Origin of the sequence: Streptomyces sp. KR80 (assembly GCF_052245555.1) — a bacterium.
Taxonomy (GTDB): Bacteria; Actinomycetota; Actinomycetes; order Streptomycetales; family Streptomycetaceae; genus Streptomyces.
This window is the reverse complement of sequence record NZ_JBQQCD010000030.1, coordinates 1-54,435: the sequence shown is the minus strand read 5'-3', so window position 1 is coordinate 54,435 and position 54,435 is coordinate 1. Positions and strand designations below refer to the sequence as shown.

Annotated in this window: 44 protein-coding genes and 1 pseudogene; 26 read left to right on the top strand and 19 right to left on the bottom strand. The window is 71.1% G+C overall.

Features of this window, described 5'->3' with window-relative positions:
* The 3 genes and pseudogenes from ACTWQI_RS28045 to treZ all read left to right on the top strand — a co-directional run.
* Positions 1–1,280: pseudogene (locus tag ACTWQI_RS28045) on the top strand (hypothetical protein); the annotation flags it as partial.
* Between the two features lie 77 nt (positions 1,281–1,357).
* Positions 1,358–2,941: an ABC transporter substrate-binding protein gene (locus tag ACTWQI_RS28040; RefSeq protein ID WP_443274636.1), complete on the top strand. Its 1,584-nt coding sequence runs from the start codon at positions 1,358–1,360 to the stop codon at positions 2,939–2,941.
* 41 nt (positions 2,942–2,982) lie between these two features.
* A complete protein-coding gene (gene treZ / locus ACTWQI_RS28035) occupies positions 2,983–4,752 on the top strand; it encodes a malto-oligosyltrehalose trehalohydrolase (RefSeq protein ID WP_443274635.1) in 1,770 nt (589 codons plus the stop codon).
* Positions 4,753–4,831: 79 nt separating this feature from the next.
* Here the strand turns inward: treZ and ACTWQI_RS28030 are convergent, their stop codons facing one another.
* Positions 4,832–5,560: a 3-keto-5-aminohexanoate cleavage protein gene (locus tag ACTWQI_RS28030; protein WP_443274633.1), complete on the bottom strand. Its 729-nt coding sequence runs from the start codon at positions 5,558–5,560 to the stop codon at positions 4,832–4,834.
* 132 nt (positions 5,561–5,692) lie between these two features.
* Here ACTWQI_RS28030 and ACTWQI_RS28025 point away from each other — a divergent pair, with 132 nt between their 5' ends.
* Positions 5,693–6,901, top strand: a complete 1,209-nt coding sequence (locus ACTWQI_RS28025) for a hypothetical protein (RefSeq protein ID WP_443274631.1) — start codon at positions 5,693–5,695, stop codon at positions 6,899–6,901.
* 362 nt (positions 6,902–7,263) lie between these two features.
* Here the strand turns inward: ACTWQI_RS28025 and ACTWQI_RS28020 are convergent, their stop codons facing one another.
* The 4 genes from ACTWQI_RS28020 to ACTWQI_RS28005 form a co-directional block, all read right to left on the bottom strand.
* Entirely contained in the window at positions 7,264–8,388 is a 1,125-nt protein-coding gene (locus ACTWQI_RS28020; protein WP_443274629.1) for a M24 family metallopeptidase, read from the bottom strand.
* A gap of 70 nt (positions 8,389–8,458) precedes the next feature.
* Positions 8,459–9,085: a LysE family translocator gene (locus tag ACTWQI_RS28015; RefSeq protein ID WP_443274627.1), complete on the bottom strand. Its 627-nt coding sequence runs from the start codon at positions 9,083–9,085 to the stop codon at positions 8,459–8,461.
* A 68-nt stretch (positions 9,086–9,153) separates the two neighbouring features.
* Positions 9,154–9,555 carry a PIN domain-containing protein gene (locus tag ACTWQI_RS28010; RefSeq protein ID WP_443274625.1) on the bottom strand — a complete coding sequence of 134 codons (402 nt, stop codon included), beginning with the start codon at positions 9,553–9,555 and terminating at the stop codon, positions 9,154–9,156.
* Positions 9,540–9,785, bottom strand: a complete 246-nt coding sequence (locus ACTWQI_RS28005) for a type II toxin-antitoxin system Phd/YefM family antitoxin (protein ID WP_443274624.1) — start codon at positions 9,783–9,785, stop codon at positions 9,540–9,542. Before ACTWQI_RS28005 ends, ACTWQI_RS28010 begins: the two co-directional genes overlap by 16 nt.
* Positions 9,786–9,904: 119 nt before the next feature.
* On the opposite strand from ACTWQI_RS28005, the gene ACTWQI_RS28000 reads away from it, so the two are divergent.
* Positions 9,905–10,741, top strand: coding sequence for an alpha/beta fold hydrolase (locus ACTWQI_RS28000; RefSeq protein ID WP_443274622.1), 837 nt, complete (start codon positions 9,905–9,907; stop codon positions 10,739–10,741).
* 6 nt (positions 10,742–10,747) lie between these two features.
* Here ACTWQI_RS28000 and ACTWQI_RS27995 read toward each other — a convergent pair whose 3' ends face one another.
* Positions 10,748–11,149, bottom strand: a complete 402-nt coding sequence (locus ACTWQI_RS27995; protein ID WP_443274621.1) for an ATP-binding protein — start codon at positions 11,147–11,149, stop codon at positions 10,748–10,750.
* A 196-nt stretch (positions 11,150–11,345) separates the two neighbouring features.
* Here ACTWQI_RS27995 and ACTWQI_RS27990 point away from each other — a divergent pair, with 196 nt between their 5' ends.
* The 7 genes from ACTWQI_RS27990 (at position 11,346) to ACTWQI_RS27960 (ending at position 17,480) form a co-directional block, all read left to right on the top strand.
* Entirely contained in the window at positions 11,346–12,167 is an 822-nt protein-coding gene (locus ACTWQI_RS27990) for a helix-turn-helix domain-containing protein (RefSeq protein ID WP_443274619.1), read from the top strand.
* Positions 12,164–12,412, top strand: coding sequence for a DUF397 domain-containing protein (locus ACTWQI_RS27985; protein WP_443274617.1), 249 nt, complete (start codon positions 12,164–12,166; stop codon positions 12,410–12,412). Before ACTWQI_RS27990 ends, ACTWQI_RS27985 begins: the two co-directional genes overlap by 4 nt.
* A 40-nt stretch (positions 12,413–12,452) precedes the next feature.
* Complete coding sequence (locus ACTWQI_RS27980; RefSeq protein ID WP_443274615.1) at positions 12,453–13,730, top strand: APC family permease; 1,278 nt, start codon at positions 12,453–12,455, stop codon at positions 13,728–13,730.
* A gap of 127 nt (positions 13,731–13,857) precedes the next feature.
* Positions 13,858–14,853, top strand: a complete 996-nt coding sequence (locus ACTWQI_RS27975; protein WP_443274613.1) for a branched-chain amino acid ABC transporter permease — start codon at positions 13,858–13,860, stop codon at positions 14,851–14,853.
* Positions 14,854–14,863: 10 nt separating this feature from the next.
* Positions 14,864–15,856: a branched-chain amino acid ABC transporter permease gene (locus ACTWQI_RS27970; protein ID WP_443274611.1), complete on the top strand. Its 993-nt coding sequence runs from the start codon at positions 14,864–14,866 to the stop codon at positions 15,854–15,856.
* On the top strand, positions 15,846–16,712 hold the full coding sequence (locus ACTWQI_RS27965) for an ABC transporter ATP-binding protein (protein WP_443274609.1): 867 nt from the start codon (positions 15,846–15,848) through the stop codon (positions 16,710–16,712). Before ACTWQI_RS27970 ends, ACTWQI_RS27965 begins: the two co-directional genes overlap by 11 nt.
* 3 nt (positions 16,713–16,715) lie before the next feature.
* Positions 16,716–17,480, top strand: coding sequence for an ABC transporter ATP-binding protein (locus ACTWQI_RS27960; RefSeq protein ID WP_443274607.1), 765 nt, complete (start codon positions 16,716–16,718; stop codon positions 17,478–17,480).
* A gap of 47 nt (positions 17,481–17,527) precedes the next feature.
* Here the strand turns inward: ACTWQI_RS27960 and ACTWQI_RS27955 are convergent, their stop codons facing one another.
* Entirely contained in the window at positions 17,528–18,790 is a 1,263-nt protein-coding gene (locus tag ACTWQI_RS27955; RefSeq protein ID WP_443274605.1) for an ABC transporter substrate-binding protein, read from the bottom strand.
* 454 nt (positions 18,791–19,244) lie between these two features.
* Between ACTWQI_RS27955 and ACTWQI_RS27950 the strand changes: the two genes are divergently transcribed.
* Entirely contained in the window at positions 19,245–20,690 is a 1,446-nt protein-coding gene (locus ACTWQI_RS27950) for a VMAP-C domain-containing protein (RefSeq protein WP_443274603.1), read from the top strand.
* 264 nt (positions 20,691–20,954) lie between these two features.
* The gene (gene fxsT / locus ACTWQI_RS27945) at positions 20,955–24,908 is read left to right on the top strand and encodes an FxSxx-COOH system tetratricopeptide repeat protein (protein ID WP_443274602.1); all 3,954 of its coding nucleotides are present in this window, start codon (positions 20,955–20,957) and stop codon (positions 24,906–24,908) included.
* Between the two features lie 91 nt (positions 24,909–24,999).
* On the opposite strand, the gene ACTWQI_RS27940 is transcribed toward fxsT, so the two are convergent.
* From ACTWQI_RS27940 to ACTWQI_RS27910, 7 genes are all read right to left on the bottom strand, one after another.
* Entirely contained in the window at positions 25,000–26,886 is a 1,887-nt protein-coding gene (locus ACTWQI_RS27940) for an HEXXH motif domain-containing protein (protein ID WP_443274600.1), read from the bottom strand.
* Between the two features lie 38 nt (positions 26,887–26,924).
* Entirely contained in the window at positions 26,925–27,089 is a 165-nt protein-coding gene (locus ACTWQI_RS27935; RefSeq protein ID WP_443274599.1) for a hypothetical protein, read from the bottom strand.
* 125 nt (positions 27,090–27,214) lie between these two features.
* On the bottom strand, positions 27,215–28,288 hold the full coding sequence (locus ACTWQI_RS27930) for an effector-associated domain 2-containing protein (protein WP_443274597.1): 1,074 nt from the start codon (positions 28,286–28,288) through the stop codon (positions 27,215–27,217).
* 97 nt (positions 28,289–28,385) lie between these two features.
* Positions 28,386–28,793 (bottom strand): peptide-methionine (R)-S-oxide reductase MsrB, encoded by a 408-nt coding sequence (msrB, locus tag ACTWQI_RS27925; RefSeq protein WP_443274595.1) that lies wholly within the window; start codon positions 28,791–28,793, stop codon positions 28,386–28,388.
* Between the two features lie 11 nt (positions 28,794–28,804).
* On the bottom strand, positions 28,805–30,220 hold the full coding sequence (murC, locus tag ACTWQI_RS27920) for a UDP-N-acetylmuramate--L-alanine ligase (RefSeq protein ID WP_443274593.1): 1,416 nt from the start codon (positions 30,218–30,220) through the stop codon (positions 28,805–28,807).
* Positions 30,221–30,260: 40 nt separating this feature from the next.
* Entirely contained in the window at positions 30,261–30,728 is a 468-nt protein-coding gene (locus ACTWQI_RS27915) for an indole-3-glycerol phosphate synthase (protein ID WP_443274592.1), read from the bottom strand.
* 140 nt (positions 30,729–30,868) lie between these two features.
* Positions 30,869–31,654 carry a pyrimidine reductase family protein gene (locus ACTWQI_RS27910; protein ID WP_443274590.1) on the bottom strand — a complete coding sequence of 262 codons (786 nt, stop codon included), beginning with the start codon at positions 31,652–31,654 and terminating at the stop codon, positions 30,869–30,871.
* A gap of 350 nt (positions 31,655–32,004) precedes the next feature.
* Here ACTWQI_RS27910 and zapE point away from each other — a divergent pair, with 350 nt between their 5' ends.
* From zapE to ACTWQI_RS27885, 5 genes are all read left to right on the top strand, one after another.
* Entirely contained in the window at positions 32,005–33,042 is a 1,038-nt protein-coding gene (gene zapE, locus ACTWQI_RS27905) for a cell division protein ZapE (RefSeq protein ID WP_443274638.1), read from the top strand.
* Positions 33,043–33,185: 143 nt separating this feature from the next.
* Positions 33,186–34,553: an alkaline phosphatase PhoX gene (locus ACTWQI_RS27900; RefSeq protein ID WP_443274588.1), complete on the top strand. Its 1,368-nt coding sequence runs from the start codon at positions 33,186–33,188 to the stop codon at positions 34,551–34,553.
* Positions 34,554–35,103: 550 nt separating this feature from the next.
* On the top strand, positions 35,104–35,880 hold the full coding sequence (locus ACTWQI_RS27895) for a DUF4142 domain-containing protein (protein WP_443274586.1): 777 nt from the start codon (positions 35,104–35,106) through the stop codon (positions 35,878–35,880).
* Between the two features lie 140 nt (positions 35,881–36,020).
* The gene (locus ACTWQI_RS27890; protein WP_443274585.1) at positions 36,021–37,421 is read left to right on the top strand and encodes a multinuclear nonheme iron-dependent oxidase; all 1,401 of its coding nucleotides are present in this window, start codon (positions 36,021–36,023) and stop codon (positions 37,419–37,421) included.
* A gap of 353 nt (positions 37,422–37,774) precedes the next feature.
* Positions 37,775–39,394 (top strand): alpha/beta hydrolase, encoded by a 1,620-nt coding sequence (locus tag ACTWQI_RS27885; RefSeq protein ID WP_443274583.1) that lies wholly within the window; start codon positions 37,775–37,777, stop codon positions 39,392–39,394.
* Between the two features lie 37 nt (positions 39,395–39,431).
* On the opposite strand, the gene hemQ is transcribed toward ACTWQI_RS27885, so the two are convergent.
* Together hemQ and hemG are read right to left on the bottom strand one after the other, a co-directional pair.
* Positions 39,432–40,160, bottom strand: a complete 729-nt coding sequence (gene hemQ, locus ACTWQI_RS27880; RefSeq protein WP_443274581.1) for a hydrogen peroxide-dependent heme synthase — start codon at positions 40,158–40,160, stop codon at positions 39,432–39,434.
* A gap of 73 nt (positions 40,161–40,233) precedes the next feature.
* Entirely contained in the window at positions 40,234–41,769 is a 1,536-nt protein-coding gene (gene hemG / locus ACTWQI_RS27875) for a protoporphyrinogen oxidase (RefSeq protein WP_443274579.1), read from the bottom strand.
* A 184-nt stretch (positions 41,770–41,953) separates the two neighbouring features.
* Between hemG and ACTWQI_RS27870 the strand changes: the two genes are divergently transcribed.
* Complete coding sequence (locus ACTWQI_RS27870) at positions 41,954–42,919, top strand: DUF4349 domain-containing protein (protein WP_443274577.1); 966 nt, start codon at positions 41,954–41,956, stop codon at positions 42,917–42,919.
* 95 nt (positions 42,920–43,014) lie between these two features.
* On the top strand, positions 43,015–44,208 hold the full coding sequence (locus ACTWQI_RS27865; protein WP_443274575.1) for a glycosyltransferase family 39 protein: 1,194 nt from the start codon (positions 43,015–43,017) through the stop codon (positions 44,206–44,208).
* A gap of 74 nt (positions 44,209–44,282) precedes the next feature.
* Here ACTWQI_RS27865 and hemE read toward each other — a convergent pair whose 3' ends face one another.
* Complete coding sequence (hemE, locus tag ACTWQI_RS27860) at positions 44,283–45,356, bottom strand: uroporphyrinogen decarboxylase (protein ID WP_443274574.1); 1,074 nt, start codon at positions 45,354–45,356, stop codon at positions 44,283–44,285.
* Between the two features lie 78 nt (positions 45,357–45,434).
* Between hemE and ACTWQI_RS27855 the strand changes: the two genes are divergently transcribed.
* From ACTWQI_RS27855 to ACTWQI_RS27835, 5 genes are all read left to right on the top strand, one after another.
* On the top strand, positions 45,435–46,082 hold the full coding sequence (locus tag ACTWQI_RS27855; RefSeq protein ID WP_443274572.1) for a DUF3000 domain-containing protein: 648 nt from the start codon (positions 45,435–45,437) through the stop codon (positions 46,080–46,082).
* Between the two features lie 262 nt (positions 46,083–46,344).
* Positions 46,345–47,007, top strand: coding sequence for a LuxR C-terminal-related transcriptional regulator (locus tag ACTWQI_RS27850; protein ID WP_443274570.1), 663 nt, complete (start codon positions 46,345–46,347; stop codon positions 47,005–47,007).
* A 75-nt stretch (positions 47,008–47,082) separates the two neighbouring features.
* Complete coding sequence (locus ACTWQI_RS27845) at positions 47,083–48,381, top strand: HRDC domain-containing protein (protein ID WP_443274568.1); 1,299 nt, start codon at positions 47,083–47,085, stop codon at positions 48,379–48,381.
* 236 nt (positions 48,382–48,617) lie between these two features.
* Positions 48,618–49,835 carry a thiolase family protein gene (locus ACTWQI_RS27840; RefSeq protein ID WP_443274566.1) on the top strand — a complete coding sequence of 406 codons (1,218 nt, stop codon included), beginning with the start codon at positions 48,618–48,620 and terminating at the stop codon, positions 49,833–49,835.
* A complete protein-coding gene (locus tag ACTWQI_RS27835) occupies positions 49,832–51,961 on the top strand; it encodes a 3-hydroxyacyl-CoA dehydrogenase NAD-binding domain-containing protein (protein WP_443274565.1) in 2,130 nt (709 codons plus the stop codon). The genes ACTWQI_RS27840 and ACTWQI_RS27835 overlap by 4 nt, the downstream gene beginning before the upstream one ends.
* An 88-nt stretch (positions 51,962–52,049) precedes the next feature.
* Here the strand turns inward: ACTWQI_RS27835 and ACTWQI_RS27830 are convergent, their stop codons facing one another.
* Positions 52,050–53,552: an amino acid permease gene (locus ACTWQI_RS27830; protein WP_443274563.1), complete on the bottom strand. Its 1,503-nt coding sequence runs from the start codon at positions 53,550–53,552 to the stop codon at positions 52,050–52,052.
* A 179-nt stretch (positions 53,553–53,731) separates the two neighbouring features.
* Positions 53,732–54,435: transketolase C-terminal domain-containing protein (locus tag ACTWQI_RS27825; RefSeq protein WP_443274562.1), on the bottom strand; the 704-nt coding region annotated here is incomplete at its 5' end.

Here is a 54,435-nt window from a genome sequence, read left to right as displayed (position 1 = left end):
CGTACGACCCGCTGCTGGGCGTGGCGACCAGCGCCACCACGCAGGCGGTGCCCGGACCGTCCGACGGCCGCCCCGACGACCCGCACATCCACCGCCCCGCCGAGACCTCGTACACCGCCTGGCGGGCCCGCGCCGGCACACCGCTGTCCGACTGGTGGTATCCGGTGCGGCTGCGCGATCTGGACGGGGTCGAGGTCACGCTGGAGGCCGGGCGGTACGAGGCGGAGGCAGCCCGCCGGACGGGACGGCCCGAAACCGGGGCGCTGGCCCGCGCGACGCCGCTGGTGCACCGGCTCACCTACGGACACCCCTGGAGCGTGGGCCGGCTGCACACGGCCATCGACCGGCTGATCGAGCACGACCGGGAGGACCTGCGAGGTCTGCTGGACACGCCCCTGCTGCCGCCCGCGGCCGGAGACGGAGGCCCCGTTCCCACGAGCAGACCTCAGCTCGCCGCCTCCGTCCGCGACTATCTGCTGACCGGTCTCACCGACGGCCAGCGGGCCGCCGCGACCCGGATCGCCGCCGCCCGTACCCCGAAGGCCGCCGTCAACTCCGGCCTGTTGAACGATCAGCCGGAGCACGCCCGGGACACGGTGATGCGTGAGCTGCGCAACCGGCTGTGGCTGTCCCGGCCGGTCCCGGAGGACGCGAGCACCCGCGGTGGCACCGGCCCGTCGGGCTATCTGCGCCTGTCGGCCGGTGCCCCGGGCGGCGATGTCCCCGACACCACCTACGACGGCCGCCCGGTCCTGCATCCGTGGCTGCGCCTGCTGCTGCTCGACGAGCTGTCCGGTCCGCCGACCGGCTCGGAGGAGGAGTGGCAGTCCATCCACCGCGTACTCGCGGACTGGCACCACCGCCACGGCCAGCCGCTGGACTCGCTGTACCACCGGCTGTCGCTCGACCAACTCGATGAGGTGGTCCGCTACTTCATCGACGGTCTCGCCGCACCCGATCTGCGGCCGTGGCTGCGCGAGCTCTACCACGTGACCGCGGCCCCGCTCTACCGCGCCCAGCTGTCGGACGCCCCGCCGCACCGCCGCGCCGGTGAACTGGCCCGGGAGCACGCGCCCGAGGCGTACGCGGACCGCGACCGCGGCCGCCCTCTGGCGGAGCTGTCCGCCGCCCTGTGGCTAGCCGGTGATCCGCGCAACCGCCTTCCCCCGGGACGCCCCCAGCTCAACTACAAGATCGGCGCGATGTTCCGGCAGCTGGCCATGGCGGCCGACGCGGATGCCGACACGCTGCTGGACGAGGCCGCCCGCTACGCCGACTGACCGCTCGCCGGCCGACCGCCTCCGCCGACCGACCGCCTCGCCGACCGACCTCCTCGCCGAGGGAAGGGAACTCCGCCATGTCGCCTGGACCTTGGGTAGACGAACCCCCGTGGTGGGCCCGCTGGCCCTGGAACGCGGTGTCGGCCGTCGCCCTGCTCGCCCTCCTCGCAAGCGTCCTGGTCTGGGCGCTGCGGCCCGAGGACAGATCCTGCGCGCCCGGCGTCGACCGGGTGGGCGACCCGGAGCAGTGCATCGGCGTGACCGACGGCTCGCACCACTTCTCGGACGGCTCGAAGGAGTACGGGGACAACCTCGCGCACGTATCCGAGCTGATCCGCAAGGAAAACGCCCGCGTCATCGCGGCGAGCGGGAAGCAGAACGGCCCGAGTTACGTCAGCGTCGTCTATCTGATGCCGTTGATCCCCCGGCCCGGGGACTCGAACACGCCCGATTCCGTACGGCACGAGGTGCAGGGCGCGTACACCGCCCAGTACGAGGCCAACCACACCTACAAGTACGACGCGGCACCCAAGATCAGGCTGCTGCTCGCCAACAGCGGCACCACCGATGAGCAGCGCACCGCCGCCCTCGACCGGATCCGCGAGCGCATCGAGCCGGACCACATCGTCGCCGTCGCGGGCCTCGGCACCAGCACGGACGCCACGGAGAAGATGATCCGTACGATCACGGCGCACAAGGAGGACGGCGGGCTGCAACTGGCCGCCGTCGGCTCGGTTCTCACCGCCGACACGCTGAGCAGGGTCAGAGGCCTGGTACGGGCCGCCCCGACCAACTCCGACGAGGCGGCCGCCGCCGCGGCTCTCCTGCGCCGGAAGCCGTACGCCGACAAGCGGGTGCTGGTCATCCGGGACTCCCGGGGCGACGACCAGTACACCCGCACCCTGAGCGACGCGTTTCTGCGGGCCTTCCCCCGCGACCGGCTGGCCGGGGCGGTCGAGGAGTACGACTCGTCCCAGGGCGGCGTGGGCACCGCCTTCAAGACCCGGATGTCCCAACTGTGTGCCGCGCAGCCGGACGTCGTCTACTTCGCGGGCCGAGGCGTCGACCTGCCCCGCTTCCTCTCCCCGCTGAAGGGTCGTCCGTGCACCCACCGCGAGCTGGTCGTCCTCTCCGGGGACGACGTCTCGCAGTCGGCACAGGCCACGGGGTTCGACCAGATCAAGGAGACGCTGCGGAGCGGGAACGTACGGCTGCTCTACACCGGCCTGGCCCACCAGGGGGCCTGGGAGAAGCGGAAGAACGTCTTTCCCGGCTGGGGCGTGCAGTCCTTCGAGGGAAAGGGCCGGTACCGTACGGCGTTCTCCGAAGAGACACTCGACGACGGTCAGGCCATCATGGGCCATGACGCCGTGCTCACTGCGGTGCTGGGAGTGCGGCTCGCGGCCAGCCACTCGGACGCGAGCGGACGGGTCACCGGCTCGGACATCATTCAGATCTGGAACTCGCTGCACGGAGTGGAATCGGTGAAAGGCGCGAGCGGGATCATCTCCGTGCGCACGGACGGCTCCCCCGAGCGCAAGGCGGTGCCGATCATCGAGATAGAGCCGGACGGCACGGTGCACACCCTGGACGTCTCGGCCCGCTCCGGTGCTCCGCTGACCGAGGACGACATCCGGCCGCCCGACCAGGACCCCAGCTGACCGACGAGCGAGGGCGAGGAGCCGAGGGCGAGGAGCCGGCAATGCTGTTCGAGGTGTGGGCGCCTGAGAAGGAGCGGGTGGATCTCCATGCGGAGGGCGCCACGTACCCCATGGAGCGCGACCCGGCCCGCGCGGGCTGGTGGCGGGTGCAGGCACCCGCAGGGCATGGCACCCGCTACGGCTACGCGCTCGACGGCGGTCCCTCCCCTGGCCTCCGGCATGGGGGACCCCTGCCCGACCCCCGTTCCCGCCGGCAGCCGGACGGTCCGGACGGCCTCAGTGCCGTCGTCGACTCGTCCCGCTTCACCTGGCGCCACCCGTGGTACGGAAGGCCGCTGCCCGGCGCGGTGCTGTACGAGCTGCACATCGGCACCTACACCCGCGCGGGCACCTTCGACGCTGCAGCCGAACGACTGGGCCACCTGGCGGAGTTGGGGATCACCCACATCGAGCTGATGCCGGTGTGCCCCTTCCCCGGCACGCACGGCTGGGGGTACGAGGGCGTGTCGCCGTGGGCGGTGCACGAGCCGTACGGCGGACCGGACGGGCTGCGGCGCTTCGTCGACACGGCGCACGGGCACGGCCTTGGCGTGGTCCTGGACGTGGTGCACAACCACCTCGGGCCGTCGGGCAACCACCTTCCGGCGTTCGGGCCGTACTTCACCGACACCCACCACACCCCCTGGGGCGCGGCCGTGAATCTCGACGCGCCGGGCTCCGACGAGGTCCGCGCCTATCTGCTGGGCAGTGCGCTGGCCTGGCTGCGCGACTACCGTCTCGACGGCCTCCGCCTCGACGCGGTCCACGCCTTGCACGACACCCGCGCCCGGCATTTCCTGGCCCAGCTGACCGCCGCGGTGGACGGGCTGTCCGCGCGGACCGGGCGACCGCTCTTCCTCATCGCCGAGTCCGACCTCAACGACCCACGGACCACCACCCCGCGGGAAGCGGGCGGCCACGGTCTGCACGCACAGTGGAACGACGACTTCCACCACGCCCTGCACACCGCACTCACCGGGGAGTCCCAGGGGTACTACGCGGACTTCGCACGCGACCCGCTCGCCGCCCTCGCCAAAACCCTGGCCGGTGGCTTCTTCCACGACGGCACGTACTCCACGTTCCGGGGCCGCGCCCACGGCCACCCCCTGGACCCGCGCACCACCCCGGCGCACCGGCTGCTCGCCTACGCCCAGACACACGATCAGATCGGCAACCGGGCCCTGGGCGACCGGCTGTCCGCCCATCTCTCCCCTGGGCTGCTCGCCTGCGCCGCGGCGCTCGTCCTCACCTCCCCCTTCACCCCGATGCTCTTCATGGGCGAGGAGTGGGGGGCCCGCACGCCGTGGCAGTTCTTCACCGACCACACCGACCCGGAGCTGGCCGAGGCGGTACGCCGTGGCCGCCGCAGGGAGTTCGCCGCTCACGGCTGGGCCGAGACGGACATCCCCGATCCCCAGGACCCCGCCACCCGCGACCGCTCCTGCCTGGACTGGACGGAGCCGGAGCGAGAGCCGCACGCCCGACTTCTGGCCTGGCACCGCGAGCTGATCGCGGTGCGCCGCGCCCGCCCCGAGCTGACCGACGCGGACCTGTCGACGGTCCGGGTCGCGTACGACACGCAGCAGCGCTGGCTGACCGTACGGCGCGGCGACGTGCGGGTGGCCGTCAACCTCTCCGTGACGACGGCGAAGGTCCCGATCGGGACGGACCAGTCGGAAGTCCTGGCCGCATGGAAGCCCTGCACCCCGCCGACACCCGACGGCCTCCTCCACCTCCCCTCAGAGTCCGCTGCGGTCTTGGCCGCCACTTAGCTCGTCGTTGTTGCACTCCGGCGCGGTTTCGCGCCCTTCCTTGTTCGAGGCGCCGTTCGAGAACGTGCGACACCAGGTGCTATTGCCCCGTGGCCGCCAGGAGCGTCCGCGCCACCTGCACGAGTGCGGCGTTGTCAGCTGCGACGGAGCCGTCGGGCAGGAACAGGACATCTTCCAGGCCGATCCTCGCATCTAGGCCCAGCCGGGCCGCCACCCGCAGCACAGACCATGCGCCGCCTTCTTCTCCATGCAGCAGCACCGGTGTCGGCCGAACCGGGCCCAGCTCCTTCACCAGAGCCACGGCAGCTTCCCCGGCCGTGGCCGCATTGACGTCAGTGACCTCAGCCAGCACCCGCAGGACCCGACCCGGAAACGGCGAGGCGCAGAACCGGCGTGCCGCATCTGTTCCCGAATAGATGCCTGCTTCAACGCCAACTCCGCGGTCAAACAGCGCCTCAGCCACCTGCTCGGCGCCTTCCTCGTGCCAGTTCACCGAGGCATGGTCGGGCAGCACGGTCCAGGAACGCACCAGTGCCGCACGCTGCTCGGGGTCCGGGGCTGCCCATGCCCCGGTCGTGACCCCGATCTGCACATCAGGCGGGACGATACGACGCACCGCAGTCACCGCGTGCGCGACCACGTCCGGCTCCAGCGAATCAAGCCCCTCGGCATCTTTGGGGTGAAGGTGAATGTCTTCGGCCCCGGCGGCTACAGCCCGTGCGGCTTCCGCAGCCAGCTCGCTGGGCGACACAGGCAGAGACCGGCACTCCTCGCGCGCTCGCGCCCCGTTCAGACATACCTGCAGCATGGCCGCGACTATGCCAGCAACCACCGACACGCCCTACTCCGAACAGCTGCCTCCCCGCGACGTGGCCCCCATCTCGGTGTTCCATGGCCACGACCGCCATGGCCGTGACGACTCCGCGCGGAGGGACTCGCAATGACCACGGGACCAATGAAGTTCGGCACGACCAACGACGCCGGGACGGACAAGACCGAGCTGCGCGCCTCGGCCCCCAGGGAAGCTCTTGCCGTGACCTCCACGAGCTCTGTCGCGATCATCGCCGAGGCGCCCAAGGTCGGGGCGTTCGGGATCGCCCCGCAAGACCCGAATTCGACGGGGCTCTGGGGCCACGCCGGCCACGGGGTGATCGGGGGCAGCGAGGAGGGAACCGGTACGGAAGGGTGGTCCCATGGCGTATTCGGCGTGCGGGGGTTGACCGATCGCAACGGGCGTGCCGTCGTCGCGGTCGCGGGAGTGGCCTCCGGGGTGGACAGCGTTGGGGTGCTCGGCGAGGCGAACTTCGGCCCCGCGGCGTACGGCGTCTGGGGCAAGGCCACAGAGGGCTGGGCCGGATACTTCAACGGGAGGGTGGCCGTCAACGGCAACCTGACCAAAGCCTCCGGCGGGTTCGAGATCGACCACCCGCTCGACCCGGAGAACCGCTACCTGCGGCACTCCTTCGTGGAGTCCGACGAACAGCTGAACATCTACAGCGGCACGGTCGTGACGAACAGCGACGGGGCGGCGGTCATCGAGCTGCCGGAGTACTGCGAGGAGCTGAACGAGGACTTCCGGTACCAGCTCACGGTCGTCGGCTCCTTCGCCCAGGCGATCGTGTCGGAAGAGGTCCGCGACAACCGGTTCACCATCGCCACCGACCGCCCCGAGGTGAAGGTGTCATGGCAGGTCAGCGGCGTCCGGCGGGACCGTTTCGTGCGGGCGCACCCGTTCGTTGCGGAGGAGTCCAAGCCGGAGGAGGAGCGCGGTACGTATCTGCATCCTGAGGCTTGGGGCAAACCGGAGGAGGCGGGGGCGGGGCACGCGCGCGAGCACTGCGCGAGGCGCACGAGAGCCTTCGCCAGTTCGGGCCGGACCAGTTCGGCCTCCGCCGCTAGAGAGACGACGAACGCGGCTGTGATCCAATTGCCTTCCGGGCAGCCAGCAATTATGGGGGGATCATGTCGGCCGAAGCTGACGGCTCTGGTGCGTGCCTGGCGTGTGACCTCATCGCCGGAGCCGCGCCGCTACCGGGCGGGACGGTCCTCCGCACGGCGCACTGGGTTGTCGAGCACTGTGTCGGGCCACTGGGTGTGGGCACCATGGTGGTCAAGCCGGTCAGGCACGTGGTCCACCTCGCAGCTTTGACAGCAGAGGAGTCCAACGAACTCGGTCCTCTGCTGCAGCGAGTCAGTCAGGCCGTTACTTCGGTCATGGAACCTGAGCAGGTGTACGCCTGTCTTTGGTCGCATGCAGGGGCGAGGCCTGGACACATCCACTTCGTCGTTCAGCCCGTCCTCAAGAAGGACATGGGGGAACACGATGCCTACGGACCAGCTCTGCAAATGGCTATGTTCACCGTCGGCCGTTCCCCGGACGATGCGCACGTGAACGAGGTATGCCGCCGCATAAGGGCTGCGCTCGCCGGTCGGGCGTGCTGAGCACGTCGACCCAGTGCACCAGACGGGCAGGCCTGGCGCGCACCCCCCGAACGGCGTTGCCGCACCACGTCACTCCACGATCGCGAGTTCCCGGGGCGTGTTGTTGAGGCGGCGACCGCCGGCCTCCGTGACGGTGACGATGTCCTCGATCCGTACGCCGAACCGCCCCGGCAGATAGACCCCCGGCTCGACGGAGAAGCACATCCCAGGCACCAGCGTCTGCTCCTCCCCTTCGACCATGTACGGCGGCTCATGCGTGGTCACGCCGATGCCGTGCCCGGTGCGGTGGATGAACCGCTCCCCGTACCCGGCCTCCGTGATGACCGCCCGCGCCGCCCGGTCCACCTCCTGGCAGGCGATCCCGGGCCGTACCGCCTCGAAGGCGGCCTGCTGCGCCGCGCGGACGACGTCGTGCACGGCCTGCTCCTCGGCGGTCGGCTCGCCGACGTGGACCGTACGGGAGGTGTCGGAGCCGTAGCCGTGCTTCAGGCCGCCGAAGTCGAGGACGACCATGTCACCCTGCCGGATCACCCGATCGCCCGCCTCGTGGTGGGGGTCGGCGCCGTTCGGCCCCGAGCCGACGACGGTGAAGTCGACCTGGGAGTGGCCGAGTTGGGTCAGCAGATGGGCGAGTTCCGTGGCGATGTCGGACTCCCGCCGGCCGGTGAAGCGAACGCGGAGGATCTCCTCGTACGCGGCGTCGGCGGCGGCTCCGGCAGCCGCGAGCCGTTCGAGCTCGGCGGCGTCCTTGACCGCACGCAGCATGGGCAGGCAGTCAGTCAGTGCCGCGTAGCCGATGCCGGGCAGGGCGTCGCGGAGCCCGAGCAGGTGCAGCGCCCAGGCGTTGTCGCTGATGCCGTAGCGCCCCGAGGGGTCCAGCAGCGGAGCGGCGACCGCGTACGGGTCCTTGCCGTCCGTCCAGTCGCGGATGGTGAGCGCCCCCGCCCCGGTCGCCCGCTCCGCGTCGCCGCGCTCCAGGGTGGGTACCACGAGCACCGGGTCGTGTCCCGCCGAGAGGACCAGCAGGGTGAGCCGCTCGGTGACGGCCGTCGGCTGATAGCCCGTGAGGTGCACGAGATCCGGCCCGGGGGTGACCAGCAATCCGGCGAGCCCAGCCTCGTGGGCGGCCCGGGCGGCACGCTCCATTCGCCGGGCGTAGTCCTCGGTGGTGAAGGGGGCGGGCACGTCGCTCATCCGGTCTCCTCATCGGTGTTCGACCTCTCCTCCGAGCATCCCAAGGCCACGACCCACGCGGTACCGGGAGTCAGCCCTCCAGGGCCATCCGGACGCCGAGAGCCACCAGCACACCGCCCGAGACCTGCTCCAGCCGACGCCGCACTGCGGCCCGGTCGAAGAGCTTCTTCATCCGGCCGACGAACCAGACGTACAGGCCGTAGTAACCGATCTCGAAGACCGCCCAGAGCGCGGCCAGCGCGACCATCGTCGGCAGCTCGGGGGCACCCGCCGGGACGAACTGGGGAAGGAAGGACATGGCGAAGACCGCGCACTTCGGGTTGGCCAGGTTCATCAGCAGCCCGGCGCGGTAGGCGCGCCAGGACGGCACCTGCGCCTCCCGCGCGGGACCGTCGGCCGCCCCCGCCCCATGGCCACGCCGCGCGGACCGGATGGCCTGCACCCCGAAGCCGATCAGGACGACGGCGCCGACGACCCGCATCACGTCGTACGCGACCTGGGAGGCCGCGAGCAGCGCGGTGAGCCCGAAGGCCGCCACCACACCCCAAATGAAGACCCCGGTCTCATTGCCGAGCACGGTGAGAAACCCGGCGCGCCTGCTCTGCAGCGACTGCCGGATGATCAACACGGTGCTCGGTCCAGGAGAGGCGGCGATCAGCAGGCAGGCGCCGAGGAAGGCGAGAAGGGTGCTCAGCATCCCGCCATCGTCGGCCCGCCCCCACCTGCCGCGCCAGCGAATTTGATCCCAGTTGCGGGTGAGCGTAGTCAGAATGAGATGGCCCGCACCCCAGGCAGGTCGCCGAAAGCCGCCTTGGCGTCAATGGTCACGATGGTGCGCACGGTGGCAGCGGCGGTCGCAGCGATGAGCAGGTCGTGAGCGCCTCGCGGCTGTCCGGCGCGGCGGACATGGGCCAGCAGGCGAGCATGGACCCGTGCAGTATCGGTGGTGTAGTCCTCCACCGGGACCAGAGCGAGGATGCCGTCGACGAACTCCTGGCGCCGGTCGCGGTCGCCGTCGTTGGCGAGCTCCACGCTGTACTGCAGCTCGGCGACCGTCACGGCCGCGAGTGCCACGTCGTCGTCCCCCTCCATGAGCGCCCCGAGGTCCGTCACGCCGCGCTCGGCTCGGATCAGGACACCGGTGTCGAGGATCAGGCGTCGGGCCACATCGCGCTCGTCTCGTCAGAGAGCAGGTCGCGGACGGAGGCAACATCCTCGGCGAAGGCCGGGTCGGGGCGGTGGCTGGCGAAGAAGTCCTTCAGCGCGGCACCGTTCCCGGCCGAGGCCGGGCCGAGCGTGGCCAGCCTCCGGCCTCCACGCGTGATCACGATGGTCTCGCCATGCTCGGCACGGTCCAGGACCGACGCGAAGTTCCTCGATACTTCGGTCGCAGTCATTGTCCTCATGGAAATATCTGATTCCTCCCGCTCGATGGGAAGTCGGTCGAGCTCCGGCCGGTCGCCCCAACGGATTGCCCAGCAGGCGGGACACACCGCCGGCGGCTTACGGTGCCAGCATGGCGATGCTGACCGTGGGCACCGAGAACGACACCCCCATCGAGCTCTACTACGAGGATCACGGCCAGGGCAGGCCGGTGATCCTCATCCATGGCTGGCCACTGAGCAGCCGGTCCTGGGAGTACCAGGTGGGCCCGCTGGTGGATGCCGGGTACCGGGTGATCACCTACGACCGCCGCGGTTTCGGAAAGTCCTCCCAGCCCTGGGGCGGTTACGACTACGCCACCTTCACCGCCGATTTGCACACCCTGGTGGAGTACCTGGACCTGCGTGATGCGGCGCTGGTCGGCTTCTCGATGGGCGGCGGCGAGGTGGCCCGGTACATCGGCGCGTACGGGACGCGGCGGGTCACGAAGGCCATCTTCGCCGCGGCCGTGACTCCGTATCTGCACAAGTCCGACGCCAACCCGGACGGCGCGTTCGACGATGCGACCATCGCCACCTTCGAGGACAACGTGATCCGCGACCGGATTGCCTTCGTGGACCTCTTCTGCACCACCTTCTTCGCCGCGGGCGAACGGCACGATCTGGTCAGCGAGGTGCAACGCGCATATCACCGTGACATCGCCGCGGCCGCCTCCCCCAAGGGCACGCTCGACTGCATCGCCGCATACTCACGCACCGACTTCCGCGACGACCTCGCGAAGTTCACCGTGCCCACGCTGGTCGTCCACGGCGACTCGGACGCGATCGTGCCGCTCGAGGCCAGCGGGAAGCGTACGCACGAGGCCGTCGCGGGCAGCCGGTTCGTGGTCATTGAGGGCGGCCCGCACGGGATCAACACCACGCACCACGCACAGTTCAACGAAGCCCTGCTGGACTTCCTGAAGGCCTGAGGCCGCTCAGACGCGGTTGAGCTCCGCCCGGACGGTCTTGCCGACGGGGAACCGGTCGACGACCGTCCAGCGAGCCGCCAGGGCGGAGACGAGAACGAGCCCTCGCCCCGCCTCGCAGTCGCAGGGTGGGACGGAGACGGCGACGGGTAACGGCGGTCGCCGCTCGGTACGGGTGTCACTGACCTCGATCCGGAGCGTGTCGGGCAGCAGGCTGAGGCACATCTCGAAGTCCCGCCCCGGGACCCGGCCGTGGGTCACCGCGTTCGCGGCGAGCTCGGCGACGATCAGGGCGGCGCGGTCGGAGAGCTCGGTGCGGAGGGGGATGCCCCACTCCTCCAGTCGGCGCAGAGTGAGATGCCGGGCGAGGCGCGCCCCGAGTCGAGTGGAGCTGAAACGCCGCCTGAACATACTGACGGTGACGGGGAGTTGAGGATGAGCTTGGACTGGCATGCACCCACGATGACGGTCCCGAGGGCTGTTGACCAGGCTTACGACTCGTACGCAGGGTCAGCGTACGGGTACTCAGGGTGGACAGTACGAGTAACTGACCGTAATGATGGGCGAATTGATCGGAGGGCCGGGGCGTACCGGAGGTGGGCGGGACATGTCGGGCAACAACGAGCCGGAATCGTCGGGCAGCCTCAAGGCGTTCGGCGCCGTGGCCAAGGTATTTCGCGAACGGGCAGGCCTGACCCAGGAGGGCCTGGCCCCACTGGTGCGGTACTCACCGCAGACGGTCGCCTCGATCGAGCAGGGACGGCGCCTGCCACCAGCGGACTTCGTCGAGCGGGCGGAGGAGGCGCTGGACGCGTTCGGGACGTTACGGGCGGCGGCGCGGCACCTTTCGCGCCAGCCGGGGTTGGCGTCCTGGTTCCGCCATTGGGCGGGGCTTGAGGAACAAGCGGTCAGCTTGGCCATGTACGAGTGTCGGGTTATCCCCGGGCTCTTACAGACCGAGGCGTACATCCGCACGATCGTTTTGAGCGTCCCCCCGCCGCCCACCGAGGAATTGGTCGAGGAGCGGATCGCCGCCCGACTCGCCCGTCAGAAGCTCCTCCACCGCAAGCCACCCATCGCGTTCAGCTTCATCGTCGAGCAAGCCCTCCTCGAACGGCATACGGGCGGCATCGAGGTCACCAAGGAACTCATCGACCATCTACTCGCCTGCGCCGAACTGTGGAATGTTGAGCTCCAGATCATGCCGCTGCACCAGCCGGACCACGCGGGCCACGACGGTTCCCTGCAAGTGCTCGAGACACCGGACCACCAGTGGCTCGGCTACACCGAGGGCAACCGTCACAACCAGTTGATCTCTGACCCGAAAGGGGTCAGCGTGATGCTCCAGCGCTATGCCAAGATGCGCTCACAGGCTCTCACCCCAGCGGACTCCGCGAGTCTGCTCACGGAAATGCGAGGAGCGCTATGAGCACCAGCGAGCTGGCGTGGTTCAAGAGCAGCTACAGCGGCCCCGAGGGCGACAGCTGCGTCGAAGTCGCCCTCTCCTGGCGCAAGTCCAGCTACAGCAGCGGCGACGGCGACGACTGCGTCGAGATCGCCACTTCCCCCGAGACGGTCCACGTCCGGGACTCCAAGGACAAAGACGGCCCGCAGCTCGCCTTCTCCCCCGCCACCTGGTCAGAATTCGTCGCGTACGTCGCCGACCGGAGCTGACAGCAAGGCCTACGCGGGCGTGCCGCCCAAGGAGTAAGGCATGAGCAAGTCATCGGCCGCCCCCGCGGCGCCGGAGGAGCTGCGGCGGCAGCTCGGAGTCTTGGACGCGGTGGTGATCGGCCTCGGGTCGATGATCGGCGCGGGGATCTTCGCCGCGCTGGCACCGGCGGCGCGCGCAGCCGGGTCGGGGCTGCTGGTCGGACTGGCCCTCGCCGCCGTGGTCGCGTACTGCAACGCCACCTCCTCCGCACGGCTGGCCGCCCGCTACCCCGCCTCCGGCGGCACCTACGTCTACGGCCGCGAGCGCCTCGGCGACTTCTGGGGCTATCTGGCCGGCTGGGCCTTCGTGGTCGGAAAGACGGCCTCCTGCGCGGCGATGGCGCTGACCGTCGGCGCGTACGCGTGGCCCGACCAGGCGCATGCCGTAGCGGCGGCCGCAGTGGTGGCGATGACCGCGGTCAACTACGCCGGGGTGCAGAAGTCCGCCTGGCTCACCCGGGCGATCGTCGCCGTCGTGCTGGCGGTGCTCGCGGCCGTGGTGGTCGCCTGCCTGACGTCCGATACGGCCCAGGCGGCGCGGCTGGACGTCGGCGCGGATGCGTCGCTCGGCGGGGTGTTGCAGGCCGCAGGGCTGCTGTTCTTCGCCTTCGCCGGGTACGCGCGCATCGCCACCCTCGGCGAGGAGGTCCGCGACCCGGCCCGCACCATCCCCCGTGCCGTACCGCTCGCTCTGGGCATCACGCTCGCCGTCTACGCGGCGGTCGCCGTCGCCGTTCTGACCGTCCTGGGCGGCGGTGGCCTCGGCGCGGCGGCCGCACCGCTCGCCGACGCCGTCCGCGCCGCCGGACTTCCCGGCCTGGCGCCGGTGGTACGCGTCGGCGCCGCGGTCGCCGCGCTCGGCTCGCTGCTGGCTCTCATCCTGGGGGTCTCGCGGACCACCCTGGCGATGGCCCGCGACCGGCACCTGCCGCACGTACTGGCCGCGGTCCACCCGCGCTTCGCCGTGCCGCACCGCGCCGAACTGGCGGTCGGCGCGGTGGTCACGGTCGTGGCGGCGACGGCGGATGTGCGCGGGGCGATCGGGTTCTCGTCCTTCGGCGTGCTGGCCTACTACGCCATCGCCAACGCCAGCGCATGGACCCTCACCCCGGCCGAGGGCCGCCCGCCCCGCCTCATCCCCGCTGCCGGACTGATCGGCTGCCTGGTACTGGCCTTCGCCCTCCCGCTCACCTCGGTAATCTCCGGAGCCGCAGTGCTCGCCGTCGGCACCGCCGCCTACGGAGTACGCCGCACGATCACCACCCGCCGAACGCCGTAGCCTCACCGCCGCGCGTATCACGCCCGGTCGAGTCCCCGCCCTGAGGCCGGCTGCCGCGGCAGGCACCTTCCGCGATCTCTGCTTAAACTGAGCCAAACAAGGGTGCTCGTGACAAACCGGACCTACCGTGCGCTATCAGCGGTCGCTCGTACCGGCACTCGCCCTGATGCTCGTGGTACTGCCCGCAGGGAGCGCCTGGGCTCAGGGCGATGAGGTTCCGCGCGGGCCGACGTTCGGTGCGCGCGCCCTGCAGGCGCTGATCGACGGCATCCAGTTCGGCGTCATCATCGCGATCACCGCGGTCGGCCTGTCGCTGGTATTCGGCACCATCCACCTGATCAACTTCGCGCACGGCGAGCTCGTCACCATCGGCGCCACGTTCGCGTTCTTCCTCAACGTCACCCCGTCCGGGCCGCGTTGGCACCTGATCCCCGCCGCCCTCGCCGCGGTCGCCTTCGGTGCCGTACTGAGCGGGCTGATCGAGCGCGGCATGTTCCGGCCATTGCGGGCCCGGGGCACCGGGCTGATCAACCTGTTCATCGTCACCATCGGCTTGTCGCTGCTGCTGCGGCACGTCGTCCTCGTGCTCTACGGAACGCGGCCGTCCTCGTACGCCCAGTACGACATCCAGCGCGCCATCGACCTCGGCCCGGCGGGCATCACCCCACGTGACCTGACCGTCACTGTGCTGTCGGTCCTCGTCCTGCTCGGCGTCGCCGCGCTGCTGCAGAAGACCCGGATCGGCCTCGCCATCCGTGCCGTCTCCGTCAACCGGGACCTCGCGGCGGCCTCGGGCATCGATGTGCAGCGCGTGGTGCTGGTGGTCTGGATGCTCGGCGGCGCCCTGGCCGCACTCGGCGGGGTGTTCTTCGGCCTGGTCGAGATCATCAACTGGGACATGGGCTTCAAGCTGCTGCTGCTGATGTTCGCCGGGATCATCCTCGGCGGGCTCGGTTCGGCCTACGGCGCGATGGTGGGCAGCCTCGTCATCGGCATCGTGGCGCAGATGTCCACCCTGTGGTTCCCCGCCGATCTGCAGTACGCCTGGGCACTGCTGGCGCTCATCGTCGTGCTGCTCGTCCGTCCGCAGGGGATCCTCGGCCACCGGGAACGCGTCGGGTGAGGGGTGCGGCATGGACTTCTCGGTCATCCTCTCCGACGCCCTTCGGGCCGGTTTCGGGCCCATCGCGGCCATCTACGCGCTCGCCGCGTTGGGGCTGAACCTGCACTTCGGCTACACCGGGCTGCTCAACTTCGGCCAGGTCGGTTTCATGCTCGTCGGCGCCTACGGGCTGGCGATCACGGTGGCGACGTTCGGCGGTCCGATGTGGGCCGGTGTCCTGGCCGGGGTGGCCTGCGGGATCGTCCTCGCCGTCCTGCTCGGCCTGCCGACTCTGCGGCTGCGCGCCGACTACCTCGCCATCACCACCATCGCCGCCGGGGAGACGCTCCGGCTCTTCTACCGGTCCAGCTGGGCCGAGCCGGTCACCGGCGGCGTGTTCGGGCTGCAGCGGTTCGCCAACGACTTCTACGCGATCAACCCGGTCCCGCGGGGGACCTACGGCGTGTGGCTGGTGCAGTTCAACGCCCGTGACGTGTGGGTGCTGATCGTCGCGTGGTCACTGGTGGCCGTGGTCGCAGCGCTGCTCGCCCTGCTGGTGCACAGCCCGTGGGGCCGCGTCATCCGGTCGATTCGCGAGGACGAGGACGCCGCGCGCAGCCTGGGCAAGAACGTCTACGCGTACAAGATGCAGAGCCTCGTACTCGGCGGCGTGATCGGTGCGGTCGCCGGAATGCTGCAGGCGATCCAGGTGCAGTCGGCGAACCCGGACAGCTTCGACCCGGTCGTCACGTTCTTCCTCTACACCCTGCTCGTGCTGGGTGGCGCCGGGCGGATCCTGGGTCCGATCGTGGGCTCGGTCCTGTTCTGGTTCGTGCTGACCTTCGTGGACAGCATGCTGCGGCAGGCCATCGACGTCGGCTACATCCCCTCGGACGTGATCAGCGCGTCGGAGATCGGTGCCGTTCGCTTCGCCCTCGTCGGGGTCGCTCTGATGCTGCTCATGGCGTTCCGCCCGCAGGGCCTCCTCGGCAGCCGGAGGGAGATGATGCTCAGTGCCCGCTGACACTGCCGCCGCCGGGCGCCTCGCGGGGCTCGCGCCGGAGCCCGGGGTGCGCAAACCCGACCCGCTGCTCGTCATCGATGAGGTGACCCGCACCTTCGGTGGTCTCGTCGCCGTGGAGGTCAGGCATCTCGAGGTGCAGCGCGGGGCCATCACGGCTCTCATCGGGCCCAACGGCGCCGGGAAGACGACGCTGTTCAACGTGGTGAGCGGGTTCGACCGGGCCGACGGCGGCCGATGGTCGTTCGAGGGGCGCCCGCTCACCGGCCGTACGGCGCACCAGGTGGCGCGGCGCGGGCTGGTCCGTACGTTCCAGCTCACCAGGACGCTGGCCCGGCTCACCGTGCTGGAGAACATGAAGCTCGCGGCGACCGGGCAGCTCGGCGAGCGGATTCTGCCCGCGCTCCTGCCGCCACTGTGGCGCCGGGAGGAGCGGGAGATCGAGCGCAGGGCCGACGAGCTGCTGGACCGGTTCCGGCTGGGGCAGCTGCGTGACGACTACGCGGGCACGCTCTCCGGCGGGCAGCGCAAGCTGCTCGAGCTGGCCCGCGCGCTGATGGCCCGGCCGACCATGGTGCTGCTCGACGAGCCGACGGCCGGGGTGAACCCGGCGCTGACCCAGTCGCTGCTCGGGCACCTCACGCAGCTGCGTGACGAGGGCCTGACCGTGTGCTTCGTCGAGCACGACATGGACGTGGTGATGGGCATCAGCGACTGGGTGGCCGTCATGGCCGGCGGCCGTCTGGTGGCCGAGGGCCCGCCGCACACGATTGGCCGGAACCCCGCCGTCGTGGACGCCTACCTGGGCAAGCAGCACGACGAACCGGAGGCGACCGAGGAGACTGGGGAGGAGGAGTAGCCGATGTCCTCGAAGAACAAGCCCGGCCCGGTGCTGAACGAGCCCGGCCCGGTGCTGGCCGCCGACGAGATCGTCGCCGGGTACGTGCCGGGAGTCGACGTGCTGCGTGGCTGCAGCATCGAGGTGTGGCCAGGCGAGCTGGTCGGGGTGATCGGGCCCAACGGAGGCGGCAAGTCGACCCTCGCGAAGGCGATCTTCGGCCTGCTCCGGGTGCGCAGCGGGACGGTGTCGCTGCACGGCGAGAAGGTCACCAACCGGCCCGCACACGAGCTGGTCCGCCGGGGCGTCGGGTACGTGCCGCAGTTGCAGAACGTCTTCCCCGCGCTGACCGTCGAGGAAAACCTGCAGATGGGCACGTATCTGCGGCCCAAGGCCTACGCTCTACGGGCCGCCTCCGTGGAGGAGCTCTTCCCCGTGCTGGCCGCCCGCCGGAAGCAGAAGGCCGGTTCGATGTCCGGCGGCGAGCGGCAGATGCTCGCGATGGCCCGCGCGCTCATGATGGAGCCGCAGGTACTGCTGCTCGACGAGCCGTCGGCCGGTCTGTCCCCGGTCTACCAGGACCAGGTGTTCGACCGGGTCAAGGAGATCAACGGCGCCGGCGTCGCTGTGCTCATGGTCGAGCAGAACGCCCGCAGGTGCCTGCAGATCTGCAACCGTGGCTACGTCCTCGATCAGGGGCGCAACGCGTACACCGGCGCGGGCATGGACCTGCTGCGCGACGAGAAGGTGATCGAGTACTACCTCGGCACCCTCGCCCGCGTCCGTTGAACGTCTGCGTCCCCCAGCAGTAGCTGGGGGACGCAGCTGTCCGGCGGTCACTGACCGGTGCTCTCCTCGGTGCGCACCGTGCTCAGCTTGCCGCTCTCGTCGTAGGTGTACACCTCGATCGTCGCCTTACCGGGTTCGCCGGCGTCGGTGTAGTCGAGCGGGCCGCTCAGGCCGTCGTAGTCGATGTCCTTGCCTGCTGCGAGCAGCCGCTTGCAGTCGGCGAACGAGTTGCACTTCTCGCCGTCCTTGGTGATCCCGTTGATCTCCTTGACGAACTCACCCGGATCATCCGACTCCGCCTTCTCCGCGGCGAGCGCGATGGTCGTCACGCAGTCGAACGCCTGCGGCGCGAACTGCAGCTCCTTCAGGTCGGGCGCGAACTTCTTCAACGCCGCGAAGTACTCCTCGTTGGGCACCGATGCCGGTGCCGTGCCCTTCATCCCGGCGAGCCGGGCGGGGTCGTCCTTGGCGACCAGCGAGGCCAGCTCCTCACTGCGCAGCCCGTCGGCGCCGTACACGCCGATCTGCTGCGGCCCGAGATCAGCCTCGATCAGGCCTTGCAGGATCTGGGTGCCCTCCTCGAAGGCGATCACCACGGCGGCGTCCGGATTGGCGTTCCGCACCTTCTGCACGGTCTGGTCGAAGTTCGTCGCCTTCGGGTCGTAGGTCTCGGCGAGGGCCACCGTCGCGCCCTCGTCCTCCAGCGCCTTCCTGGTGGCGTCCAGCAGGCCACGCCCGTAGTCATCGGCACGCGCGACCAGAGCGACCCGGTCATGGCCGTCCTCGCGCACCACCTTCGCCAGCACCGGACCCTGCAGGATGTCACTCGGCGCGGTACGGAAGTAGAACCCGCCGTCGTCGTAGTCGGTGAACGTGGGCGCGGTGTTCGACGCCGAGCACTGGACCACGCCGGCTCCGGTCACCCGGTCGATGAACGACAGGGACATGCCGGAGGCCGCGGCGCCGATGATCGCGTCCACGTCGCCGGCGAGGACCCGGTCGGCCGACTGCGCGGCTACCGCCTCGACGCCTGCCTCGTCACCGGAGAGCACGGCCGGTATCGGCTTGCCGAGCACGCCACCGGCGTCATTGATCGTCTCGACCCCGAACTTCACCGACTGGATCTGCGGCGGGCCGAGGAAAGCCAGCTGCCCCGTCTCCGGCAGGACATAGCCGAGCTTGAGCACACCGTCGCTCCCACGGGTCGGCGCTGCGCCCTCGTCATCGCCGTTCCCGCAGGAGACAACCAGCAGAGCAGAAAGAGCGGACGCACTCAGGAAGATCGCGGACCGCCATATCGACGCTCGCATGTCCGCCTCCCCATGTTTCAAGGGTGGGTGGGCGGCCGACAGGGCGGTCGATGCCGGGCAGACCCTGCTGCTCGGCGAAAGGCACGCGTCTTCCGCCCGGCTTCTGCTACGAGAGTAGATCCGATCTCCGGCCGCGGCGACGCGACCATCACGGATTCGACCAGGTCGAGCCCGAGAGCGCGCACGCCGCCCCGCGCCCGTGATCCGAGCACGCCCGCATACGTGCGCATGGTCTCCAGAGCACGATGTTCTGATCTTGGGGGACGAGGCCGACGGGGAACGCTGACCCCCAGCGGAGACCCAGCACCTGTTCTGGCTCATCAACCCCCTGACGTGGGTGGACGTCTGGCCGTACGCTGGTCGGCACGGTCAGTGGGAACGCGATGAGACTGGTGGCGGTCGGGAGGTCACGGGGGTGGAAGGGCGCAGCCCTGCGCGGGTTCGCAATGAGCTGGTGGCTGACGTCGTCGACGTACTCCAGGACTCGGCCACGATGCGACACACGACCAGTGCCGACTTATTGGTAACCATGCTGAGCCAGGAACTGGGCTCGCCTGTCGAGCCCATGCGGAACGAGACGCTGCGTCCGTGGCTGCTGCAATTCGTCGAGAAGTGCGCGCGAGTCCTGGATGGGCTGCAGTGCCTGGTGCGCTGCCTGGGCTATGTCGAGCAGCAGTCCGCCGCCGTGACGGCGCTGCGGCGCCTGGTGGACGAGTGGGAGGCCGTCGACTTCTTCGACGGCGCCGACCTGCATCCCCTGCGGCCCGTCCTCCAGGAGATGCGGTCCCCGGCCACGCTGGCGGCGATGGCGCGCCGGGCCAGCCGCTCGCGCACCCAGGAGCTGCCCACCTGGTGCGACACGGGCTGGGCGGTGTTCTTACGCCTGGCGGGCGACAACTCGGCGGCGAAGGAACTGCCGGTGAGCATGGCGTTCCTGTCCCTGGCCGCCGACCAGCTCATGGAGGACGGCCAAACTGAGGCGGCCGAGCGGCTGCGCCGGTGGAACCGTCGGCAGGCCAGCGCCTGGGGGCTGGAGGACAAGATGGTGGAGTGGCAGCGCAGCGGCGTCGCCGAGCCGGCCCCCTCGCTGCTGCCGGCGTATCTGATGATCCAGTTCGAGCCCGACGGCGTGGATCGCGACCGGTACTACCTCTCCCACTGGCGCCAGTCGGACGCGGAAGGCTGGCATCCCGTCCCGGGCGAGACGCTGCACCTGCATCGCGACGAGCTTCCCTCCGAGGTGGAACTGCTCATCGAGCAGACGGAGGAACGCTGGTCAGACCTGCGGCAGCCCGTGATGCTCGAATTCATCCTGCCGTGGGAATTGCTGGGGGAACCCGTCGAGTGGTGGCACAAGGAGTCGGACTCGCCCTTCCCTACTCCCCTGGTGATGGACTACACGGTCCTTGTCCGTAGCTTCGAGCGCCTGCGCAAGGCGGCTTGGCACCGGCCCTGGCACAACAAGTGGCGCCAATTCAAGGACAGGCCAGCGGACACTCACTCGTACTGGAACCGTCCGGGCCACTCGCACTTCCATCTGGAGCGGGAGTTGAAGGAGGACGGGCACGCCGTCTGTCTGGTGCTCAGCGAGCCGCCGGGCACCGACTCCCTCTCCAGCCGCCAGGAGTACGTGGCCGGCCTGCGGGCGGGCGTGCCGGCCATGATCTGGCACCGCGGCGACTGCTCCGATCCCGCCTTCAAGGAAGCGGTGGCCGACATCGTGCAGGACCGCGGGCTGGCCGGGCTGCTGGAGCGGACCGGAAGATGGCGCAAGGAAGCGCTGGCCATGGGGCCAGAGGGGTGGGACAACCACGTGGGACGCCATCTGGCGATCCTGCTCGACGATCCGGAACGCAGGCCCGTGCCTCCGGGACCCGACCATTCGCGGGTGAAGCCGTGAACCGGTCGGCCGGGTCACCGGTCCACGGATCGCCCGCCCACGGCGTAAGGGGGTGACCTGGGATGAACGAGCGCGCACGTACTGGCCCGCCGCTGTTTCACACCGCCTCTGGCATGCTTGCGCGCACACCCTGCGCGAGCCCCCGTACGCACTTGCTTCAGGAGTGGCCGCGCTGCGAGGCTTTGCCCGTGCCTGTCACGCATGCCCGGAGTCTGCGGGACTCCGCGACATTCTCATCGTCACTTCGGCGCCTTGAGAGCACACATGCACGATGACGGTGGCCAGCGATCGGCACGGGCTGCGCGGGCACGCCGCGAGGCCGCTCACGTCCTGAGTCGGCTCGGGCAGCCGGGCGAGCAGGAGCCCGCGGAAGCTGTTCTCGTCATCGACACGCACCCGACGATGCGGGTGTGGGACCGGGCGGTCGAAGACGATCTGGTCGAGGAGCTGGAGCGGGCGGGGTACTTCACGCAAGTGCGGGTGGTGCGCCTGCTCGGAACCGACGAGACGGATCCGGCACGGGTGAGTGCCGAGGGGCCAATCGGCCCCGTCCCCGCTGACGCGCGCCGGGTGGTGCTGGTACTGACCGACGGTCTGGCGGCAGGCTGGCGGCTCGGCGCCGTGCAGCCGCTGCTGCGAAGATGGGGGCGTACATGCCCCGTCGCCGTGGTGCACCTGCTGCCCCAGCATCTGTGGTTCCGCACGGGGCTGGATGTGTACCGCGTCCGCATCCGTGCCCCCCGCGCCTGGGTGGCCAACAGCGCCTGGGACTGGGAGGAACGCGAACCCCCGGCCGGGTTACGGGACCCCGACGAGCCCGATGCCGAGGCAGACGACGCCGCCGTCGTCGTACCCGTCCTCGCCCTGACGGGCCGCTGGGCCGCCGCCCTGACCCATCTGGTGTCCGGACCGGAGCCTCAGTGGCTGGACCTGTCCGCCATCCAGGCACGCGAGTGGAAGAGCAGGCCCGACGCGGCACGCGCCCTCCCCTGGGCGGAGGACGTGCCCGACCCGCACAGCACGGTTCCCGCCGCGGAACGGGTCTCCGATTTCAGAGCGGCCGCCAGCCCCACGGCCTTCACGCTCGCAACCCGGCTGTCCGCCGCGCCACTGAGCCTGCCCGTCATCCGCAAGATCGTCGGGACCACCCCGGACGCGGGTCCGGTCCACGTCTCCGAACTGCTGACAAGCGGTCTGGTCCGGCCCACCCGGACGCAGGACGAGGGGGCGACGGACGTGGTGTTCACCTTCGCTCCCAGCGTCCGCGAGGAGCTCCTGGCGCTGGGGCGCCGCAGCGCCACCGCACGGGTCCTGCACGACGTACGCGCGTTATTCGCCGAGGACGAAACGACCCGCTCCGTCCTGCCTCCCCCCACAGAGCCGCTGGACACCTTGGCGATGCCGCGGGTGGGCAGCCACAACATCGCTTTCCTCCGCGTGGAGCTGGCCGCTCTACGGGCCTTGACGGGCCGCTACGACCAGCGTGCCGCCATGCTGGCGAAGGTGCTGAGCTGGCACGATCGGCGATACGCAGTCAGCCTGGAGAAACCACCACGTGCTTCGACGGGGCCCGCACCGTCTGCTTCGGCCTCCGCGGCAGTCGAACACGGTGTCACGCCTGAGTCCCGGACCGCTTCCGAAGGAGCCTCTCAGATGTCGACCTCACCCGAGCGGACCATGGAGGGGGACCGCACGACACAGCCGCGTGTCTGGGGGAATCTGCCGCCCCGGAATCCGAACTTCACCGGGCGCACCGCCCTGCTGGAACTGCTCGACCAGCGGCTGCGGGAAGGCACGACCACGGTGCTGCCGGAAGCGATCCACGGTATGGGCGGTGTCGGCAAGACACAGCTCGCGATCGAGTACGCGTACCGGCACCAGTCCGAGTTCGACATCGTGTGGTGGATCCCCGCGGAGCGGCCGGGACAGATCGGCCAGGCCCTGGTGGAACTGGCCCAGCGGCTGGGCCTGGTGACCACCACCGAGGCCAACATCGCCGGCCCCGCGGTCCGGGAGGCACTGCGCGAGGGCCGGCCCTACTCGCGCTGGTTGCTCATCTTCGACAACGCCGACAATCCGGAGCAGGTCCGCCACTACTTCCCCCATGGGGGCAGCGGAACGATCCTCGTCACCTCCCGCAACCGGCGGTGGGGGCAGGTGGGTGGATCGCTCGAAGTGGACGTCTTCACCCGCGAGGAGAGCAAGGAACTGCTGCGCCGGTCCGGACCGCCGCTCCGGGACGACGAGGCCGACGCGCTGGCCGAGGCCCTGGGCGACCTGCCGCTGGCACTGGAGCAAGCCGCGGCCTGGCGGGCGGAGACGGGGATGCCCGCCTCCGAGTATCTGCGGCTGTTCGAGAACAAACGCATGGAACTGCTCGAGGTGGCCCCGCCGCCGGACTACCAACTGCCCGTCGCCGCGGCATGGAATGTCTCCCTCGACCACCTGGAGACCCGCAGCCCGGCCGCGCTGCGGCTGTTGCAGCTGTGCTCCTACTTCGCCCCCGACCCGATCTCACGGTCCATCTTCTCCGGCCTCGGCAACAGCAGCATCTTCCCGGAGCTGGACGCGGCACTGAACGACCCGATCAAGCTGGCACGCGCGATAAGGGAGGTGAACCGCTACTCGCTCGCGCGCATCGATCACCGCACGAACTCCATCGAGATGCACCGCCTGGTGCAGCTCGTCCTGAACAACCGCATGACCCCGGAGGAGCAGTCCCGCATGCGCCATGGCGCCCACACCCTGCTGGCCGCCGCCGACCCGAAGACGCCCTCGAGCCCGGTGAGTTGGCCTCGGTATGCGGAGCTCTACAGTCACGTCATCGCCTCCGACGCGATCAAGTCCGACCAGCCCTGGGTGCGCCAGCTGGTCAAGAACATCGCCGAGTACCTCTACTACTGGGGCGACCACGACGTGTCGCTGGACTTCTCGGAGCAGGCCTGGGAGTCCTGGCTGACCATCTTCGGCGAGGAGGACCAGCAGACGCTGCTGATGGGGCAGTGGCTGTGCTTCATGTACTGGGTGGTGGGCCGGTTCGACGACGCCGCCCGGCTGGTGGCCCACCTCCGGGAGGTCTACGAGCGCACCGCCCCCGCCGATCGGGAGGACACCCGGGAGGACGCGCTCGACGCGCTCCAGCTCGAAGCCGCGGTACGCCGTGTCGAAGGCAGGTTCGCCACCGGCGCCGAGCTGGACAAGATCGCGTACGAACGGGCCCACAGGGCCTTCGGTGAGGACGACCCGACGACGCTCAACATCGCCCACAACCTCGGGGTGAGCCTGCGTCTGGTCGGTGACTTCCGCCAGGCCCTCGAGCTCGATCGGCGCACTCTGGGCCTGAAACTGCGCCTGTTCGGCCGGGACGACAGGCGAACCCTGATCACCGAAAACACCGTGGCCATCGACGTGCGCGAGACGGGGGACTACGTCGGTGCTCGCGCCCTGCAGGAGGCCGTGCTTGCCGCCTACCGGGACGTGTTCGGGCAGGGGAACCCCGCCACGATCGAGGCGATGCGCCAGCTCAGCGAGTCCTGCCGTAAGGAAGGCGACCACGGGCTCTCCCTGGAGCTGGCCACCGAGGCGCACGCCAAGTTCACCCGCCGCTACGGCGACACCCACCCCCAGTCTCTGGCCGCCGCGCTGACCCTGTCGGTGGCGCTGCGCCAGAACGGCGACTTGCAGGCGGCCCGGACCCGGGGCGTCAAGGCCTGCGAGGGATACCGGCAGATCTACGACCCCCACCACCCGCACGTCCTGTCCGCCGACGTCGACCTGGCCGTCACCCTGCGTCTGCTCGGCAAGCCCGAGGAAGCGCGACGCTTGGACGAGACGGCGCTGGGCTCGCTCACCGACCGGCTGGGCGCGGATCATCCCCTCGCCCTCATCTGCGCGATCAACCTGGCCAGCGAGCTGGCCGCGCTCGGGCACCACGAGGATGCACGACGCCGGGGCGAGGACACGCTGGCCCTGTGCCGGGTCACGTTCGGGGAGGACCACCCGACCACGCTGGCGTGTGCAAGCAACCTGTCGATGGACCTCGTCTCCTCCGGCGCGGAGGCCCAGGGCAACGCACTGCGCGAGGACACCCTGGAGCGCATGGAGCGCGTGCTCGACGCACCCCGGCTGCAGGTGGAGTCGGGCACCGGGCACCCGGCCACCGTGCAGTTCAGGGGCCGTGAGCGGGCCAATTGCGACATCGACCCGCTGCCGCTGTGAGCGGTCGGGCCGCACGCCCGCCGCATGGTGACCACCGGGTGTCGTGCGCACCCGGGTGTTCGCCATTCGGCCCGGGTGCGCGGAACGCCGACTAGCGCTCCGCAACCCCGTCGTGCCCCAACCAGGCCGCCAGACGTACGGGGTCCGCGCCCCGTCCCGTCGCCGCCATCAGCGCGTCCTGCACGGCTCGGGCACGCTCCGGGAAGCGGAGCAGCAGCCGGGAGGCGGTCGCGTAGGCCCGGTCACCGGCCAGGGCCCGGCCCAGGCCGACCCAGGCGGCCACGGGCGCTCCCTTGCCGGACAGCTGGGCGGCGAAGGCGGCCCGCGCCCCGTCGCGGTCACCGCAGACCAGCAGCACGTCGGCCGCGTCGGCGCCGTCGACGCCCCCGGCGTCCCCGCCGTACCGGGCTGCGGTGTGCCGCCATGTCCCCTCGGGATCGCTGAGGCGGTACCGGGCCAGGACGGCCGCGCTGTCCAGGAACCGGACCTCGGTGTCCGGGACCAGGGCGGGCTCGCCGGCCAGAGCGGCCGGCGACGCGGCGTCGCCGCGCTGCCAGGCGCATACAGCCTCCTCGACGGCCGGGGCCGGCGGCCGCAGGTGGTACCCGCGCCAGCGGGCCAGGTGGTCTTCCGCGACCTCGCGGGCCAGTCGCAGCTCCACCGCGGGCACCTCGTCGGTCATCCACTCCGCGCAACGCTCGCCGAGGCACTCCACGACACGGCGTCCCAGCGGCGTCAGCCGCTCGTGTCCGCGGACCTCGTTCAGCGTGGACCACACCTGGGTGCGCCACAGTGCGAACTCGAAGTGGGCGAGCGGGGCGTACGCCGGGGCGGCGGCGTGCCGGTGGGTACGCCAGAACCGGGTCACCCCCAGGAAGGCGTAGATGCCCTGGAGCAGGCCGCCCAGCGGTCGGGGGTCGTCGCGCCAAGGTGCATAGAACAGCTCCTCCGGCGCCTGCGGGTCCGGCGTCGGCGCGGTAAGTGGCCCCAGGTGCATCAGGCCGCCCAGCTTTGTGTGCTGGAACTCGTGCACCAGGGTCGCGGCGAGTTGGGCGACGTCGTCCGGGAGGGACGCCGTGACCCCGCCGAACGCGTCCCCGGCCGTGCTGCTGTGAGGCCGAAACCTTTCTCTCATCGACGTGGGAGCAACCGACATCAGCCCGCGGCGCATCGCCCCGGCGCTCTTCGGATCGTCGCGCAGCAGCACCTCCCAGGCATCGGCGAGGAGCGACTCCCAGGCCTCTGCCTCCGGCGCGGACAGGAGGCGGGGCTCGCTCGGGCGGGGGAACGTCCGGTAAGGGTCCAGTTCCTCCAGCACCAGGGCCTTCGCTGGTTCCCCGGATCCCAGGATCACCCGGCGCACCGGCAGCCAGCCCGGGCCGCGCCGGTCCCATCCGGGAGCGATCTCTACCTCGCCGCGCGCGCCCGTGATCCGCAGTCGGCCCTCGCGTCCTGTGACCCGGGCGGTGCTCCACGGCTCCATGTCCGGCAGGACCGCGCATCCCAGTGTCGGCAGCGGCACCAGCCCGCGGCGCACTGGAACGGTGATCGAGAAGTCCAGTCCGGCCCGCGCCCCAGCCGCGGCGGCCAGCGCCGCCAGATGACCCTCGACCACCCACTGCGGCGCGTCCTCGTAGGCCCGCCCCCTGACCCGGCGCACCGCGAGCGACACCCACATGCCGGTGTTCGGGGACATCAGGACGCCCTCAAACGCCTCGGGCGCGTGCCGCTGGGCGCATTCCAGCAGGGCCCATGCCTCCGGGTACAGCGCTGAGGGACCCTTGTGCAGGGTCGGGCCGCCACGGGACAGCTCGTTGTCCAGTGCCCGCAGCAGCAGGAGGCGACGGCTGCGCTCTGCGCTCAGCAGTTCCTCCACGACCGCGCCATCGCCCTCACCGCGTGCGAGAGCCAGGACGCCGGCCGCCGAGAGCCGGTGGAACGACAGATGATCCCCCGTTGTCGTGGCGTCAGCGGCCACGGGTCCCCCACAGCACCGTGCCTGTCCCCTCGGTCGCGTCAGTCGAAGCGGGACGGGTTGTACGACACCGTGATGGCCTGCGGGCCGTCGATGTGGTGCAGCAACTGCTCCAGCGACTCGGTGAAGGCCGTGCCGTCCATGGAGCGCAGCGCTTCAAGAGAGACCCCTGAGAGATCGACGAGACCGGACTCGACGGCAGGCATCGTTTGCTCCACGGCTGCCAAGTCCCCTCTCCTGCCTATGAGTCAGCGCTGTCGGTGCCTCAACCATGATGACCCAGTGGGGCACGGGTCGAAACCCCGCATCCTGGCCGCGCCGCGAGATCAAGTCAGCCGTAGCGCCGGGCAAGTTCGGCCGCCGCGCGCTCCACGCGTTCCACTTCCGGCGACGCCCCCTCCAGCAGGCGCATGGCTTCCAACAGTTGGTCCAGCGTGCCCGGGTAGCGCAGACACGTGCGCACGATGCCGTAGACGTCCATCCGCAGCCTGGGGTCGCGGGGGCTGTTGGCCGCGACCCGGTCGCTGATGCTCTCCAGGACGAGGGCCATGCCGCTCCCGCTGCGCAGTGTCGGAAGCGCCGCCAGAGCGTCCACGAGATCCACCAGTTCGCGCAGTGGCACGTCGGGGGGCAGCCCGGCCAAGGTGGCGACCGGGCGAGGCACCTCCACGCCGCCGACTGAACCGAGCCCCGCGCGCGGGGGAAGTCCGGCGTACCGCTGGAACCGCTCCAGTCCGGCGGGGGACAGCGAGTCGTACCAGCGTTCCACCCGGCCGGCCGCGAGCCGCCCCAGGCCGTCGGCGCGGTGATGGGCGCTCACCACGCCGATCACGGCCCCGCCGCACCACACCACAGCACCCGACATCCCCTCCCAGGGGGAGCGTTCCGGTTCGACGTCGCCGGGCGGTGCAACGACGGCCAGTTCGAGGGTGCCCTCGCGGCGGTTGGACAGGACGGAGACCGTGCCCGAGACGTGGCACGAGTCGCGGTACTGGCTGAGGGACCCGTCGTCGAGGGGGAGCGCGGGGTCCTTGCGGAGTTTGAAGCGGGGGAAGCCCATCGCGCTGAAGGGCAGCACCACGTCAGCGTCGGGCACCACGGCATAGTGGGGTGGATCGGCGGCGGGACGGCCGGGCGGGACGAGCGCCATCTCCAGAAGTGCGACATCGGCGGACTCGGCGAGCAGCACGACGTGGGCGTCGGCGCTCCACTCCTCCGGCCGGTCCGCGTCAAAGCGCACCCGGACCGACGCCACCGGGCCCGCTACGACGTGAGCGGCCGTCAGCACCCAAGCCTCGCCCACTCGGTATCCGGAACCGCGCCGACCGAGCAGTCCGCCCCGCCGCTGCACCAGCACTTCGGCGACCCGCGCCGCCTCCAATCCCTGTCCCCCCGGATCCCGCACACCGGCCCCTTACCCCTTGCGTGTCAGAGGTACGCCGAGTGACGGGGTCGGGGCTGGCCGGCTCCACCACGTCGGCCGGACAGAGCCGACACCGGTCTCAGCCCTCGTCCGGGACCAGCCGCAAGGAGATGCTGTTGATGCAGTAGCGCTGGTCGGTCGGGGTCGGGTAGCCCTCGCCCTCGAAGACATGGCCCAGGTGGGACCCACAGCGGGCGCAGCGGACCTCGGTGCGGACCATGCCGTACGACCGGTCCTCGAGGAGTTCCACCGCGTCCGAGTCCTTCGGGTCGTAGAAGGACGGCCAACCGCAGTGGGAGGCGAACTTGGTGTCGGAGCGGAAGAGCTCGGCGCCGCACGCCCGGCAGGCGTAGGCCCCGGTCGTCTTGGTGTCGGTGTACTCGCCGGTGAAGGCGGGCTCCGTACCGGCCTCGCGGAGCACCCGGTACTCCTCCGGGGACAGTTGCGCCCGCCACTGCTCGTCCGGCTTCTCGACCTCGTAGGACATGTCGGCTCCCCTCAGCTCTCCAGGCGGGCGAGGATCCTCGGTCCGAGATCGGTCACATCGCCCGCACCCATGGTGAGAACGAGATCACCCGGCTTCGCCATTCCTGCGATGACCTCCGGGATCGCCGCCATGTCGGGCTCGGCCCGCACGTCCGCCCCCGCGGCCGCCGCGGCATCGACGATCAGCTCGCTGGTCACGCCGGGGACGGGGTCCTCGCGGGCCGGGTAGATGTCGAGGACGACGGAGGCGTCGGCGAGGGCGAGCGCCTCGCCCATCTCCTTGCCCAGCTCCTGCGTACGGCTGAAGAGATGGGGCTGGAAGACCACGAGCACCCGCCGGGAGCCCGCGCCGGCCCGGATCGCCTCCAGGTCGGCGGTCATCTCGGTGGGGTGGTGCGCGTAGGAGTCGATGACCTGGACGCCGCCGGCCTCGCCTTTGAGCTGGAGGCGGCGCCCCACTCCGGTGTACGCCGTCAGGGCCGGGGCGAGATCCGCAGCGGGGATCCCGAGGCGCACACCGGCGGCCAGGGCGGCGACCGCGTTGTGCGCGTAGTGGCGGCCGGGGACCGAGACGGTGAAGGTGAGGTCCTTGTCGTCCGCGAAGTCCGCGTGGTCCTCGTCGAAGACGACGCTGACCTCGCTGGTCATGCCCTGCGGTGTGATCTTGCGGATCCAGACGTGCGAGCCTTCGGACTCGCCGACGGTGATGATGCTCAGGTCCTCGCGGTCCGAGACACGGGCGGCGAGCTCCCGCGCACCGGGGTGTTCACCGACGATCAGGTGGCCGCCTGGGCGGATCTTGGCGACGAAGGTCTCGAAGGACTCGTAGATCTCGTCCATCGAGGCGTAGTTGGCGTGGTGGTCGAGCTCCACGTTGAGGACGATCGCGACTTCGGGCGCGTACTTGTGGAAGCTGCGGTCGCTCTCGTCGGCCTCGGCGACGAAGATCCGGCCTTGGCCGTGGTGGGCGTTGGTGCCGGGGCCCGCCAAGTCGCCCCCGATCGCGTACGAGGGGTCCAGGCCCAGCTCGGTCAGCGCCACGGCCAGCATCGAGGTGGTCGTCGTCTTGCCGTGAGTGCCGGCCACGGCGATGGGGCGCGCGCCCTCCATCAGGGCGGCGAGAGCGTCGGACCGGTGGATCACCGGGATGCCGAGCTCGGCCGCGCGGACGAGCTCGGGGTTGTCCGGGCGGATGGCGGACGAGACGACCACGGCCGTCGCGTCGGCGGCGAGGTGCGCGGCGGCGTGACCGATGTGCACGGTGGCGCCGAGCGCCCGCAGGGCCTCGGTGGTGGCCGACTCCCGCGCGTCGCTGCCCGCGACCTCGGCACCGCGCTGCGCGAGCACCTTCGCGATGCCTGACATTCCGGCGCCGCCGATGCCGATGAAGTGCGGTCGCTCCATGGCGGAGGGGATGCCGGCTGCCATGCGTACGTCTCCCGGGTCGGTGGGGGTGCGAAGCCCCAGCCTATTCGGTGTGCGCGTACAGCTTGAGCACCGGGACACCGACCTTGTGACGGGCGCGGGAGGTCCAGTCGCGGTGGAAGAACTCCTCGACCAGGTGCGGGCGGGTCAGCACGATCACTTCATCGGCCTTGGTCTGCTCGACCACGGAACGCAGCAGGTCCAGGGGGTGCTTCTCGACGATCTGGCCGATGGCCTCGCTGCCGGCGGCGCGGAGCGCTTCGAGAGAGTGCGTGAGGGCCCGCTCGGCCGCGGGAAGGGCGGCACTCCCCTCGGGCTCCTCCCCCTCGCGGACGGCTTCGTCCAGTCGGCCGAGCGCCACGTCGTCCAGGGCTCTGAGCAGCCGGTCCTGGTCACCCTTGGGCTGCATGAGGACGACGAAGGAGGTGGGCTCGTCTCCGTGGAGGGTGGTGACGAGCTCCACGTCGGCGGGGACGAGCGGCTTCTCGATCATGAGTACGGTCGTGAACACGGCAGGTCCCCTTCGTCCTCGCGGGCCGGGCCAGGCCCTACAGAAACCATCCTGCCCCCGTTTCCGCACGGGGGCGCGTGTGTAAGTGTGCCCAGCGAAAGCCGACTGGAACGGTGCATTCCGGCGGCGGTCATGCCTGGTCAAATCCGACGGTAGCGGGTGAAAAGGAACCCGGCCTCCTCCAGGACGGACGTCAGCGCGAATCGCTCCGGCACCGCGATCCCATGGCCGTCCATGATCCGCGGCGCGGCGCCCACGGTCACCACCGGAGCGACGGTCAGGCAGAGCTCGTCGAGGTCGCCCGCGGCCGCGAACTGCCCGAGGAGCCGGGGGCCGCCCTCGGTGAGGAGCCGAGTGTGGCCCCGGTCGGCCAGCGCCCGTACGGCCCGGTGCGGCTCCACACCCTCGCCCTCGCCGGCGATGATCACGTCTGCTCCGGCGGCGCGAGCCCGATCGGCCCGGTCGGCGTGGTGCGCGGCTCCGGTGAGGACGATGGTCGGGACGACCGGCTCGGTGAAGAGGGGCTGCGCGTAGTCCAGGTCCAGACTCGCCGTGACCACGGCGATCGCGGGGGCGGGGGCCTGGCCGAGCGCTGCGCGACGTTCGGCGAACGCCTTCCGTACGCGGGCGGGACGGTACCCCTCCCGCCGTACGGTCTCCGCTCCGACGACGACCACGTCGGCGAGCCCGCGCAGGACGCCGAAGATCCGCATGTCCGCGTCGCAGGACAGCGGCTCGGACCGGCCGTCGTGGTGCGCGGCCCCGTCGAGCGAGGACACCATGTTTCCGCGCAGCCAGGCCCGCCCGGACGCGCCCGGCTCGTCGGGATAGGCATAGACGTCCGCGAGCTCGTCCAGCCCCCACTCGCGGTCGGTCAGCAGATCGGGCCTGGCGCTGTCGGGGGTGAGGGGGAACAGGCGACGCATGCCCCGAGTCTGGCACGGGACCCTCGCCGGGGGACCGCTCCGCGGACCGGGCCCGCACCCCGGGCGGCCCCCGCGGGCGCCGGAATCCCGAGACGGCCCGATGACCCCGGGTTGTGGGCCTGCGCGGCTACGGCGGGCCTGAGCCCAGGAGCGTGAACCTGCCGTGGCCGGCGCAGGCTGCAGGCGGCGAGGATCAGCGCTGCCCGCGACGAGCGCCGGGCCCGGGCCGCAGCGCAGCTCCCTGCCCGGAGGGATTACGCTGAGGGGCTGTGTCGTCCTCCAGTCCCACCTCCGCATCGGAGTCGAGCGCCCTAGCCGATCCGTCCCGCTCAGCCGATCCCGGGGCTCCGCTGTCGCTGTGCGCCCGCGAGCCGCACGTGCCCGCCGAGCGGCTCGTCGCCGAGATGGTGCCGCCGCCGCGCTTCGACTCCGTACGCTTCGGGACGTACCTCCCGGACCCAGCGCAGCCCAGCCAGGCCGAGGCCGTCCGGATCCTGGGCGGCTTCGCCGCCGGGCTCGGCGGGGCGACGGCTGCCGGAGCCGGGAAGCGGCGGTGGTTCGCGCGGAAGCCCGCCGCCCCGTCCGGGCCTCGCGGCATGTACCTCGACGGCGGCTACGGCGTCGGCAAGACGCACCTGCTCGCCTCCCTCTGGCACGCCACTCCCGCCGCCCCCGAGCGCAAGGCCTTCGGCACGTTCGTCGAGCTCACCAACCTGGTAGGCGCCCTCGGTTTCCAGCAGACCGTGCAGACCCTCAGCGGACACCGACTGCTGTGCATCGACGAATTCGAGCTGGACGACCCCGGTGACACCGTTCTGGTCTCCACTCTCCTCGGCAAGCTCGTCGACGCGGGCGTCGCGCTCGCCGCCACCTCCAACACCCTCCCGGGCAAGCTCGGCGAAGGCCGCTTCGCCGCCGCCGACTTCCTCCGGGAGATCCAGGGCCTGGCCGCGCACTTCCGGCCGCTGCGCATCGACGGCGAGGACTACCGCCACCGCGGGCTGCCCGAGGCCCCGGACCCATTCACGGACGACGAGGTCACCCGCGCCGCCTACCGTACGAAGGGCGCCTCGCTCGACGACTTCTCCTCCCTTTTGCAGCACCTCGCCACGGTTCACCCCAGCCGCTACGGCGCACTCTGCGACGATGTCGAGGCGGTCTGCCTGACCGACGTGCAGGCGGTGCCCGATCAGTCGACGGCGCTGCGCCTGGTGGTCCTCGCCGACCGGCTGTACGACCGGGAGGTGCCCGTGCTGACCTCGGGCGTGCCCTTCGACCGGCTCTTCAGTGAGGAGATGCTGAAGGGCGGCTACCGGAAGAAGTACTTCCGGGCGATCTCGCGGCTCACCGCGCTCGCCCGTGACGCCAAGGCGCTGGTCGAGGCCTAGCGAGGCGTCGATCGCGGCGCAGGTCCCCCCGGCCGGAGCAACGGAATGGCACGGCTGATCCTCGCGGCGCGGATGGTTCCCGCGGGGCGTACCGCGTGATAAACACGCCGGGTCCATCTCTGTCCGCCAACAGGGAGTTGCCCATGTCCGCGACACGACGTCAGATCCTGGCACGTACCAGCGCACTGGGAGCGGGGATCGCCTTCACCGGGAGCATCTCGGAGGTCTTCGCCGGCACGGCCTGCGCCCGGGGAACGGAACGGAGCGGCGGCTACGGCCCACTCGTACCCGACCCCAATGGACTCCTCGACCTGCCCGAGGGCTTCCGCTACACGGTCCTCTCCCGCGAGGGCGACCCGCTCCGCTCCGGCGAGGGAAAGGTACCGAGCAACCACGACGGCATGGGCGCCTTCCCCCGTCGCGAGGGCCGCACCCACCTGGTGCGCAACCACGAGAACCGGCACAACGCCGCGATCCCCGTCCCCACCGTCGACGGCCTGACGTACGACCCGATGGGCAAGGGCGGCTGTACGGCACTGGCGCTCGGCCGCGGCGAACGGGTCCTCGGTGAGCGGGTGGCCATCGCCGGCACCGCCGTCAACTGCGCCGGCGGCCCCACTCCCTGGAACACCTGGCTGACCTGCGAGGAGACCGAGGACAAGGCCGGTACGAACGGCTACACCAAGGATCACGGCTTCATCTTCGAGGTCGACCCGTACAAGCCGCGCCGCACCGGCGCCGTACCGCTGACCGCCATGGGCCGCTTCCAGCACGAGGCCATCGCGATCGACCCCCGCACGGGCGTCGTCTACGAGACCGAGGACGCCTTCCAGAAGCCCTTCGGCCTCTTCTACCGCTTCCTGCCCGAGAAGCCCCTCGGCGGCACCGGCTCCCTGCGCGCGGGCGGCCGGCTCCAGGCGATGCGGGTGCCGGACGTCCCGGACCTGTCGGTCGTCCAGGATCCGGGCACGACGTTCGAGGGCATTCAGTGGGTGCCGGTGCCGGACCCGCTGGCCCGTCAGACTCCGGTCCGGCTGCAGGACTTCGGGCCACAGGGCATCACGCACGCCCAGAAGCTGGAGGGCTGCTACTGGGGCGGCCGGAGCGTCTACTTCGTCTCCAGCTACGCCAGGAGCGCCGAGGGCTCGGCCGCGGACCACTTCGGCCAGGTGTGGCGCTACGATCCCGAGCGCCGCCGCCTCACCCTGGCCGTCGTCTTCGGGCCGGACACCGACGTCCAGCTGCCGGGCGAGTCACCGGACAACATCGCGCTCGTCCCCGGCGGCGGTCTGATGGTCTGCGAGGACGGCAGCGGCACCCAGCACGTCTTCGGTCTGACCAAGCGCGGCACCGTCTACCCGATGGCGCGCAACCGCCAAGACATTGGGACGGAGGGCGCTCCCGAATACGGCGAGTTCGCGGGCGTCACCTTCTCCCGGGACGGCCGGACGATGTACGTGAACTGCTACACCCCGGGGACGACGTTCGCGGTCACCGGCCCCTGGCGTTAGCGGCCCTGCCGTCCGCAGGCTGCTGCGCCGGACAGGCTGACGCCGCCCCGAAGCGCCACCTCTGAGGTGTCCCCGACCGTCCGGGACGCGATGAAACGCGCGGGACCCGGATTGAACACAGACGTACGCCGGTCCGTACTCCCTGGTGCCAAACCGCACCACCCACAGATCCGTCCCCCGGCCCGACCCCGTGGCCTCCCTGACGCGGGCCGTCCGGGGGACGGGTGTGCCCCACCGGGTGGAGCCGTCACGACCGTACGGAGCGAGCCGGAAACGTGCTGATGCAAACCTCGCAACGCCGGAGCACGATGGCGCGCAGGGTGTCCGCGCGCACGGTCCGAGGGGAGGGCCGGTGACACGACCGTCAGGACCGATATAACCGATACAAGCGGATGAAGTATCCAAGCGGCTTGACCGACCGGATAGTTCGCGCTTGGCTGACGCGACTCAACCCTCATCCAGCCTCCAGCCGGGGGGCCCACTGGAAGCGGAGTCGAGATGGCGACGACCGCGTCGAGTGCACCCCGTGTGCGCCATGGCAGGAGACACCTTGCGACACATCAACTCAACCAAGCTGATCATCGTGGCCCTGGTCGCGACTCTCGGCGCCCTGCTCTTCCCCGTCTGGTCCTACGCCGACCGCTTGGGCACCGGGCAGGCCAACCTCACGGCCGGGACCGTACCCACCCAGTGGGGTCCACTGTCCGCCGTTGACCGGGACTTCCTGGTCAAGGTACGGCTGGCGGGGCTGTGGGAACTGCCCGCCGGCATGCAGGCGATGGAGCGCGCTCCCACCCAGGCCATCAGGGACGCGGGCGACCATCTCATCGTCGGGCACACCGACCTCGACAAGCGCGCCCGCGACGTCGCGGCGAAGCTCGGGGTCGAGCTGCCGAACCAGCCGACCGAGCAGCAGCAGGGCTGGCTCAACGAACTCACGGCCGCCCAGGGCGAGGAGTACCAGCGGAAGTTCGCGATGCTGCTGCGCTCCGCGCACGGCAAGGTCTTCGGCCTGATCGGCCAGATCCGCAACTCCACCCGCAACGTCCTCATCCGACAGCTGGCCGACGCGGCCAACGTGACCGTCCTCGACCACATCACCATGCTGGAGCGGACGGGCATGGTGGACTTCGATGCGATCGCGAATGAGGCGGCCAATGCTCCGCCGGCCAGTCCGACCGGACCGCCGCCGCCCTCCTCGACTTTGATCCCCGCTCCCATCCCTGTGGTGCCGGGCGACGGTGTGGACACGACCTCGAAGCCGTCGGCCGCACCGACGGACGACACGACCGCGGACTCCACGAGGGTGCCGCAGCCGGGCAGCTGAGCCCGCAGCCTCGCCCGAGCACGGGGCCTTGCCGGGCCGAACCTCAAATCATCCTCTGAACCGGGGCGCTCCAGGGTTCGGCCCGGCGCGGCAGGGCCATCACCGAGGCACCTGTCGAACGCGCGAGGGGGAGGCGAACCATGGAGCGCCTGGGTACGGGGATCGGCTGGCGGCCGGAGATCGCCGATGCGGTGGCGACACTGCCCGGCCTGGACTGGGTCGAGGTGGTGGCGGAGAACATCTGCCCCGGCCATCTTCCGGAGCCGCTGCTCCGGCTGCGTAAGCGCGGCACCACCGTCGTACCGCATGGCGTCTCTCTGGGACTCGGCGGGGCCGAGCCGCCGGACCCGGCACGGCTCGCCGCCCTCGCGGAGCGGGTGACGACGCTCGACGCACCCCTGGTCAGCGAGCACATCGCGTTCGTACGGGCCGGTGGCCCGCTGACCGCCTCCCCGCGGCTGGAGGCGGGGCATCTGCTGCCGGTCCCCCGCACCCGCGACGCGCTCGACGTGCTGTGCGCGAATGTCCGGATCGCGCAGGACGCCTTGCCCGTACCGCTCGCTCTGGAGAACATCGCGGCACTGATCGCCTGGCCCGGAGAGGAACTGACAGAGGGCGAGTTCCTGGCCGAGCTGGTGGAACGGACGGGGGTTCGGCTCCTGATAGACGTGGCGAACCTCCACACGAACCACGTCAACCGTGGCGAGGACCCGACGGCCGCGCTGGACGAACTGCCGGTCGACGCCATCGCCTACGTCCATGTGGCGGGCGGCGTCGAGAAGGAAGGGGTCTGGCACGACAGCCATGCCCACCCCGTGCCCGAGCCGGTGCTGAATATCCTGGCGGAGCTGTGCGCCCGTACCGAGCCGCCCGGCGTGCTCCTGGAGCGGGACGAGGACTTCCCCGCGAAGGCCGAGCTGGCGGCCGAACTCGACGCGATCCGCACCGTGCTCGCGGACCGGCCGGCCACCGTCGCCGACCGCACGCCACCCGAGGTTCCCCCGGCTAGAGGTCAGGGGCCCACCCCTGGTGGTCCCCCCGCACGGGCCGTCGGGCCCGGGGAGACCACCGCGGCCGGGGCGACCGGCCGACCGGTTGCCCCGGCCGGAGCGAGCGTCGATGCCGCGCGGCAGCGCCTCGCCCTTGCGCAGACCTCCCTGCTCTCCGCACTGGTCGCCGGAACCCCGGCGCCCGAGGGCTTCGACCGGCAGCGGCTGCGCGTGCAGAGCAGAGCGCTGGCCGCCAAGCGTGCCGACGTCGTGGCCAAGGTCGCGCCGGAGCTGCCGGACATTCTGGGGGCGGCCTTCCGCCCCGCGTTCCTCGGCTACGCCCACTCCCGGCCGATGGCCGGCGGCTACCGCCACGACGCCCTCGCCTTCGCCGAGCATCTGCTGGCCCGGACGGCCGAGTCGGCGGGCCCGGCGGCGGACGAGACCGTACGGCGGCGACTGGACGCCTGGTGGCGGGAGCGCTCCGGCCCTGCCCCGCAGCCCCCGAACCGCTTCACCCGACTGCTGCGCACCGCCTTCCGCGCGGGCTGACGCCGCGCGCGATCCCGCTTCCTTCGACCGACCACGGGTCGTGCGAACCGCATGGGGCTCGCCCCCGACACCCGGCCGGTTGATCCCCCGCTCTCCGGCGATCGGTGTGCCGCGATTGCGCGCCGCACGGTCGAGCACGCCGCCGTCACCCCGCGACCACCTCCTCGCAGCGCTCGCCGGGGAAGACAGCCGGGGGCGTACCCCCTGGTGGGAGGCATCCGGGGAGGACGTTCGCCCTCCCGCGAAGGTGGGCCGCACGGGCGCATCGCCCCCGACACCCGAGCCCGGTCCTTTACTTCGGCAGAACCCCAATGAATCGTCCCTTTCAGCCTGTTCATATGAAGGGATGACTCGTGAGAGCAGCAGCGCTGTACGGCACCCTCGGCTCGTTGGTCCTGACCGCACTCACCGCCGCCCCCGCCGGGAGCGCCCCCGTGCCGCGCGTGCCAGGCAGCGGCACCGCTGAGGCACGGGGCGTGTCCGTCGCTTCCGCCCATGCCGCGGAGTCCGGGATCGCCTTCGGCGCCTGCCCCGAGAGCGAGAACCTGCCGAAGCCGGTGGAGTGCGGCAAAGTCGCCGTACCCCTCGACTACGCACGACCCCAGGGCCGGAAGATCTCCCTCACCGTCAGCCGGATCCGCGCCTCCGGAAAGCGCGAGGCACGCCAGGGCGCGCTCGTCTTCAACCCGGGCGGCCCCGGCGCCTCCGGAATGTCCTTCCCGCTGTACTCGCGCCTGAAGGAGTGGCGGCCGCTCGCCGCGGCCTACGACTTCGTCGGGTACGCCCCGCGCGGGGTCGGCCGCTCCGCGCCGCTCTCCTGCCAGGCCCCGGCCGAGTTCATCAAGGCCCCGACCCACTCCCCCACCCACCCCTCCGAGGCGTACAAGCAGCAGCGCAAGCGGCAGGCCAGGGACTACGCCCGCGGCTGTGCACGCCGCGGCGGTGCCGCGCTCCGGCACTTCACCTCGCTCAACAACGCTCGCGACCTCGAGGTGATCCGCGCGGCGCTCGGCGAGCAGCGGCTCAACTTCATCGGGGCCTCGTACGGCACCTACTTCGCGTCGCTCTACGCGGCCCTCTTCCCCGGCCACGTGCGGCGCATGGTCTTCGACAGCGCGGTCAATCCCGATCCCCGCAGGGTCTGGTACCAGATCAACCTCGACCAGTCCCTCGCCTTCGAGACCCGGTGGGCCGACTGGCGCAGCTGGGTGGCCAAGCACGACTCCGTCTACCACCTGGGCCGGACGCCTCAGCAGGTGCAGCGCTCGTACGAGAAGATGCGGGCCCGGATCGAGCGCAAGCCCGCCGGGGGTGTCGTCGGCACGGAACAGCTCCAGGAGGCCTACCTGAAGGTCGGCTACTACGACGGCTACTGGCCGCGCCGTGCCCAGGCCCTGTCGGAGTATCTGCGCGGCAACCCCAAGCCGCTGATCCAGCAGGCAGAGCCGGACGCGAACGCCGCCGTGGAGGAGGAGAACAGCAACGCCGTCTACACCGCGGTCGAGTGCAACGACGCCCCCTGGCCGACGGACTGGCGCACCTGGGACCGGGACAACACCCGGCTCGCCCGAATCGCCCCCTTCGAGACCTGGGACAACGTCTGGATGAACCTGCCGTGCGCCTACTGGACCCTGCCCCGGCAGAAGCCGCTCGACATCCGGACCCGCCCCGGTGCGCTGCCCCCCGTGCTGATCCTGGCCTCCGAGCGGGACGCCGCGACGCCCTACCCGGGCGCCCTCGAACTGCAGCGCAGGCTCCCCGGGTCCTCCCTGGTCACCGAGCGCCGCGCGGGCACCCACGGCATCGCGGCAGGCGAGAACGCCTGCGTCAACCGGCACTTCCGGGCGTATCTGCTGCATGGCCAGACACCGGGGCCGCGTGCGTCCTGCGGGCCGCACGCCGAGCCCTCAACGCGCCAGGACCGAGCGTCGGAGCAGCGCGACCGGCGAGCCGCGCCGAGCCCGGTGGTCTGACGGACGGCGGCGGGCGGTGGCCGATGACCGGTATCGGTCAGGCCAGGCCCGCCACCAGCTCCGCGACCGGCTTGCGGCGGCCCGTGTAGAAGGGGACCTCCTCGCGGACGTGCAGCCGCGCCTCGGAGCCGCGCAGATGACGCATCAGGTCCACGATGCGGTGCAACTCGTCGGCCTCGAAGGCCAGCAGCCACTCGTAGTCGCCGAGCGCGAACGACGCGACGGTGTTGGCGCGCACGTCCGGGAAGCCGCGGGCCATCTTGCCGTGGTCGGCGAGCATCCGCCGCCGGTCCTCGTCGGGCAGCAGATACCAGTCGTACGACCGCACGAAGGGGTACACGCACACGTAGTCCCGGGCGACCTCGTCGGCGAGGAAGGCGGGGACGTGCGACTTGTTGAACTCGGCGGGACGGTGCAGCGCCATGTTCGACCAGACCGGCTCCAGTGCGCGGCCCAGCTTCGTCCGCCGGAAGAGGTTGTACGCCTCCTGCAGTGCGTCCGCCGTCTCCGCGTGCCACCAGATCATGACGTCCGCGTCGGCGCGCAGACCGGACACGTCGTAGGTGCCGCGCACGGTGACGTCCTTCGCGGCGAGCTGCTCGAACAGCTCCTCCACCTCGGAGGCGTACCCGGACCGGTCCTCGGGCAGCACGTCGCGCAGTTTGAACACCGACCACAGCGTGTAGCGGATGACCTCGTTGAGGTCCTTGGCCTTCTTGCCGGCGTTCGAGCCCTTACCGGTTGTCGCAGTTTCTGGAGCAGTCATGTGGCCATTCTCGCGCGCCGCGGGCGGGCGCATGCCGCCAGGGTCTCGTGCCCGGCACGCTGCGCGGCGGCGGTTACCAGGGCGGGCCCCCGAGGAGCTCGTCGGCCGCCGCGTGCGCTCCGGCGATGCACGCCGCGATGCCCACCCCGTCGTACAGGGCGCCGCACACCCGCAGGCCCGGCAGCTTCGCGACCTGGTCACGGATCCGGGCGACCCGGCCGACGTGGCCGACGGCGTACTGCGGCAGTCCGCGGTCCCAGCGGGTGACCCGCGTGGCGACGGGCTCGGCCGCCAGTCCCACCGCCTCCCGGAGGTCATGGCGGGAGACCTCCACCAGATCCAGGTCCTCGCGCTGCAGATCCTCCTCGTCGCCGACCCGCCCGATCGAGGTGCGCAGCACGAAGAGATCCGGGTCGGCTCCCTCGCCCTCGGTGAGCCACGCCCACTTGTGGCTGGAGAAGGTGGCGGCCTTGATCGTGCGCCCGTCGACCGGCGGCACCAGGAACCCGCTGCCCTCCGGTACCCCGGCGACGTCCTGCCTCCGATAGGCAAGGGTGACGAGCGCCATGGAGGCGTACTCCACGGTGGCCAGCTCCGAGGCGGCCGCCGGGGACTCGACGGCCAGCAGCCGCGCGGCGACGGGAGCGGGAACGGCGAGGACGACCGCGTCAGCGCTCAGGCTCCGCGTCCTCCCGGTGTGGTCGTCGACGACCACCTCCCATGCGGACTGCGGGCGCCCATCGCCGTCCCGCCTCGGCGGAGCCGCCACGAACTCCTCGCCATGCCTGCGCTGGAGCTGCCGTACGGACACGCCCGTCGTGATCTCGCCGCCGGCGGCCCGCACGGCGTCGGCCACGGCGAGCGGAAGCCGACCCACACCACCGTCGATGCCCATGAAGACAGTTCCGGTCTGCTGCTGGGCGGCGGTCTCGGTTCCGCCGTCGATGCCCAGTCCCCTCGGTTGCTGCTGAGCAGCCGCCCGCCGCTGGACGTCCAGGACGGCCGCCATCAGTGATCGGTGTGTCCGTGCGGCCTCGAAGAGCTGCGGCACGGCGGCGCGCATCGAGATCCGGTAGGCGTCGCCCGCATACACCCCGCCGAGCAGCGGCTCGACGAGCCGGTCGACGACCTCATGACCGAGCCGGGCGGCCACGTACTCGCCGACGGCGACGTCCTCACCGACGTCCGTGCGCGGCAGCTCCGCATCCTGCGCGATGCGCGCGAGCCCTTCGTCCGAGATCACCCCGGACGCCGCCAGCCGGGCAAGATCCCCGGGCACGCCCATCACATGCCCCTTGGGCATCGGCCGCATCCGCCCCCGGGTCCACAGCGACGCGGTGGTGGTGGCGGGCGGCTGGAGCCGGCCGGACAACCCCACCGCGCGGGCGAGCTCCACGGCCTCCGGCCGCCGCGCGAGCATCGCCTCCGCCCCGAGGTCGACGGGCACGCCCGCGATCTCGCCCGCGTACAGCTTCCCGCCCAGCCGGTCGGACGCCTCCAGCACGGTCACCCGCGCGCCCCCGGCGACCAGCCGGTGCGCCGCCGCCAGCCCGGAGATCCCGCCGCCGACGACCACGACATGGCCCCTGCGGGTGTCCGGCTCTCTCATGCCCCCACTGTCTCAGACCCGGACCGTGTCCCGACCGTGACCCCTTCGGAACCTCCGACCTGCAACGTGCCTCCCCCGCCGCCCGTCCAACGGGCGACAACCGCAACCGCCCTGGGGGGACGAGATGCACAGCCCGACGACGGTACGACGACGCCGACCATTCACCCTGCTCGGGACCGCGATCATGGTCGCAACGCTGGGGCTGACCGGGTGCAGCGCCGGCTCGGACACGACCAGCAGCGGCGTCGCGCAGAGCGATGCCCGGCAGGACAAGGGTGCCGCGCCCGGCCTCGGCCCCGACCGCGCAGCCACCGGGGCCGAGGCGGGGGCCGCCGACGGCAAGCGGCCCGGTGGCCGGACGGACCGGAAGCCGCCGAAGCTCGCCCCGTCCCATGTGATCCGTACGGCCAGGCTGACCGTCCAGGTCAAGGACGTGCCCACGGCCCTGGACGACGCACGGACCACGGCCGAGACCGCCGGCGGCTACGTCGGCGACGAGACGACCGACCGCGACGAGCAGGGACGCGAGCGGTCCCGCGTCGTGCTGCGCATCCCACAGGAGAAGTACGAGAGCGTCCTCGAGGATTTGTCCGGCGCCGGCAAGCTCATCGAGCGCAAGGCCGACGCCAGGGATGTCACGGATCAGGTGGTGGACGTCGAGAGCCGCATCAGGTCCCAGGAGGCCAGCGTCGCCCGGGTGCGGAAGCTGATGGAGCAGGCCACGCAACTGACCGACGTGGTGACGCTGGAGGGCGAGTTGAGCACCCGCCAGGCCGAGTTGGAGGCGCTCAAGGCACAGCAGCAGTCGCTGGCGGACCGGACCGCCATGTCGACCATCACCCTGGTCCTCTCCGAGAGCGAGGTGAAGCCGAAGCCGCAGGGCGACGACGAGACGTCCTTCACGGATGCCCTGGCCGGGGGCTGGGACGCGTTCGTGACGACACTGCGGTGGATCGCGGTGGCGGTCGGAGCGGTGCTGCCGTTCGCCGTGGCGCTGACGCTGCTGGGGCTGATCTGGCGGGCGGCACGGAGCAGGCTGCCCCGGCGTACCACGGCACCGCGCGGTACGACGCCTCCGCCGCCCGTCACTGTTCCGGCCCCGCTCGGGGCACCCGACGAGCCCGAGCGTCATACGGAGAAGGGCAGCTGAGCCACCATCGAGTCGACCAGCCGGGCCGGCCACTGCCCTGGGGTACGCCCAGGCGCCGTGAGGGACGGCCACCCATCCGGGTGATAATCGCCCCCATGCCCGAGCTCACCCGGACCGCCCCGACCGCACCCCCGCCGCCGGCCACCCGCCGCGACCGTGCCGCCGCCTCGCTGCGGGCGGCGGCGCCGGCGTTGCTGGCGTACGCCTCGGTGCGCCTGCTGGGCCTGCTGGTCCTGGGCGTGGCGGCGGCCGGCGCCGGGAAGAGCCCGCACACGCTGCTCAGCGCGCGCTGGGACTCCCTGTGGTACGCGCGTGTGGCCACACAGGGCTACGGCTACGAGGTCCAGGTGGCGGACGGCGTCCACTCCAACCTCGCGTTCTTCCCCCTGCTGCCCGCGCTGGAACGGGGGATCTCCGAGGTCCTCCCGCTGAGCGTGCCCGACGCGGGGCTCCTGGTGAGCTGGCTCGCCTCGCTGTTCGCGGCGTGGGGGATCTACGCGATCGGCGCGCGGCTGCACGGGCGGCGCGCGGGCGTCGTGCTCACGGTGCTGTGGGGCGCGTATCCCACTGCCTTCGTCCAGTCGATGGCGTACACGGAGACGCTGTTCACGGCGCTTGCGGCGTGGGCGGTGTACGCCGTGCTCACCGACCGCTGGGTGTGGGCGGGCGCACTGGCGACGCTCGCCGGGCTGACCCGTCCGTCGGCGGCGGCGGTCGTGGCGGCGATCTGGATCCCCGCCGCGGTCGTCCTCGTCCGCGCGTACCGCTCCGGAGCCCGCCCCGGGGACCTGCTGCGCGAGCACGGCCGCATGCTCGCGGGCGTGCTGCTGGCGCCGCTCGGCTGGCTGTCGTACGTCCTGTACGTGGCGGTACGGAACGGAAGCCCGTTCGCCTATTTCGAGGTGCAGCGGCAGTGGGGAAACGGCGTCGACGGAGGGCGGGCCCTGGCGGGCTTCGTCTGGCAGAACCTGACGGCGAACGTCTTCGCCGGGCTGGGGCTGTGCGCGGCGCTGGCGCTCGTCGTCTGGCTGCTCTGGCTGGGGGTACGGCAGGGGCAGCCGCTGCCGCTGGTGGTCTACGCGACGGCGATGGTGGTGATCTCGCTCGTCGGCTCTGGCTACTTCGGCTCGCGCCCGCGCCTGATGATGCCGGCGTTCCCCTTGCTCCTGCCGCCGGCGCTGGCGCTGCTGCGCTTGCGCGCTTCGCGCGCTGCGCTGATCCTCGCCACGGCAGCCCTGGCCTCCGCCGCCTACGGCGCCTGGACCCTCCTGGGCTCCGGCCCACCATGAGGTGTGGTCATTCGTCCCTCCCCCAGCTAACGCTGGGAGGTGCCCCCAGGCGGGACGGGTGGGCACAACCAGCGTTAGCGGTTTGTCTCCGTGTGGACGAAGTCCACGAGGCGCGTCAGGGCGTCAGGGTCCGTCGAGGGCAAGACACCGTGCCCGAGGTTGAAGACATGCCCCGGCAAGCCGCGCGCAGCGTCCAGCACCTCGCGCGCCTTCCCCTCCACCGCCTCGCGCGGAGCGAACAGCACGGCGGGGTCGAGGTTGCCCTGAAGCGCCTTGCCGGGGCCCACCCGGCGCGCGGCCTCGTCCATGGGCACGCGCCAGTCGACTCCGACCACGTCCGCTCCCGCCTCGCCCATCAGTCCCAGCAGTTCACCCGTCCCGACCCCGAAGTGGATGCGCGGCACCCCGTATCCGGCGACCGCGTCGAAGACCTTGGCCGAGGCCGGCATGACGGAGCGGCGGTAGTCGGCCGGAGCGAGCGCGCCGACCCAGGAGTCGAACAGCTGCACCGCCGAGGCACCGGCCTCGATCTGGACCCGCAGGAAGGTCGCGGTGATGTCCGCGAGCCGGTCGAGCAGGTCGGCCCACAGCTGCGGCTCGCCGTACATGAGGGCCTTGGTGTGCTCGTGATTGCGCGACGGACCGCCCTCGACGAGATAGCTGGCGAGGGTGAAGGGGGCGCCCGCGAAGCCGATCAGGGGGGTGGCCCCGAGCTCGTCGACCAGCATGCCGACAGCCTCGGTCACGTACTTCACGTCGTCCGGCTCGAGCGTGCGCAGCCGTTCCAGATCGGCGCGGGTGCGAACGGGCTGCTCGACGACCGGCCCGACACCGGGTTTGATATCGAGGTCGATGCCGATGGCCTTGAGCGGTACGACGATGTCGCTGAAGTAGATCGCCGCGTCGACCTTGTGGCGGCGGACCGGCTGCAGCGTGATCTCGGTGACCAGGTCGGGCCGCATGCAGGAGTCGAGCATGGGGATGCCTTCGCGCACCTTCAGGTACTCGGGCAGCGAGCGCCCGGCCTGCCGCATGAACCACACCGGGGTGAACGGCACCGGCTCGCGGCGGCACGCCTTGAGGAAGGCCGACTCGGCGACTGCTGTGCTGGTCTGCTGCTGGCCCGTCGGGCGGTCGTTGGCGGTCACGCCCAGAATCTTCGCATGCGGTGAGCTCCCGGGTGTCCCTACCCGGCGCGGGCCCGGGTTCCGCCTAGTCTTCCGGGCATGGCTGGGGCTCAGGAACGACTTTCGGACGGCGCTGCGGGCTCGGACGGTACGGAGGGCAGCAGCGCGCCGCTCCCCTTCCGTCAGGCGGTCGAAGCGCTGCGCTCCGCGCGGCTGCGCCCGGAGATGGAGATCGAACCGGCCCGGGCGCCGCAGCGGCTCGCCCCCTTCGCCTACGCCCTGGAGGCAGTGGTCGTCCAGGAGGAACAGGATCTCGCGGACGGGCGGCTCGTCCTGCTGCACGACCCAGCAGGGCACGACGCCTGGAAGGGCACGTTCCGTCTGGTGACGCTGGTACGGGCCGAGACGGAGCCGGAGATGGCGGCCGACCCGCTGCTGCCGGAGGTGTGCTGGTCGTGGCTGATCGGCGCGCTCGAGGCGCGCGGCGCGGCGTACCGGGAGCCGAGTGGAACCGTGACGCTGGCCGGGTCGCACTACTTCGGCAGCCTCGCGAACCGGGCGCCGGCGACGCAGAACGAGATCCGGGCGTCGTGGACCCCGCTCCCGGGGCCGGACGGCGTACCCGACACCGCGGCCCATCTCGCGGCCTGGTGCGAATTGTTGTGTCAGATCGGGGGTCTGCCGCCGGTCGGCAGCGATCCGGCCGTGTTCTCGCTGCCGCGGCGCCGCGGCCCGCGGCCCCGCTGAGTCGCGCCCCCCGCAGCCACCGGTGGACAGGGGTCCCGGCCTCCGCCAGGGGGTGGCCCCCGTGGGCGGGGGGACGCCGTCACGACCGAACGCCTTCGGTCATTCCGTGATCGATCGTGCGTCTGAATTGCCCGAAATGTTACTCACCAAATCGTGATCATTTACTAAAGCCGCCCGGGTTTGCTGCCGAAGGACTCTGTGACCCTTCCCGCATGGATCGCCCGACACCCCGAGGTGTCCCGCCACTTCCCCAGGAGGCCTGGTGTCCGTTCTCCTCGAGCAGCCCGCAAGCCTGGTCGCCTACCGCCCGAACAAGCCGACGGCCATGGTCGTCGTCGCCGACCCCCGCGTTCGCTCCACCGTCACCCGCCACCTGTGGGCCCTCGGTGTGCGGGACGTCATCGAGGCGTCGTCGATCGCGGAGGCCCGCCCCCGGGTCGGCAACCCTCGCGACATCTGTGTCGCCGACGTCCATCTCCCCGACGGCTCCGGGCTCACCCTGCTGTCAGAGACCCGCGCCGCCGGCTGGCCCAACGGCCTGGCGCTCTCCGCCGCGGACGACATCGGCGCCGTCCGGAACGCACTGGCCGGCGGCGTCAAGGGGTATGTCGTCACCGGCACCCGCACCAATCTGGGCATCCCGGGACGCCCGGGCGCGGCACCGGTCGGGGCGGCCGCGGCCCGTATGCAGCGCCGTCCACCCGGCGCTCCCGGGCACCCCGGGGGCTACCGCGAACTGTCCGGACGCGAGGTCGAGGTCCTGCGGCTGGTTGCGGAGGGCCAGTCCAACAAGGCCATCGGCGTCTCGATGGGACTGTCCGCGCTGACCGTCAAGAGCCACCTCGCCCGGATCGCCCGCAAGCTCGGTACCGGCGACCGGGCTGGAATGGTGGCGGTCGCGCTCCGGACCGGCATCATCCACTGACGCCACGGAACGCGCGCGCCCGCCGACGGAACGTTACGTCGGCGGGCGTCTTTGTTCCACAGATACCCTTGACTGGTGACCGACGCCCAAGAGACCGCAGCAGACCGCACACTGCGCATCCCCCGGGAGACCGGAACACCAGCTGTCGCCACCGGCGACCCGGACCTCCAGTCGGCGGCGGTCCCCCTGCTGGAACCGCGCGAGGGCATCCCGCCGGTGACCGCGACTTCCCGAGCCCTGGCCGACGTGGTCACGGCCTTCGCCGCCGGCACCGGCCCGGTCGCCGTCGACGCCGAGCGCGCCTCCGGCTACCGCTACGGTCAGCGCGCGTATCTGGTGCAGCTCCGCCGAGAGGGCGTGGGCAGCGCCCTCATCGACCCGATCGGATGCCCCGATCTGTCCGCGCTGGGCTCCGCGATCGCCGACGCCGAGTGGGTGCTGCACGCCGCCACCCAGGACCTGCCCTGTCTGCGCGACATAGGCATGACGCCGACCCGGCTGTTCGACACCGAGCTGGCCGGACGGCTGGCCGGATTCGCCCGGGTCGGACTGGGGGCGATCGTCGAGAACGTGCTCGGCTACGCCCTGGAGAAGGGCCACTCCGCCGTCGACTGGTCCACCCGCCCGCTGCCCGAACCCTGGCTGCGGTACGCCGCTCTGGACGTCGAACTGCTCATCGATCTGCGCAGCGCGCTGGAGGAGGAGCTGGACCGGCAGGGCAAGCTGGACTGGGCCCACGAGGAGTTCGCGGCCATCGCGGCCGCGCCCCCGGCCCCGCCCCGCAAGGACCCCTGGCGCCGTACGTCCGGCATGCACAAGGTGCGGCGGCGCCGGCAGATGGCCGCCGTACGGGAGTTGTGGAACGTACGGGACCGAATCGCGCAGCGACGGGACATCTCGCCCGGCAAGGTGCTGGGCGACGGGGCCATCGTCGAGGCGGCCCTCGCCCTGCCGGCGAACGCGCAGGAGCTCGCCGCGCTGCCCGGTTTCGGTCATCGCACCGGCCGCAAGCAGCTCGAGCAGTGGCAGGCCGCAATCGACCGCGCCCGCGCCCTCCCCGAGGCGGAGCTTCCGCAACCGAGCCAGCCCGTACCCGGACCTCCGCCGCCACGCGCCTGGGCGGACAAGGACCCGGCGGCGGCCTCCCGGCTCTCAGCAGCCCGAGCAGCCGTCTCGGCACTCGCCGACAGCCTGAACCTGCCGCAGGAGAACCTGATCACGCCGGACACGGTGCGCCGCCTGTGCTGGGAGCCGCCCGCCGAGCCGACGGTGGAGGCGGTCGCCGCCTTCCTCGCCGCCCACGGCGCCCGCCAGTGGCAGATCGACCAGACCGCCCCCCTCCTCACGGGATCCATCTCCATCACGGCGGCATGATCGCACGCTCGCCGCGAAGGCGCTGCTCCGCCCGTCGGCACGGCCCGCCGCGCCTCGGGCTACTGTGATCTGCACCGCTCCGGGCGGCAGGACTGGGCAGCTTGGTTACCCGCAAGTAGCATGAGGCGGAGAGCCGCCGCAGGCAGCCCCGCCTCACAGCCGTCGCCGCACCCGCACCGGAGCGGCCTCCGCGGCGAGCGGCCGCAGTGCCCGTTCCCCATAGGAGGAGAGCCAACGTGCCTCGTACCGCAAGGGACGTCGTTTTCGTCGACGGCGTCCGCACCCCGTTCGGCAAGGCGGGCCCGAAGGGCATCTACCACGAGACTCGGGCCGACGACCTGGTCGTCAAGTGCATCCGGGAGCTCCTGCGCCGCAACCCGGGCCTTCCGCCGGAGCGCATCGACGAGGTCGCCCTCGCCGCCACCACGCAGATCGGCGACCAGGGCCTGACCCTCGGCCGCACCGCCGGCATCCTGGCCGGCCTCCCTCAGTCGGTTCCCGGCTACTCGATCGACCGGATGTGTGCCGGTGCGATGACGGCCGTGACGACCACCGCGGGCTCCATCGCTTTCGGTGCGTACGACCTCGTCGTCGCCGGCGGTGTCGAGCACATGGGCCGCCACCCGATGGGCGAGGGCGTGGACCCGAACCCGCGGTTCGTATCCGAGAAGCTGGTCGACCAGTCCGCCCTGTTCATGGGCATGACGGCGGAGAACCTCCACGACCGCTTCCCGCACCTCACCAAGGAGCGCGCCGACGAGTACGCCGTGCGCAGCCAGGAGAAGGCCGCCAAGGCGTACGCCGACGGCAAGATCCAGGCCGACCTGGTGCCGATCTCCGTGCGTCGCACGAACGCGGAGGCGGGCGAGACGGGTTGGGGCCTCGCGACGACCGACGAGCCCATGCGTCCCGGGACCACGCTGGAGAACCTGTCCGGCCTCAAGACTCCATTCCGTGCCCACGGGCGGGTCACGCCGGGCAACGCGGCCGGTCTGAACGACGGCGCGACCGCCTCGATCGTCGCCGCCGAAGACGTGGCCCGGGAACTCGGCCTGCCGGTCAAGATGCGCCTGGTCGCGTACGCCTTCGCAGGCGTCGAGCCCGAGGTCATGGGCATCGGCCCGGTCCCGTCGACCGAGAAGGCCCTCGCCCAGGCCGGTCTGTCGATCGACGACATCGGTCTGTTCGAGATCAACGAGGCCTTCGCCGTTCAGGTGCTGGCCCTGCTCGACCACTACGGCATCGCCGACGACGACCCGCGCGTCAACCAGTACGGCGGCGCCATCGCCTTCGGCCACCCGCTCGCGTCCTCCGGCGTCCGGCTGATGACGCAGCTGGCGCGGCAGTTCGAGGAGCAGCCGCACGTCCGCTACGGCCTGACCACCATGTGCGTCGGCTTCGGCATGGGCGGCACCGTTATCTGGGAGAACCCGCACTTCGAGGGGACCAAGTGACTACCACCGCAGAGCTTCTCAAGGGAGCCGCCGAGCTCTTCCCCGACGAGGTCGTGACCCAGGCGCACGTACGCCACCTCGACCTCCCCAAGGGTGCCGGCCGCTTCGCACTCATCACGCTGGACAACGGCCTGGACCACACCAAGCCGACCACCTTCGGCCCGCAGTCGCTGGCGAACCTGAACACCGCGCTCGACCAGGTCGAGGCCGAAGCGACGAACGGCGAGATCGTCGGCGCCGGCATCACCGGCAAGCCGTTCATCTTCGCGGTCGGCGCCGACCTCAAGGGTGTCGAGCTGCTGAAGCGCCACGAGGACGCGCTGGCCATCGGCAAGGGCGGCCACGACGTCTTCAAGCGGCTGTCCGCGCTGGCCGTGCCCACCTTCGCGTTCTACAACGGCGCCGCGATGGGCGGTGGCGTGGAGGTCGGTCTGCACTGCACCTACCGCACCGTCTCGGCCGCGCTCCCCGCCTTCTCCCTCCCCGAGGTCTTCCTCGGGCTGGTGCCCGGCTGGGGCGGCTGCGCCATCCTGCCGAACCTCATCGGTGCCGACCGTGCGGTCAGCGTCATCATCGAGAACTCGCTCAACCAGAACAAACAGCTCAAGGGGAAGCAGGTCTTCGAACTCGGGATCGCCGACGCGATCTTCGAGGGCGCCGACTTCCTGGAGCAGTCGCTGATCTGGACGGCGTCGGTGCTGACGGGCGAGACCGAGGTCGTACGGGCCGAGATCGACCGCGGCGAGGCCTGGGACCAGGCCGTGGAACGCGGCAGGTTCATCGCCGACAGCAAGGTGCACGGCGCCGCCCCGGCCGCGTACCGGGCGCTTGACATCATCGCCGCCGCCAAGAACGGCGATCTGCGTCAGGGCTTTGACGCCGAGGACCAGGCGCTGGCCGACCTGATCATGGGCGGCGAACTGCGCAGCGGCATCTACGCCTTCAACCTGGTGCAGAAGCGCGGCAAGCGCCCGGCCGGTGCCCCGGACAAGAGCCTGGCCCGCCCGGTCACCAAGGTCGGCGTCGTCGGCGCGGGCCTGATGGCCTCGCAGCTGGCGCTGCTGTTCGTCCGACGCCTCGAGGTGCCGGTCGTGCTGACCGACATCGACCAGGAGCGGGTGGACAAGGGCGTGGGCTACGTCCACGGCGAGATCGACAAGCTCCTCCTCAAGGGCCGGGTCAACCAGGACAAGGCCAACCGTCTCAAGGCGCTGGTGACGGGCTCCCTCGACAAGGCCGCCGCCTTCGGCGACGCCGACTTCGTCATCGAGGCCGTCTTCGAGGAGATGGGCGTCAAGCAGAAGGTGTTCGCCGAGGTCGAGGCGGTCGTGCCGGAGCACGCCATCCTGGCCACGAACACCTCCTCGCTGTCGGTTTCGGAGATGGCGTCGAAGCTGAAGCACCCCGAGCGGGTCGTCGGCTTCCACTTCTTCAACCCGGTCGCCGTACTGCCGCTGCTGGAGATCGTCCGCGGTGAGAAGACCGACGACGCCTCGCTGGCCACGGCGTTCGCGGTCGCCAAGACGCTGAAGAAGACCGCGGTGCTGGTGAAGGACGCTCCGGCGTTCGTCGTCAACCGCGTGCTGACGCGCTTCCTGGGTGAGGTCCTGGCGTCGATCGACGAGGGCACCCCGGTCGAGGTCGCCGACCGTGCCCTGGCCCCGCTGGGCCTGCCGATGTCGCCGATCGTGCTGCTGGAGCTGGTCGGCCCGGCGGTCGCCCACCACGTGGCGGGCACCCTCAACGCCGCCTTCCCGGACCGCTTCGGCGTCTCCGAGAACCTTGGCCGGATCGTCGAGGCGGGCAAGCGCGCCCTCTACGTCCACGACTCCGGCAAGCCGGAGCTCGACCCCGAGGTCGCCGCGCTCTTCCAGGTCGGGGACACCGTCCTGACGGAGGAGCAGGTCCGCGACCGTGCGCTGGACGCGATCGCGCAGGAAGTCCAACTGATGCTGGACGAGGGCGTCGTCGCGGAGGCCCAGGACATCGACCTGTGCCTGATCACGGGTGCCGGCTGGCCCTTCCACCTGGGCGGCATCACGCCGTACCTGGACCGCGAGGGCGTCTCGGAACGGGTGAACGGCAAGAGGTTCCTGACCCCGGGCGTCGCCAGCGTCCCGGTGTAGTCCCCAGGCCTTCCGGGTCGGCGCCCGCCTGCGATCACCGCAGGCGGGCGCCGTCGCGTTTTCTGCGAAGAGTCCTTCCCGGCGCGTGCTACACGTTCGGAGGATGCATCCGGCTGTGCGACCGGCTGTAGAGGAAGTAGATGATGAACCCGGCGATCATCCATCCGCCGAACCGCACCCAGGTCTCGGCAGGCAACTGGAGCATGAGCCACGTCGAGGCGGCCACCGAAGCGATCGGCAGCCATGGCACCCACGGCGTACGGAAGCCACGGGGCAGATCAGGGCGGGTTCGGCGCAGGACGATCACGGCGATGGCGACGAGGACGAACGCGAAGAGCGTGCCGATGTTCACCAGTGTCGCCAGCTCGGTGATGCTGGTGAAACCCGCGATGATGGCGATGATCACGCCGAGCAGGATCGTCGAACGGTACGGCGTGGCGTAGAGCGGGTGCGTCCTCGAGAAGAACCTGGGGAGGAGCCCGTCGCGGCTCATCGCGAAGAACACCCGGGTCTGCCCGAGAAGCAGGATCATGCACACCGTGGTGAGGCCGACTGCGGCGCCGAAGCTGATGGCGCCCGCATACCAGGGGTGACCGGTCTCCTTGAAGGCGTCGGCGAGCGGGGCGTCGATGCTCAGCTGCCGGTAGTTCTGCATGCCGGTGACGACGATCGACACGGCGACGTAGAGCACGGTGCAGATGAAGAGCGAGCCGAGGATGCCGCGCGGCATGTCGCGCTGCGGATTCCTGGTCTCCTCGGCAGTCGTCGCGACGATGTCGAAGCCGATGAAGGCGAAGAAGACCACGGCGGCAGCGGTGAAGATGCCCTGGACGCCGAAGGTCGTGGGCTCGTAGCCGAACATGTGCTGAATGAGCGGCGCATTCAGACCGGAGCCCCCGACCGTCCCCTCCGCCTCCGGGATGAAGGGGTCCCAATTGTCGACGCGGATGAAGAAGGCCCCCGCGCTGATGACGATCAGCACCACGGTCACCTTGATCGCGACCACGAGTGCGGTGAGGCGGGCAGACAGCTTCACGCCGATGGTCAGGACGACCGTCAGCAGAAGCACCAGCAGGAAGGCGAGGAGGTCGAAGCCGAACCCCGGTGCCGCGTCAGGCCCCTCGAGCGCGTTCGGGAGATGCCATCCGGCATTGTCCATCAGTGAACGCACATATCCGGACCAGCCGACGGCAACGACGGCGGTGCCGAGTGCGAACTCGAGGATCAGGTCCCAGCCGATGATCCAGGCAGTCAGCTCGCCGAGCGTGGCATACGAGAAGGTGTACGCGGACCCGGCCACCGGCACCGTCGAGGCGAACTCGGCGTAGCAGATGGCCGCCAGACCGCACACCACAGCGGCAGCGACGAAGGCGAGGGCCGTCGCGGGGCCCGCCGTGTTCTTGGCGACTGCCCCGGTCAGGACGAAGATGCCGGTGCCGATGATGGCACCGACACCGAAGACCGTGAGGTCGAGCGCAGACAGTGTTCTGCGCAGCCCGTGTTCCGGCTCCTCCGTGTCGAGAATGGACTGCTCGATCGTCTTGGTCCGGAAGAGGCCTCCGGCGCTGCGCTTCGGTTCGGTCGTGGCCACCGCTGCACCTCCATGCTCGCCTGTCCGGCATCGTTCCTGGTACCCGAACGAGCGGGCGCCAGGCGGTGACGCCGCCGCGGGGCCGGATTCACGCGATGGGGTGAGGCGGAGAGAAAATGCGGTGGGCCGGTCGGCGTACCCGTACGGGTTTCCGACCGGCCCCAGTGCGGCAGATGGCGTCAGTCGCGCGCGGCCTCGGCCGGTTCGTCCTCCGCCGGCTCGTCCTCGTACCTGCCGTCCAGTGTGGCGACCAGCCCGGTGACCTGACGGGCGATGTCCGGAGCGGTCAGGCCGATTTCCGCCAGGACCTCCTTACGGGAGGCGTGGTCGAGAAAGCGCGGCGGGATGCCGAAGTCGCGCAGCGGCAGGTCCACGCCCGCGTCGCGCAGTGCCTGGGAGACGGCCGTGCCGACGCCGCCGGCCCGGCTGTTGTCCTCGACGGTGACGACGACCCGGTGCTTTTCGGCCAGCGCGGGGAGCTGCTCGTCGACGGGCTTGACCCAGCGGGGGTCCACCACCGTGGTGGAGATGCCCTGTTTGTCGAGCAGATCGGCGATCTCCAGACACATCGGGGCGAGCGCCCCGACCGAGACCAGGAGCACATCGGGGGCGGCCGTCTCCTCGGCGGGCTTGCGCAGGACGTCCATGCCCCCGATCCGGTCCACGGCCGCGACCGCCGGGCCGACCGCGCCCTTGGAGTAGCGCACGACGGTCGGGGCGTCGTCGACGTCGACGGCCTCGCGCAACTGGGCGCGCAGCTGGTCGGCGTCGCGCGGCGCGGCGATCCGCAGGCCGGGCACGACCTGGAGGATGGACATGTCCCACATGCCGTTGTGCGAGGCGCCGTCGGTGCCGGTGACCCCGGCGCGGTCCAGGACGAAGG

Bases quoted from the DNA above. Each gene is read 5' to 3' on its own strand.
- ACTWQI_RS28040 (WP_443274636.1), top strand. From the start codon at position 1,358: ATGTCGCCTGGACCTTGGGTAGACGAACCCCCGTGGTGGGCCCGCTGG.
- treZ (WP_443274635.1), top strand. From the start codon at position 2,983: ATGCTGTTCGAGGTGTGGGCGCCTGAGAAGGAGCGGGTGGATCTCCAT.
- ACTWQI_RS28030 (WP_443274633.1), bottom strand. From the start codon at position 5,560: ATGCTGCAGGTATGTCTGAACGGGGCGCGAGCGCGCGAGGAGTGCCGG.
- ACTWQI_RS28025 (WP_443274631.1), top strand. From the start codon at position 5,693: ATGACCACGGGACCAATGAAGTTCGGCACGACCAACGACGCCGGGACG.
- ACTWQI_RS28020 (WP_443274629.1), bottom strand. From the start codon at position 8,388: ATGAGCGACGTGCCCGCCCCCTTCACCACCGAGGACTACGCCCGGCGA.
- ACTWQI_RS28015 (WP_443274627.1), bottom strand. From the start codon at position 9,085: ATGCTGAGCACCCTTCTCGCCTTCCTCGGCGCCTGCCTGCTGATCGCC.
- ACTWQI_RS28005 (WP_443274624.1), bottom strand. From the start codon at position 9,785: ATGACTGCGACCGAAGTATCGAGGAACTTCGCGTCGGTCCTGGACCGT.
- ACTWQI_RS28000 (WP_443274622.1), top strand. From the start codon at position 9,905: ATGGCGATGCTGACCGTGGGCACCGAGAACGACACCCCCATCGAGCTC.
- ACTWQI_RS27995 (WP_443274621.1), bottom strand. From the start codon at position 11,149: ATGTTCAGGCGGCGTTTCAGCTCCACTCGACTCGGGGCGCGCCTCGCC.
- ACTWQI_RS27990 (WP_443274619.1), top strand. From the start codon at position 11,346: ATGTCGGGCAACAACGAGCCGGAATCGTCGGGCAGCCTCAAGGCGTTC.
- ACTWQI_RS27985 (WP_443274617.1), top strand. From the start codon at position 12,164: ATGAGCACCAGCGAGCTGGCGTGGTTCAAGAGCAGCTACAGCGGCCCC.
- ACTWQI_RS27980 (WP_443274615.1), top strand. From the start codon at position 12,453: ATGAGCAAGTCATCGGCCGCCCCCGCGGCGCCGGAGGAGCTGCGGCGG.
- ACTWQI_RS27970 (WP_443274611.1), top strand. From the start codon at position 14,864: ATGGACTTCTCGGTCATCCTCTCCGACGCCCTTCGGGCCGGTTTCGGG.
- ACTWQI_RS27960 (WP_443274607.1), top strand. From the start codon at position 16,716: ATGTCCTCGAAGAACAAGCCCGGCCCGGTGCTGAACGAGCCCGGCCCG.
- ACTWQI_RS27955 (WP_443274605.1), bottom strand. From the start codon at position 18,790: ATGCGAGCGTCGATATGGCGGTCCGCGATCTTCCTGAGTGCGTCCGCT.
- fxsT (WP_443274602.1), top strand. From the start codon at position 20,955: ATGCACGATGACGGTGGCCAGCGATCGGCACGGGCTGCGCGGGCACGC.
- ACTWQI_RS27935 (WP_443274599.1), bottom strand. From the start codon at position 27,089: ATGCCTGCCGTCGAGTCCGGTCTCGTCGATCTCTCAGGGGTCTCTCTT.
- msrB (WP_443274595.1), bottom strand. From the start codon at position 28,793: ATGTCCTACGAGGTCGAGAAGCCGGACGAGCAGTGGCGGGCGCAACTG.
- murC (WP_443274593.1), bottom strand. From the start codon at position 30,220: ATGGCAGCCGGCATCCCCTCCGCCATGGAGCGACCGCACTTCATCGGC.
- ACTWQI_RS27910 (WP_443274590.1), bottom strand. From the start codon at position 31,654: ATGCGTCGCCTGTTCCCCCTCACCCCCGACAGCGCCAGGCCCGATCTG.
- ACTWQI_RS27900 (WP_443274588.1), top strand. From the start codon at position 33,186: ATGTCCGCGACACGACGTCAGATCCTGGCACGTACCAGCGCACTGGGA.
- ACTWQI_RS27890 (WP_443274585.1), top strand. From the start codon at position 36,021: ATGGAGCGCCTGGGTACGGGGATCGGCTGGCGGCCGGAGATCGCCGAT.
- hemQ (WP_443274581.1), bottom strand. From the start codon at position 40,160: ATGACTGCTCCAGAAACTGCGACAACCGGTAAGGGCTCGAACGCCGGC.
- hemG (WP_443274579.1), bottom strand. From the start codon at position 41,769: ATGAGAGAGCCGGACACCCGCAGGGGCCATGTCGTGGTCGTCGGCGGC.
- ACTWQI_RS27870 (WP_443274577.1), top strand. From the start codon at position 41,954: ATGGTCGCAACGCTGGGGCTGACCGGGTGCAGCGCCGGCTCGGACACG.
- ACTWQI_RS27865 (WP_443274575.1), top strand. From the start codon at position 43,015: ATGCCCGAGCTCACCCGGACCGCCCCGACCGCACCCCCGCCGCCGGCC.
- ACTWQI_RS27855 (WP_443274572.1), top strand. From the start codon at position 45,435: ATGGCTGGGGCTCAGGAACGACTTTCGGACGGCGCTGCGGGCTCGGAC.